This window comes from Streptomyces sp. NPDC006487 (assembly GCF_042870555.1).
GTDB lineage: Bacteria > Actinomycetota > Actinomycetes > Streptomycetales > Streptomycetaceae > Streptomyces.
The window spans coordinates 225,745-281,618 of sequence record NZ_JBIAHN010000014.1 but is presented as its reverse complement, the minus strand read 5'-3'; the positions used below and the strand labels follow the sequence as shown (position 1 = coordinate 281,618).

Annotated in this window: 42 protein-coding genes and 1 other RNA gene (1 of these 43 running past the window's edge); 22 read left to right on the top strand and 21 right to left on the bottom strand. The window is 72.4% G+C overall.

Annotation, left to right across the window (positions count from 1 at the left end; genetic code table 11):
• Positions 1 to 137: 137 nt before the first annotated feature.
• The 6 genes from ACFYM0_RS25900 to ACFYM0_RS25875 all read right to left on the bottom strand — a co-directional run bounded on the left by ACFYM0_RS25900 (position 138) and on the right by ACFYM0_RS25875 (position 6,568).
• Complete coding sequence (locus ACFYM0_RS25900; protein ID WP_388505414.1) at positions 138 to 734, bottom strand: Uma2 family endonuclease; 597 nt, start codon at positions 732 to 734, stop codon at positions 138 to 140.
• A 91-nt stretch (positions 735 to 825) separates the two neighbouring features.
• Entirely contained in the window at positions 826 to 2,136 is a 1,311-nt protein-coding gene (locus tag ACFYM0_RS25895) for a DUF58 domain-containing protein (RefSeq protein WP_388505412.1), read from the bottom strand.
• The gene (locus ACFYM0_RS25890) at positions 2,136 to 3,098 is read right to left on the bottom strand and encodes an AAA family ATPase (protein WP_388505409.1); all 963 of its coding nucleotides are present in this window, start codon (positions 3,096 to 3,098) and stop codon (positions 2,136 to 2,138) included. The genes ACFYM0_RS25895 and ACFYM0_RS25890 overlap by 1 nt, the downstream gene beginning before the upstream one ends.
• A complete protein-coding gene (locus ACFYM0_RS25885; protein ID WP_388505451.1) occupies positions 3,095 to 4,390 on the bottom strand; it encodes a DUF4350 domain-containing protein in 1,296 nt (431 codons plus the stop codon). Before ACFYM0_RS25885 ends, ACFYM0_RS25890 begins: the two co-directional genes overlap by 4 nt.
• Positions 4,391 to 4,653: 263 nt before the next feature.
• Positions 4,654 to 5,322, bottom strand: a complete 669-nt coding sequence (locus ACFYM0_RS25880; RefSeq protein WP_388505406.1) for a DUF4129 domain-containing protein — start codon at positions 5,320 to 5,322, stop codon at positions 4,654 to 4,656.
• A gap of 7 nt (positions 5,323 to 5,329) precedes the next feature.
• Positions 5,330 to 6,568 carry a glycerophosphoryl diester phosphodiesterase membrane domain-containing protein gene (locus tag ACFYM0_RS25875; protein WP_388505404.1) on the bottom strand — a complete coding sequence of 413 codons (1,239 nt, stop codon included), beginning with the start codon at positions 6,566 to 6,568 and terminating at the stop codon, positions 5,330 to 5,332.
• Between the two features lie 254 nt (positions 6,569 to 6,822).
• Between ACFYM0_RS25875 and mtrA the strand changes: the two genes are divergently transcribed.
• From mtrA to ACFYM0_RS25845, 6 genes are all read left to right on the top strand, one after another.
• Positions 6,823 to 7,512 carry a two-component system response regulator MtrA gene (gene mtrA, locus ACFYM0_RS25870; RefSeq protein WP_274552971.1) on the top strand — a complete coding sequence of 230 codons (690 nt, stop codon included), beginning with the start codon at positions 6,823 to 6,825 and terminating at the stop codon, positions 7,510 to 7,512.
• A gap of 1 nt (position 7,513) precedes the next feature.
• Positions 7,514 to 9,598, top strand: a complete 2,085-nt coding sequence (mtrB, locus tag ACFYM0_RS25865; RefSeq protein ID WP_388505401.1) for an MtrAB system histidine kinase MtrB — start codon at positions 7,514 to 7,516, stop codon at positions 9,596 to 9,598.
• Positions 9,534 to 11,438, top strand: a complete 1,905-nt coding sequence (locus ACFYM0_RS25860; RefSeq protein WP_388505398.1) for an LpqB family beta-propeller domain-containing protein — start codon at positions 9,534 to 9,536, stop codon at positions 11,436 to 11,438. The genes mtrB and ACFYM0_RS25860 overlap by 65 nt, the downstream gene beginning before the upstream one ends.
• A 77-nt stretch (positions 11,439 to 11,515) precedes the next feature.
• Positions 11,516 to 12,265, top strand: a complete 750-nt coding sequence (locus ACFYM0_RS25855; RefSeq protein WP_388505395.1) for a ComF family protein — start codon at positions 11,516 to 11,518, stop codon at positions 12,263 to 12,265.
• A 359-nt stretch (positions 12,266 to 12,624) separates the two neighbouring features.
• The gene (gene hpf / locus ACFYM0_RS25850) at positions 12,625 to 13,332 is read left to right on the top strand and encodes a ribosome hibernation-promoting factor, HPF/YfiA family (protein ID WP_388505392.1); all 708 of its coding nucleotides are present in this window, start codon (positions 12,625 to 12,627) and stop codon (positions 13,330 to 13,332) included.
• 259 nt (positions 13,333 to 13,591) lie between these two features.
• Positions 13,592 to 14,320, top strand: a complete 729-nt coding sequence (locus tag ACFYM0_RS25845; RefSeq protein WP_250751046.1) for a response regulator transcription factor — start codon at positions 13,592 to 13,594, stop codon at positions 14,318 to 14,320.
• A gap of 66 nt (positions 14,321 to 14,386) precedes the next feature.
• On the opposite strand, the gene ACFYM0_RS25840 is transcribed toward ACFYM0_RS25845, so the two are convergent.
• A complete protein-coding gene (locus ACFYM0_RS25840; RefSeq protein ID WP_388505389.1) occupies positions 14,387 to 15,568 on the bottom strand; it encodes a winged helix-turn-helix domain-containing protein in 1,182 nt (393 codons plus the stop codon).
• A gap of 9 nt (positions 15,569 to 15,577) precedes the next feature.
• Positions 15,578 to 16,156, bottom strand: coding sequence for a GNAT family N-acetyltransferase (locus ACFYM0_RS25835; protein ID WP_388505386.1), 579 nt, complete (start codon positions 16,154 to 16,156; stop codon positions 15,578 to 15,580).
• 240 nt (positions 16,157 to 16,396) lie between these two features.
• Here ACFYM0_RS25835 and secA point away from each other — a divergent pair, with 240 nt between their 5' ends.
• Positions 16,397 to 19,171, top strand: a complete 2,775-nt coding sequence (gene secA / locus ACFYM0_RS25830; protein WP_388505383.1) for a preprotein translocase subunit SecA — start codon at positions 16,397 to 16,399, stop codon at positions 19,169 to 19,171.
• 100 nt (positions 19,172 to 19,271) lie between these two features.
• Here the strand turns inward: secA and ACFYM0_RS25825 are convergent, their stop codons facing one another.
• Positions 19,272 to 19,754 (bottom strand): Rv3235 family protein, encoded by a 483-nt coding sequence (locus tag ACFYM0_RS25825; RefSeq protein ID WP_388505380.1) that lies wholly within the window; start codon positions 19,752 to 19,754, stop codon positions 19,272 to 19,274.
• Positions 19,755 to 20,263: 509 nt separating this feature from the next.
• Between ACFYM0_RS25825 and ACFYM0_RS25820 the strand changes: the two genes are divergently transcribed.
• The 3 genes from ACFYM0_RS25820 (at position 20,264) to ACFYM0_RS25810 (ending at position 26,878) form a co-directional block, all read left to right on the top strand.
• On the top strand, positions 20,264 to 20,770 hold the full coding sequence (locus tag ACFYM0_RS25820; RefSeq protein ID WP_388505377.1) for a DUF6912 family protein: 507 nt from the start codon (positions 20,264 to 20,266) through the stop codon (positions 20,768 to 20,770).
• 74 nt (positions 20,771 to 20,844) lie between these two features.
• Positions 20,845 to 21,492: an HAD family hydrolase gene (locus ACFYM0_RS25815; protein ID WP_388505449.1), complete on the top strand. Its 648-nt coding sequence runs from the start codon at positions 20,845 to 20,847 to the stop codon at positions 21,490 to 21,492.
• A gap of 403 nt (positions 21,493 to 21,895) precedes the next feature.
• On the top strand, positions 21,896 to 26,878 hold the full coding sequence (locus ACFYM0_RS25810) for an NAD-glutamate dehydrogenase (RefSeq protein WP_388505374.1): 4,983 nt from the start codon (positions 21,896 to 21,898) through the stop codon (positions 26,876 to 26,878).
• A gap of 88 nt (positions 26,879 to 26,966) precedes the next feature.
• On the opposite strand, the gene ACFYM0_RS25805 is transcribed toward ACFYM0_RS25810, so the two are convergent.
• Complete coding sequence (locus ACFYM0_RS25805; protein WP_388505371.1) at positions 26,967 to 27,749, bottom strand: ABC transporter ATP-binding protein; 783 nt, start codon at positions 27,747 to 27,749, stop codon at positions 26,967 to 26,969.
• Entirely contained in the window at positions 27,742 to 28,701 is a 960-nt protein-coding gene (locus ACFYM0_RS25800) for an ABC transporter permease (RefSeq protein WP_388505369.1), read from the bottom strand. Before ACFYM0_RS25800 ends, ACFYM0_RS25805 begins: the two co-directional genes overlap by 8 nt.
• A gap of 128 nt (positions 28,702 to 28,829) precedes the next feature.
• Here ACFYM0_RS25800 and ACFYM0_RS25795 point away from each other — a divergent pair, with 128 nt between their 5' ends.
• A complete protein-coding gene (locus ACFYM0_RS25795) occupies positions 28,830 to 29,462 on the top strand; it encodes a TetR/AcrR family transcriptional regulator (RefSeq protein ID WP_388505367.1) in 633 nt (210 codons plus the stop codon).
• A 264-nt stretch (positions 29,463 to 29,726) separates the two neighbouring features.
• Here the strand turns inward: ACFYM0_RS25795 and ACFYM0_RS25790 are convergent, their stop codons facing one another.
• The 5 genes from ACFYM0_RS25790 to ACFYM0_RS25770 form a co-directional block, all read right to left on the bottom strand.
• The gene (locus ACFYM0_RS25790) at positions 29,727 to 31,976 is read right to left on the bottom strand and encodes a CDP-glycerol glycerophosphotransferase family protein (protein WP_388505365.1); all 2,250 of its coding nucleotides are present in this window, start codon (positions 31,974 to 31,976) and stop codon (positions 29,727 to 29,729) included.
• Between the two features lie 152 nt (positions 31,977 to 32,128).
• The gene (locus tag ACFYM0_RS25785) at positions 32,129 to 33,061 is read right to left on the bottom strand and encodes a carbohydrate ABC transporter permease (protein WP_388505363.1); all 933 of its coding nucleotides are present in this window, start codon (positions 33,059 to 33,061) and stop codon (positions 32,129 to 32,131) included.
• Positions 33,058 to 34,419, bottom strand: coding sequence for a carbohydrate ABC transporter permease (locus ACFYM0_RS25780; protein WP_388505360.1), 1,362 nt, complete (start codon positions 34,417 to 34,419; stop codon positions 33,058 to 33,060). Before ACFYM0_RS25780 ends, ACFYM0_RS25785 begins: the two co-directional genes overlap by 4 nt.
• Before the next feature lie 5 nt (positions 34,420 to 34,424).
• Entirely contained in the window at positions 34,425 to 35,819 is a 1,395-nt protein-coding gene (locus ACFYM0_RS25775; RefSeq protein ID WP_388505358.1) for an ABC transporter substrate-binding protein, read from the bottom strand.
• Between the two features lie 173 nt (positions 35,820 to 35,992).
• Positions 35,993 to 39,694, bottom strand: a complete 3,702-nt coding sequence (locus ACFYM0_RS25770; RefSeq protein ID WP_388505446.1) for an FHA domain-containing protein — start codon at positions 39,692 to 39,694, stop codon at positions 35,993 to 35,995.
• A gap of 505 nt (positions 39,695 to 40,199) precedes the next feature.
• Here ACFYM0_RS25770 and ACFYM0_RS25765 point away from each other — a divergent pair.
• Together ACFYM0_RS25765 and ACFYM0_RS25760 are read left to right on the top strand one after the other, a co-directional pair.
• Positions 40,200 to 41,960, top strand: coding sequence for a serine/threonine-protein kinase (locus tag ACFYM0_RS25765; RefSeq protein WP_388505355.1), 1,761 nt, complete (start codon positions 40,200 to 40,202; stop codon positions 41,958 to 41,960).
• A gap of 196 nt (positions 41,961 to 42,156) precedes the next feature.
• Positions 42,157 to 43,401 (top strand): serine/threonine-protein kinase, encoded by a 1,245-nt coding sequence (locus ACFYM0_RS25760; protein ID WP_388505353.1) that lies wholly within the window; start codon positions 42,157 to 42,159, stop codon positions 43,399 to 43,401.
• A gap of 220 nt (positions 43,402 to 43,621) precedes the next feature.
• Here ACFYM0_RS25760 and ACFYM0_RS25755 read toward each other — a convergent pair whose 3' ends face one another.
• Positions 43,622 to 44,722, bottom strand: coding sequence for an isopenicillin N synthase family dioxygenase (locus ACFYM0_RS25755; RefSeq protein WP_388505351.1), 1,101 nt, complete (start codon positions 44,720 to 44,722; stop codon positions 43,622 to 43,624).
• Between the two features lie 314 nt (positions 44,723 to 45,036).
• On the opposite strand from ACFYM0_RS25755, the gene prfB reads away from it, so the two are divergent.
• Positions 45,037 to 46,146, top strand: coding sequence for a peptide chain release factor 2 (gene prfB / locus ACFYM0_RS25750; protein ID WP_274552954.1), 1,110 nt, complete (start codon positions 45,037 to 45,039; stop codon positions 46,144 to 46,146).
• Positions 46,147 to 46,256: 110 nt separating this feature from the next.
• Here the strand turns inward: prfB and ACFYM0_RS25745 are convergent, their stop codons facing one another.
• The gene (locus tag ACFYM0_RS25745; protein WP_266908347.1) at positions 46,257 to 46,451 is read right to left on the bottom strand and encodes a hypothetical protein; all 195 of its coding nucleotides are present in this window, start codon (positions 46,449 to 46,451) and stop codon (positions 46,257 to 46,259) included.
• A gap of 225 nt (positions 46,452 to 46,676) precedes the next feature.
• On the opposite strand from ACFYM0_RS25745, the gene ftsE reads away from it, so the two are divergent.
• From ftsE to ssrA, 5 genes are all read left to right on the top strand, one after another.
• Positions 46,677 to 47,366 (top strand): cell division ATP-binding protein FtsE, encoded by a 690-nt coding sequence (gene ftsE / locus ACFYM0_RS25740; RefSeq protein WP_243337359.1) that lies wholly within the window; start codon positions 46,677 to 46,679, stop codon positions 47,364 to 47,366.
• Between the two features lie 17 nt (positions 47,367 to 47,383).
• Positions 47,384 to 48,307 carry a permease-like cell division protein FtsX gene (gene ftsX, locus ACFYM0_RS25735; protein ID WP_327252992.1) on the top strand — a complete coding sequence of 308 codons (924 nt, stop codon included), beginning with the start codon at positions 47,384 to 47,386 and terminating at the stop codon, positions 48,305 to 48,307.
• A gap of 67 nt (positions 48,308 to 48,374) precedes the next feature.
• On the top strand, positions 48,375 to 49,607 hold the full coding sequence (locus ACFYM0_RS25730; RefSeq protein WP_388505348.1) for a S41 family peptidase: 1,233 nt from the start codon (positions 48,375 to 48,377) through the stop codon (positions 49,605 to 49,607).
• An 18-nt stretch (positions 49,608 to 49,625) separates the two neighbouring features.
• On the top strand, positions 49,626 to 50,111 hold the full coding sequence (gene smpB / locus ACFYM0_RS25725) for an SsrA-binding protein SmpB (protein WP_266908355.1): 486 nt from the start codon (positions 49,626 to 49,628) through the stop codon (positions 50,109 to 50,111).
• Positions 50,112 to 50,238: 127 nt separating this feature from the next.
• Positions 50,239 to 50,627, top strand: a transfer-messenger RNA (tmRNA) gene (gene ssrA, locus ACFYM0_RS25720).
• A 58-nt stretch (positions 50,628 to 50,685) separates the two neighbouring features.
• Here ssrA and ACFYM0_RS25715 read toward each other — a convergent pair.
• Genes ACFYM0_RS25715 through ACFYM0_RS25705 form a run of 3 tightly spaced genes read right to left on the bottom strand, consistent with a single transcriptional unit; the run spans position 50,686 to position 52,519 of the window.
• Positions 50,686 to 50,943, bottom strand: a complete 258-nt coding sequence (locus ACFYM0_RS25715; protein ID WP_388505344.1) for a Txe/YoeB family addiction module toxin — start codon at positions 50,941 to 50,943, stop codon at positions 50,686 to 50,688.
• Entirely contained in the window at positions 50,940 to 51,215 is a 276-nt protein-coding gene (locus ACFYM0_RS25710; RefSeq protein ID WP_388505341.1) for a type II toxin-antitoxin system Phd/YefM family antitoxin, read from the bottom strand. Before ACFYM0_RS25710 ends, ACFYM0_RS25715 begins: the two co-directional genes overlap by 4 nt.
• The gene (locus ACFYM0_RS25705; RefSeq protein ID WP_388505339.1) at positions 51,206 to 52,519 is read right to left on the bottom strand and encodes an MFS transporter; all 1,314 of its coding nucleotides are present in this window, start codon (positions 52,517 to 52,519) and stop codon (positions 51,206 to 51,208) included. The genes ACFYM0_RS25710 and ACFYM0_RS25705 overlap by 10 nt, the downstream gene beginning before the upstream one ends.
• An 84-nt stretch (positions 52,520 to 52,603) precedes the next feature.
• Here ACFYM0_RS25705 and ACFYM0_RS25700 point away from each other — a divergent pair, with 84 nt between their 5' ends.
• From ACFYM0_RS25700 to ACFYM0_RS25690, 3 genes are all read left to right on the top strand, one after another.
• Positions 52,604 to 53,566, top strand: coding sequence for a LysR family transcriptional regulator (locus ACFYM0_RS25700; protein WP_388505337.1), 963 nt, complete (start codon positions 52,604 to 52,606; stop codon positions 53,564 to 53,566).
• 166 nt (positions 53,567 to 53,732) lie between these two features.
• Positions 53,733 to 55,103: a nitrate/nitrite transporter gene (locus ACFYM0_RS25695; RefSeq protein ID WP_388505334.1), complete on the top strand. Its 1,371-nt coding sequence runs from the start codon at positions 53,733 to 53,735 to the stop codon at positions 55,101 to 55,103.
• Positions 55,104 to 55,255: 152 nt separating this feature from the next.
• On the top strand, positions 55,256 to 55,874 hold the 5' portion of the coding sequence (locus tag ACFYM0_RS25690; RefSeq protein ID WP_388505443.1) for a uroporphyrinogen-III synthase. It continues 536 nt past the right edge of the window; 619 of the gene's 1,155 nt are visible here — the first part of the coding sequence; it begins with the start codon at positions 55,256 to 55,258; its stop codon lies off the right edge, out of view.

Genomic DNA, 55,874 nt, shown 5'->3' with positions numbered 1-55,874 from the left:
GGGGACCCTGTGGGAGAGTAGGACGCCGCCGAACAATTTTTGAGAAAAGCCCCGTACCGGGTAACCGGTACGGGGCTTTTCTGCGTTTACAGGCCTTTCGGCCCCGGCCCCCTGCGGATTCGGCCGGGGCCGGCCTCCTACCAGTCGGCGGGGTAGCTCCTGAGGCTGCTCGTGTCGAGCGTCCAGCGGCCGGCGGCGACGGTGTCCCCGAAGGAGTGGGGAACCGTCTTGCGGTAGCGGATGCCGTCAGGTCCTTCCGAGGGGTCGCTGTGCACCGTGGCGGTCTTCTTGTCCTTGCGGGGATCCACCACGACGTAGAGCGGGACCCCCATCTTCGGGTAGTCGTGAAGCTTGTCGCGGATGTCGGTGAGGGAATTCGTACGGGAGACGACCTCCACCACCATGAGGACATCGCGCGAGTTGACCACCTTCGCCGTGTCGTCGGTGTCTTCCTCGGCGATGACCATGAGGTCGGGGACCTTGGTCAAGCCTGTCACCGGATCGCCCATGTTCGTGTCGTTGAGGACCATGACCTCGGGCGTCTGGGCCTCGATCTGACGGCGTAGCCGCACCACGGTCAGCCCGTGGGGAGCCGTGGGGCTCATCAAGGTGAGGGAGATCTGGCCTTCGGTCGTCTGCACCTTCCACTGGTCTTCCTGGTGCTCGGCCAGCTCCGAGAGCTGCTCCGCGAAGTCGTGCATGCGGCGCATCTGCTCCGGGGTGAGGTCGGCCATGATGTCCTCCTGGTGGGTGCCGCGCCCAGCGTATCCAGACCGGGACGGGCACGTCCCCGTGGAGAGACGGCCGGGGTCAGAGACGGCCGGGTCAGAGGCGGCCTGCGGCTTTGAGGGCCAGGTAGGCGTCGGCCAGGGCCGGGGCCAGGGTGTCCGGGGTGGCGTCGACCACGTGGACGCCGTGGCGAGTGAGCTGTTCGGCCGTGCGGCGGCGGGCGGCCTGGGACTGGGTGCCCGCGGCGGCCTCGTAGACGGCCTCCACCGTGCCGCGGGACTTCGTCATCTCCGCGACGTGGGGGTCCGAGACCGAGGCCAGCAGGACCGTGTGGCGCTGGGTGAGGCGGGGGAGGACCGGGAGCAGGCCCTCTTCGACGGGGGCGGCGTCCAGGCTGGTCAGGAGGACCACCAGGGAGCGGCGCGGGGCGCTGCGCAGGATGGTGGAGACCAGGGTGCGGGAGTCGGTTTCGACCAGTTCCGGTTCGAGGGTGGCCATCGCGTTCACGAAGGCGGGGAGGGTGTCCGCCGCGCTGCGGGCCTGGACCTGGGCGCGGGGGCGGCGGTCGTGGGCCAGGAGGTCCACGCGGTCGCCCGCGCGGGTGGCCAGGGCGGTGAGGAGCAGGGCCGCGTCCATCGCCGAGTCGAGACGCGGGGCGTCGCCGACGCGGCCGGCCGCGGTGCGGCCGGTGTCCAGGCAGATCAGGATGTGGCGGTCGCGTTCCGGGCGCCAGGTGCGGACGGCGACCTTGTTCTGGCGGGCGGTGGCCCGCCAGTCGATGGAACGCGTGTCGTCGCCGGGTACGTAGTCGCGCAGGCTGTCGAACTCCGTGCCCTCACCGCGGGTCAGAACGCTGGTGCGGCCGTCGAGTTCGCGCAGGCGCGCGAGGCGGGAGGGGAGGTGCTTGCGGCTCGCGAAGGGCGGCAGGACGCGGACCGTCCAGGGGACGGTGTGGTGGCCCTGGCGGGCCAGCAGACCGAGCGGGCCGTACGAGCGGATCGTGACGCGGACCGCCTGGCGGTCGCCGCGGCGGGTGGGGCGCAGGCGGGTGGTCAGGCGGCGGCGTTCGCCGGAGGGAACCGTCAACGCGTGCCGTGAGCCGGTGACTTCCGTTCCCGGAAGCCAACTGCTCGGGGGCCAGGCGTCGCGGATCCGGGCGCGGAGCGTGCGCGGGGAGGGGTTCGTGATCGTGAGGTGGACGTCGGCGGCTTCGCCGAGGCGTACCGACGTGTCGCCGGAGCGGGCCAGTTGGAGCGTGCGGACCGGGGCCGCGAGGGCGTAGTCGACGGCGCAGGCCAGGGCGATGGGGGCGTTGACCGCGAGCATCCCCGCCCAGCTCGGTCCGAGGATGCCGACGGGGATGCTGCCGAGGGCCGCGAGCAGGGCGGCGCGTCCGGTGAACGCCATCAGCGCGGGACGGGGACGTGGGTGAGGATCGCGGTGATGACCGCGTCGGCCGTGACGCCCTCCATCTCGGCCTCGGGGCGCAGTTGGACGCGGTGGCGCAGGGTCGGCAGGGCGAGGGCCTTCACGTCGTCGGGGGTGACGTAGTCGCGGCCCACGAGCCAGGCCCAGGCACGGGCCGTGGCCAGCAGCGCGGTCGCGCCGCGCGGGGAGACGCCGAGGGTGAGGGAGGGGGAGTCGCGGGTGGCGCGGCAGATGTCGACGACGTACCCGGTGATCTCCGGGGAGACGGCGGTGGCTTCGACGGCTTTGCGGGCGGCGTCGAGCTCGGCGGGGCCGGCCACCGGGCGGATGCCGGCGGAGTGCAGGTCGCGGGGGTTGAAGCCGGCCGCGTGGCGGGTCAGTACGCCGATCTCGTCCTCGCGGGAGGGCAGGGGCACGGTGAGCTTCAGGAGGAAGCGGTCGAGCTGGGCCTCGGGCAGGGGGTACGTGCCCTCGTACTCGACCGGGTTCATGGTGGCGGCGACGAGGAACGGCTCCGGGAGCTTGCGGGGGGTGCCGTCGACGGTGACCTGGCGCTCCTCCATGGCTTCGAGGAGGGAGGACTGGGTCTTGGGGGGCGTGCGGTTGATCTCGTCGGCGAGCAGCAGGTTGGTGAAGACCGGGCCGTTCTGGAAGGAGAACTCCGCGGTGCGGGCGTCGTAGACGAGGGAGCCGGTGACGTCGCTCGGCATCAGGTCGGGGGTGAACTGGACGCGCTTGGTGTCGAGTTCGAGGGAGGCGGCCAGTGCCCGTACGAGGAGGGTCTTCGCGACGCCGGGGACGCCTTCGAGGAGGACGTGGCCGCGGCAGAGGAGGGCGACGACGAGACCGGTGACGGCGGAGTCCTGGCCGACCACGGCCTTTCCGATCTCGGTGCGGAGCGCCTCCAGGGCGGAGCGGGCGCTGTCCGTGGTGGCCGTCATGAGGTGCGGACCTCCCTTTCGAGGGCGTCGAGGTGGTCGGCGAGCGCGATGAGCGCCGCGTCGGTGGTGGGGGCGGTGCCGAAGAGCAGCGTGTCCGGGTCCTGCGGGGGCCGTCCGGCGGTGAGGCGGGCTGCGACGGCGGGGACCAGGGAGGCGGGGTCGTGGGCCTGGGAGGCCGGTACGCCGACCAGCGCGGCCAGGCGTTCGCGGGCGGCGGCGCGCAGCACGGTGGCGGCGCGGTCGCGGGCGCCGGCCTTGCGGTACAGGCGGGCGCGGCCCTCGGTGGCCTCGGAGGCGCGGACGAGGACGGGCAGGCGTTCGGTGACGAGCGGGCCGAGGCGGCGGGCGCGCCAGAGCGCGGCGACGGCGGCGGCGAGGAAGAGCTGGAGCAGGGCCCAGCTCCAGCCGGCGGGGATCAGGTCGAGGAAGCTCCGCTCCTCGCCGGTGCCTTCGCCGTCGTCGGAGTTGCCGTCGGCCAGGGACGGCAGGTACCAGACGAGGTTCGGGCGGGAGCCGAGGAGCTGGAGTGCGAGGGAGGCGTTGCCCTCCTTGGCGAGGCTCTTGTTGAGGAGGATGCCCTCGGAGCCGAGGAGGACGGTGTCGCCGCCGTGGGTGCCGGTGGGCAGGACGAGGAGGGTCGGGTGGCCTGCGCTGGGGTAGCAGCCGGTGGCTCCGGGGGTGCCGGTCGTGTAGCGCAGGCCGCCGCCGGTCGCGGCGCGGCCCGCGGTGGTGGCGGCGGGGAGGGTGCAGGCGGTGCCCGGGTCGAGGTTCGTGTCCGGGGCGGGGGAGCCGTCGCCGTGGGTGCGGGTGCCGGGGGCGAGGGCGGGGAGGCTGAGGGGGCCGCTCGGCGCGAGCAGGACGGTCCGGCCGCCGGAGAGGTCGATCGCGGAACGGATGTCGCGGAGCTGGGTCTCCCCGAGCCGGTCGGGGTCGGTGACCAGCAGGGTCGTGCCGGGGCCGGCGGCGTCGGCGGCCTGCTCGGCGGTGGTGACGACCCGGACGGTGACCCCGCGGTCCCTGAGCAGCTCGGCCACGGCCCGACTGCCGTAGGGGTCGGCGGAGCGGGGGTCGAGGTAGCCGTGCCGGGCACCGGAGTTCAGGGCGGCGAGGGCCAGCCCGGCGGCGAGGAGCACCGCGAGCGCGACGAGGAACCCGCGGGCGCGGGTCCAGACGTCCCGGGGGCGGGGGCCTCCGGCGGTCGTACGGGGAGGGGTGGCGGGGTCGCCGGACGCCGTGGCGGGGGCTCCGGCGGGGCCGGGCGTGCCGGTCGCTGCGGCGTGGGCGGGTGGCAGGGGGGCTGCGCCCGGGGCGGGATGGCCCGTGGCGTCGGCCGCACCCGGCGGGGTCGCTCCGGCCTGGACGGGGGTCCGGGAGGCGGCGCCCCCGGTGGGGTGGCCCCTGCCGTCGGCTGCGCCCGCAGTGGGTGGCTGCGCCGCGGGGGCTGCGTCCGTGCCCGGCGTTGCGTTTCCGGTGGGGTGGCCGGCGTCCGGGGCTGCGTCGCCCGGGCTGGTGGACGCGTCCGTGCGGGGGGCGTTTGGGTCCGGGTTGGTGTCGGTCATGGTGTGGGGCCTGTCAGGAGGGGCTTCGTGCGGGACAGGGCCTGGTCCAGGGTGGTGAGGGTGGCGTACATCTCGGGGGTGGCCGGGTGGGCGCCGTAGGTGACGTCGTCGAAGGTGCGGGCCGCCGCGCGCAGGGCCGTGGCGTGGGACGGGAGGGTGACGGCGGCCTCGGCCGCGGCCTCGTCGGCGGTGCGGCCGGGGCGGGGGTCGAGGAGGGTGCGCTCCTCCAGGGAGCGGACGACGGCCCGCATGCGCTCCTGGACGGCTTCGCTCCAGCGGCCCTCGCCGGCCAGTGCCCCGGCGGCGGCGCGGTGGTCCGCCGCACTGCGGACGCCGTCGTCGAAGAGGGTGCCCGGGGCGCGGGCGGCGGTGCGGCCCGGGGCGCCCAGGCGCCACCACAGGGCTGCGACGAGCAGGAGCGCGAACAGGGCGATGGCCAGCAGGCCCAGCGTGCCGCCCGGGGTCGCGCCGGAGGCGCGGTCGAAGAGGTCCCCGACCCACTCCCAGAAGCGGTTCAGGGCCCTTTGGAGCAGACCGGGGTCGTTCTGGTGGTACGCGGGCTTGGACAGCTCGCGGCGGGCCGCCTCGCGGGCTGCCTCACGGCCGATGGTGATCTGGGGTGTGGGTGGTGCCGTGTGGGTGAGCAGGCCCCCCGTGCTCCTCATTCCCGCGTCAGCCTCCGGTCGGCGGCGTGGTGGTGCCGTAGTTCTCGATGCCCGCCGCCCGCGCGAGCTCCAGGTCGAGGGCCTCGCGTCGGATGCGCTGGTCGACGTAGAGCAGGACGGTGACGCCGGCCTGGATCGGCACGGTGACCGCCAGCGCGATGATCCCGCCGATGGCCGTCGTGATCAGGTATCCCCAGCTCGTGGTGCCGGAGCCGTCGACCATGCCCTCGAGGCCGCCGCCGAAGAGCAGGCCGCCGACGACGGTGAGGGGGAAGACGATGACGCCCGAAACGAGGAACGTGATGACGGCCGTGAGGACCGTGATGCCGAAGATCCGCCACCAGGAGCCCTTGACCAGCTTCGAGGAGCGGACGAGGGCCTTGCGCACCGTCGCCTTCTCCAGCATCAGGGCGGGAGAGGCCAGGGAGAACCTGATCCAGAGCCAGAGGATCAGGCCCAGGGCGACGAAACCGCCGAGGACGGCGAGGCCGGCCTGGCCGGCGAGGGCGCCGGGCAGGACCAGCACGGCGAAGAGGAGCGACGCGCCGATCCCCAGGAGGAGGGTCAGGCCGAACAGCCGTGCGAGCTGGGGGCGGGCCTCGCGCCAGGCGGCGCCGACGGAGGAGCCGTGGCCGAGGATGGCACGGCTGTAGATCATGGTGAGCATCGCGGTGGCGACGATGGTGCCGATGAGCAGGATGAACTGATCCGCCGCCATCAGTCCCACCATGGAGCCGAGGGCGTCGAGCTGCTCGTCCAGGGGTGCGGTGCTCGACTGGGTCACCGTGAATTCGTCGAGCGTGTACTTCTGCACGAACACGCTGACGAGCTGCACGAGGACGGCCACGACCAGGGTGATCGGCAGCACCGTGCGCCAGTGCTTGCGCATGGTGCTGACGGCACCGTCGAGGATCTCGCCCAGGCCGAGCGGCCGCAGCGGGATCACGCCGGGCTTCGCCGCCTGGGTGTGCGGGCCCCAGCCGCCCTGGCCGCCGCCCTGGCCGCCGTTCTGGGGGCCGGCGCCGTACGAACCCCAGCCCGCGCCCGGCTGCGGAGCCGCGGGCGGCTGCTGCTGCGGGTTCGGCGGGGTCTGGCCCGGGGTCGGGCTCGACCACTGGCCGGGGGGCGGCTGCTCGGCGGACCACTTGGAATCGCCGGCTCCGCCCGCGGGTGGCTGCGTACCGTGGGAGCCCTCACCGTCGGACGGGGAGGATCCGGGCGTAGCCCAGCCCGGAGAGTCGTTCATCGTCGCTCCTTCACGTGCACTGCGGGGGTGCGGGGCGCTTGGTCCGGCTGCCATCGTGCCATGTGACAACCTCAAACGGACCAGCCGTCCCCAACGGGCCAGCCGTCCTCTGGATCCCGGTCCGTTCGCGCCTTCGTATGGCGCGCGGATCCGGGGCACACTGGGCGCCCTGATCTCCACGCAGGTCCGAGGGACTATTTCCAGCCCCTTTGGCTGTGGGACAGCTCACCGCCGGGTAACGATTAGCTAATGGGATGATGTCAACCATGAAGGGACGCGTCCTTGTCGTCGACGACGACACCGCGCTGGCCGAGATGCTCGGCATTGTGCTGCGTGGAGAAGGTTTTGAGCCGTCGTTCGTAGCGGACGGCGACAAGGCACTGGCTGCCTTCCGGGAGGCGAAGCCGGATCTCGTGCTGCTCGACCTCATGCTGCCCGGTAGGGACGGCATAGAGGTGTGCAGACTGATCCGCGCCGAGTCGGGCGTACCGATCGTCATGCTCACCGCCAAGAGCGACACCGTTGACGTGGTCGTGGGCCTGGAGTCCGGGGCCGACGACTACATCGTCAAGCCGTTCAAGCCGAAGGAGCTGGTGGCCCGCATCCGGGCCCGCCTGCGCCGTTCGGAGGAGCCCGCGCCCGAGCAGCTGACCATCGGTGACCTGGTCATCGACGTGGCCGGGCACTCGGTCAAGCGGGAGGGCGCCTCGATCGCCCTGACCCCGCTGGAGTTCGACCTGCTGGTGGCGCTCGCCCGCAAGCCCTGGCAGGTCTTCACCCGCGAGGTGCTGCTGGAGCAGGTCTGGGGCTACCGCCACGCGGCCGACACCCGCCTGGTGAACGTGCACGTCCAGCGGCTGCGCTCCAAGGTCGAGAAGGACCCGGAGCGCCCCGAGATCGTCGTGACGGTGCGCGGGGTCGGCTACAAGGCCGGACCGAGCTGACATGACACCCGGCAAGCCCCGTGGCCGCTCCCGCTGGGGAGCGCTGCGGGGCGGTCGGCAGCTCCGTCTCGACGCGGTCGGAGCACCCGGCGGCCCCGTGCTGCGGCTGTTCGTACGCCTCGTGCGCCGGCCGCTGCTTCCGGCTGTCCGGCTGTGGCGGCGCAACATCCAGCTCCGGGTGGTCGCCGCGACCCTGCTGATCTCCCTCGCCGTGGTCCTCGCCCTCGGGTTCGTGGTCATCGCACAGGTCAGCAAGGGCCTCCTCGACGCCAAGGAGGAGGCCGCGCAGAGCCAGGCCGCGGGCGGCTTCGCGGTCGCACAGGAGAAGGCCAACACGCCCTATACGGCGGACGGGCCCGACGCATCCGACAACAAGGTCGGCCGGGACGCCAGCACCTGGATGAACTCCCTGGTCAAACAGCTCGCCAGTGGCGGGCAGAGCGCCTTCGAGGTGGCGGCGCTGGGCGCCGGCACCGGAACCGGCGAGGAACAGCCGGCCCGCGGAGCCCTCGGCGGCGTCCGCGGAGCCCGTGCCTCCGGCAACGTGGACCCGACGGCCAGCGTCCCGCTGGGGCTGCGCCGCAACGTCAACCACGCGACCGGCGCCTTCAAGACCTTCTCGCAGATCCGCTACACCGACGCCGGGGACAAGCTGCCCGAGCCCGCGCTCGTCATCGGCAAACGGCTCACCGACATCAACGGCGAGCCGTACGACCTGTACTACCTCTTCCCGCTCACCCAGGAGGAGGAGTCCCTCAACCTGGTCAAGGTCACCATCGCCACCGCGGGGCTCTTCGTCGTCGTGCTCCTCGGCGGGATCGCCTGGCTCGTCGTGCGTCAGGTCGTCACCCCCGTCCGGATGGCCGCGGGGATCGCCGAGCGGCTCTCGGCGGGTCGGCTCCAGGAGCGGATGAAGGTCACCGGCGAGGACGACATCGCCCGTCTGGGCGAGGCCTTCAACAAGATGGCCCAGAACCTCCAGAACAAGATCCAGCAGCTGGAGGACCTCTCCCGGCTGCAGCGCCGCTTCGTCTCGGACGTCTCCCACGAGCTGCGCACCCCGCTCACGACGGTACGGATGGCAGCGGACGTCATCCACGACGCCCGCGCCGACTTCGACCCCATCACCGCGCGCTCCGCCGAGCTCCTCGCCGGACAGCTCGACCGTTTCGAGTCCCTCCTCGCCGACCTGCTGGAGATCAGCCGGTTCGACGCGGGCGCCGCCGCTCTGGAAGCGGAGCCGATCGACCTGCGGGACGTCGTGCACCGGGTCATCGACGCGGCCGAGCCGCTCGCCGAGCACAAGAACACCCGGATCCGCGTCCTCGGAGACACCCAGCCGGTGATAGCCGAGGCTGACGTCCGGCGCGTGGAGCGGGTCCTGCGCAACCTTGTCGTCAACGCCGTCGAGCACGGCGAGGGCCGCGACGTGGTGGTCCGGCTCGCCTCGGCGGGCGGGGCCGTCGCCGTGGCCGTACGGGACTACGGAGTGGGGCTCAAGCCCGGCGAGGCCACCCGCGTCTTCAACCGCTTCTGGCGGGCGGACCCGGCGCGGGCGCGCACGACCGGCGGTACGGGCCTCGGCCTGTCCATCGCCGTCGAGGACGCCCGGCTGCACGGAGGCTGGCTCCAGGCGTGGGGCGAGCCCGGCGGCGGCTCGCAGTTCCGCCTGACGCTGCCGCGCACCGCCGACGAGCCGCTGCGCGGATCGCCGATCCCGCTGGAGCCCGAGGATTCCCGGGCCAACCGGGCCAGGGCCGCCGCGGAGGGCACCGCGGCCGCCGGCCAGCGGGCGCAGCAGGCACAGCAGGCGGGGCGCGGCGACCGGTCGCCGATGCCGCCGAGGTCCCCCGTCGCGGGTGCGGTGCCGGTACCGGCCGACCCGACGGCGCTGCCGGGCAACGGGGCGCGGGTCGTGACCCGGCCGGGGCCGGCGGAGCAGGGACACGGTTCCGGGGGCGGAGCGGCGGCCGCGCGGGCCGGCGGGACGGCGGGAGCAACCGACCGAGAGGGTGGAAGCGGTGGAGCGGGCGGAACCGGTGGAGCGGGAGCAGCGGGCGGAGCGGGTGGACCGCATGGGCGCTGAGCCGGAGCCGGGCCGGTCGCGCCGGCGCACGCCGCACGCCCTCGGCACCGTAAGGGCCCTCGCCTTCGGTGCGGCCGGGCTTCTGCTCGCCGGCTGCGCCTCCATGCCCGACCACGGCGAGGTCCGCCCCGTGGAGGCCTCCCAGGGCGTCGACTCCCAGGTCCGCGTCTTCGGCGTGCCGCCGTCCGACAAGGCCAGCCCGCAGGAGATCGTCGACGGCTTCCTGGAGGCCATGACCAGCGACGACCCGCAGCTCCAGACCGCCCGCAAGTACCTCACCGAGGAAGCGGCGAAGAACTGGAAGCCCGGAGCGGCGGTCACCGTGCTGTCCGCCGGCCTCGACCGGTTCTCCCTACCGGGCGAGAAGGATCCGGCGGCCCCCCGGTTCAAGATCGCGGGCAAGATGCTGGCCACGGTGGACGAGCGCAGCGCGTACCAGCCGGAGACCGGCGACCGGCGCTACGAGCAGTTCCTCCAGCTCACGCAGAAGGACAACCAGTGGCGGATCGCGACCCCGCCCAGCAGCCTGGTCCTGAGCGAATCCGACTTCCAGCGCATCTACCGGCCGGTCAACAAGTACTACTTCGCGGGGGCCACGCTCGTCGCCGACCCCGTCTACGTGCGTCAGCGCAGCGACCCGGATTCCCGGATGGACCCCACCACCCAGACCGTCACCTCGCTGCTGGCGGGCCCTTCCAAGTGGCTCGGTCCGGTGGTCACTTCCAGTTTCCCGACCGGTACGGAACTGCGCGAGGGCACCAAGTCCCTTGCGATCGACGGTCAGAACACGCTGCGCGTGCCCCTGAACAAGAACGCGGACGACGTCGACGAGCCGCAGTGCCAGCGGATGGCGACCCAGCTCCTCTACACGGTCAAGGACCTGACGGGTTCCAGGGTCGACCGGGTCGACGTCCTGCGCTCCGACGGCACCCCGCGCTGCCAGGTGTCCGAGGCGGCCGCGGCCGTGCTCGCCAACCGGCCGCCCTCGCCCGGCCACCAGTACTACGTGGACGCCGAGAGCCGGCTCCAGCGGTTGAACCTGGACCCCAACCGCGAGGACCAGCAGGACCCGCCGACACCGGCCCCCGGGCCGCTGGCCGGGAACCCGGCCTTCAAGGTGGGCTCCGCCGCCGTGTCCTACGACGAGAAGCGTGCCGCGGTCGTCTCCGAGGACGGGCACGGGCTGCACGTGGTCAACCTGACCACCGCCGGAGCGATGCCGCCGGCACTGCTGACCGGCAAGGGGGCCAAGCCCGACGGGCTCGCCACCCCCACCTGGGACGCGGCCGGCGACCTGTGGGTCGCGGACACCGACCCGCAGAACCCGACGCTGTGGCGGCTGCCCGGCGGCACCGGGACCCCCGAACGGGTCGAGGTGTCGGGGCTGGCCGGCGGTCGGATCACGGGGCTGAAGGCCTCCCCCGACGGGGTGCGGATCGCGCTGCTGGTGCAGCGGGAGAGCCGCAAGTACCTGTACATCGGGCGGATCGAGCGGCCCGACGCGAAGGGCGACGTCTCCGCGGTCTCGGTGCGCGAACTGCGCCCGGCCGCCCCGCAACTGGCGGACGTGGCGGCGATGAGCTGGGCGCCGCGGGGCCGGCTGCTGGTGGTGGGCCGGGAGAGCGGCATGGTCGTCCAGGCCCGCTACATGCTGGCCGACGGCTCGATGGTCGGGGCCGGGCTGCCCGGGGCGACCGGGCTGGTGGCGGTCGCCGCGAGCGAGGACGAGAAGACGCCGGTGGTCGCCGAGTCGCTGGAGGACGGCATCGTGTGGCTGCCGCCGGGGGCGCAGTGGCGCACGGTGGTGGCCGGCGGACGGGCTCCGGTCTACCCGGGCTGACCTGGTGCGACCTGCCCTTTTCCGTGGTTGTCCACAGGGGTGGCGCAGTGCTGTCGCCGCCCGCCAGAGTGGACGTCATGCGGGAGTGGTGGCGGGGGCTGGCCGGTGAACTCGCCGGGCTGGTGCTGCCGGTCGGGTGCGCCGGCTGCGGGGCCGGCCGCGCGGTGCTGTGCGCGGGCTGCCGGTCGGAGCTCAGCGGGGCCGGGGCGGGCCCCGTACGGCCGTCTCCGTGCCCCGGCGGGCTGCCCGCGGTGTATGCGGCCACCGTGTACCGGGAGGCCGTACGGGCCGTCGTACTGGCCCACAAGGAGCGCGGGGCGCTGCCGCTGGCCGGAGCCCTCGGCGCTGCCCTGGCGGCGGCCGTCCGCGCGGGCGGGGCGGGGCGCGCGGGCGGGGGCGTGGCCCTGGTTCCCGTGCCCTCCGCGCGGCAGCGGGTGCGGGCGCGCGGGCACGACCCGGCGCTCAGGATCGCGCTGGCCGCCTCGGCGCGGCTGCGGCGGGAGGGCGTGCCCGCGCGCGTGACGCCCGTACTGCGGCTGCGGCGGGCGGTGGCCGACCAGGCGGGCCTGGGGGCGGCGCAGCGCCGGGAGAACCTCGCGGGGGCCCTTCGGACACGGCCGGGCGCCGGGCGGGCGATGGCGGGGGCGGCCCGGATCGTGCTCGTGGACGACCTCGTCACCACCGGATCCACCCTGGTGGAGGCGGCGCGGGCGCTGCGCGAGGCCGGGATCGGCGTACTCGCGGCCGCCGTGGTGGCCGCGCCGGCGGACTCCTTCGTGCGTCCCCGCAGCGGCGCAACTCGAACAGAGCAAAAAACTGGGGAATAGATTTGGAACTGGAAGGGAAGGCGCATCGTTGCAGGTAGTAAGAGGGAACGGCCACCTGAACGGAGGTACGTTCCGGTAGCGGGTGCCGACAACCGGCATAGAGGGATATGTTCGGTTGTAGGGAATTGGCGAACCTTGGGCCCCACGCATCGGAGCGCAGGTTTCGAGCGTCGTGACGTTTGTGAAACTTCGTGTCAGAGGTTGTCCCTCGACTCCGAAGTCGGTGGGGTGTAGATCTTGCCGATGGGGGAGGAGGAGGTGGAAGTCGCCAAGTCCGAGGCTCCGGTGTTCACCGGGGTCTGGTGCGAAAGGGAGACGCTTCGCCCCTGGGGCGGAGCTATCCGGGAACGGAGTTCTGCGTGGACATCGTCGTCAAGGGCCGTAAGACCGAGGTGCCCGACCGGTTCCGCAAGCACGTGGCCGAGAAGCTGAATCCGGAGCGGATCCAGAAGCTCGACGCCAAGGTGATCAGCTTGGACGTCGAGGTGTCCAAGGAGCACAACCCGCGCCAGGCCGACCGTTCCGACCGCGTGGAGATCACCCTGCGTTCGCGGGGCCCGGTTATTCGTGCCGAGGCCTCCGCCGCAGACGCGTACGCGGCGCTCGACCTCGCTCAGGACAAGCTGGAGGCCCGGCTGCGCAAGCAGCACGACAAGCGCCACACCCGTCGTGGTTCCGGACGGCTCTCGGCGGCCGAGGTCGCCGACGTGGTTCCGAACGCCGCGACTCTGAACGGCAACGGCGAGCCGGTCAACGGGGAGAAGGCGGATGCGGACGCGATTCCGACCACCCGGATCGGATCGCTTGAAGTGCAGGGCGACGGCCCGCTCATCGTTCGCGAGAAGACCCACTCGGCCGCACCCATGTCGCTCGACCAGGCCCTGTACGAGATGGAACTGGTCGGTCACGACTTCTATCTGTTCGTCGATTCCGACACCAAGATGCCGAGCGTCGTCTACCGGCGCCACGGTTACGACTACGGCGTGATCCACCTCAACGCCTCCGACGCCGCCTCCAGCTCGGGTGAGCTCGACGGTGCGGGCGCGGGTGGAGCGCTCGGAGGCTGATCTGCTGATTCCGGACTGATTCCGGGCTGGATCCGGATGTCCGTGCGGTGCCGGTGTGGTGCCCCCGCGTTCGCCCAGGCGGGCGCGGGGGCACTCGCATGAGGTGATGGCTGCGAAACGGTGGCCTGTATGGGTCGGCCTGTAATCGCCGGACTCCGTTCGGCCACGTCGGCATGGAATCATGTCGGGCAGTCAGCCGGCGGCCGCTCTCGTCGGATTGACCCAGCAGCTCAGCACACGTGGTGCAGGGGGAGGAACGATGGCGGACAGCTTCGGGCCGGTGCGTGATGACAACGGTGCGGGCTGCCGTGAGGAGGACCGGGTGGCAGAGCCGATCCGGGTGCTCGTGGTCGACGACCATGCGCTGTTCCGGCGCGGGCTGGAGATCGTCCTCGCGCAGGAGGAGGACATCCAGGTCGTCGGCGAGGCGGGTGACGGGGCGGAGGCCGTGGACAAGGCGGCGGATCTGCTGCCCGACATCGTGCTGATGGATGTGCGGATGCCGCGGCGCGGCGGGATCGAGGCCTGCACCTCGATCAAGGAGGTGGCGCCCTCCGCGAAGATCATCATGCTGACGATCAGCGACGAGGAGGCGGACCTCTACGACGCGATCAAGGCGGGGGCGACCGGGTACCTGCTGAAGGAGATCTCGACGGACGAGGTCGCGACGGCGATCCGGGCGGTGGCGGACGGGCAGTCGCAGATCAGTCCTTCGATGGCGTCGAAGCTGCTGACGGAGTTCAAGTCGATGATCCAGCGGACGGACGAGCGGCGGTTGGTGCCGGCGCCGCGGCTGACGGATCGGGAGCTCGAGGTCCTGAAGCTGGTGGCCACCGGGATGAACAACCGCGATATCGCGAAGGAGTTGTTCATCTCCGAGAACACCGTGAAGAACCACGTGCGGAACATTCTGGAGAAGCTGCAGTTGCACTCCAGGATGGAGGCGGTGGTGTACGCGATGCGGGAGAAGATCCTCGAGATCCGGTAGCGCCGGGCCCGGGCCCCGGGGCTCCGCCCCGGACCCCGGTCCGCGCACGCCGGACGGGTGGATCGTTCAGAGGGCGGCGAGTTCCGCCGTGACGGCTTCCGCTTCCGTCGCGGAGGACGCGCGGTCGATGCGGATCGTGTCGCAGCCGACCCAGGTGGCGGCCTCGCGGAGGGCTTCGGCCATGGGGCGGGCTGCCTTCGGGGTGGTCAGGGAGAGTTGGCGGGCCACGAGGGTGGTGCCCTCGCGGGCCGGGTCCACGCGGCCCTGGAGGTGGCCTCCGGCCAGCAGGGGCATCGCGAAGTAGCCGTGGATCCGGCGGGGCTTGGGGACGTACGCCTCCAGACGGTGGGTGAAACCGAAGATCCGCTCCGTGCGCGGGCGTTCCCAGACCAGGGAGTCGAACGGGGAGAGGAGGGTCGTGCGGTGGCGGCCCCTGGGGAGGGTGGCCAGGGCCGACGGGTCCGCCCAGGCCGGTCTGGACCAGCCTTCCACTTCCACCGGGACCAGGCCCGCGTCCTCGACCACCGCGTCGAAGTCGGGGCCCTTGAGCCGGTGGTAGTCCGCGATGTCGGAGCGGGTGCCCACGCCCAGGGACTGCCCCGCGAGGGCCACCAGCCGGCGCTTGCACTCGCGGTCGTCCAGGGCGTCGTGGAGCAGCGCCTCGGGGACGGCCCGCCCGGGGAGGTCGTAGACCCTCTTCCAGCCGCGCCGCTCGGTGCAGACGACCTCGCCGATGTCGAGGAGCCACTCCACCGCGATCTTCGTCTCGGACCACTCGAACCATTCGCCGCCGTTCTTGGCGCCGCCCAGTTCGGTCGAGGTCAGGGGGCCTTCGGCGGCGAGGCGGTCCAGGACCGTCTTCGTCGAGCGGTGCTTGTCCTCCAGGACGTGCCAGCGGTGGCCGCGGGCCTTGTTGGCACGGCGGCGGAAGGCGAAGTGCGGCCACTCCTCCATCGGCAGGATGCAGGCCGCGTGCGACCAGTACTCGAAGGCGTGGTTCTGCGACCAGTACGAGGCTTCGACGGCGGAGCGCCCGACCGCGCCGAGGCGCGCGTACGGGACCAGCTCGTGCGAGCGGGCCAGTACGGAGATCGTGTCGAGCTGGACGGCGCCCAGGTGGCGCAGGACGCCGCGGACACCGCCGCGCCGGTCCGGAGCACCCAGGAATCCCTGCGCGCGCAGCGCGATGCGGCGGGCCTCGTCTGCGGAGAGGGACAGGGCGGGCGGGGGCGGGGGCGCGGTCGTCATGGCGGAACCCTAGGGCGTGGCACTGACAGGCGAGGGAAGGTACGGGAGGCGGGAGGGCAGGCCCAGGTCCGAGGGGAGCATGGCGCCGGTCCAGCAGTCCCGCAGGGTTCCGCGGTGTTCCATGCCCGCGCGCGCCACGCCCTCGATGGTGAAGCCGGCCTTCTCGGCGACCCGGCGTGAGGCGTCGTTCCCGACGCCCGCGCGCCAGATCATCCGTACGCAGCCGAGCTCGGTGAAGGCCCAGCGCAGCACGGCGGGCAGGGCCTCGGGCAGGTAGCCGCGGCCCCGGTGGCCGGCGACGGTCCAGTAGCCGACCTCGTGGGCGTTGTCGCCCTGCGGGCCGAGCCCGACGCAGGCGACCAGCGGGCCGCCGGCGCCGAGCCGGACCCCGAAGTTGTACTCGGAGCCGTTCTGGCCGCCCGGGACCCGGGTCGCGAAGGACTCGGCGTGCGTGCGCTCGTACGGGACGGAGACCGGGATCCAGCGCTGGATCGCGGGATCCTGCAGCGCCGCGTACACCTCGTCCGTGTCCGAAGCGCCGAGAGGGCGCAGGACGAGGCGCTCGGTGGTCAGGGTGATCGGTTCCATGGGCCGATTCTGCTGTGGGAGGACGGCGGAGGCGAAGCGGATTTACCGAAGAGGGTCCGCCCATACCGGCACCTTCGGTGCCCCTCACACGTTCTCATTTCCGGGCAGTCCAGCCCCGCGGCAGTGCGGACCTCCCGACGCGACCGCGTCCTCGCTTACGATGGCCGTTGCGGTGGGGCCCACCCTCCGTGCCCGTGCACGAACCAGTGCCAGGCCCGACCGGCAAGGAGACAAACCTCGGTGTCCGTCTTCAACAAGCTCATGCGTGCAGGCGAAGGCAAGATCCTCAAAAAACTGCACCGCATCGCGGACCAGGTCAACTCCATCGAAGAGGACTTCGTCAACCTCTCCGACGCCGACTTGCGTGCGCTCACGGACGAGTACAAGCAGCGCTTCCAGGACGGCGAGAGCCTGGACGACCTGCTGCCCGAGGCCTTCGCGACGGTCCGCGAGGCCGCCAAGCGCGTCCTCGGCCAGCGTCACTACGACGTACAGATGATGGGTGGCGCGGCGCTGCACCTCGGCTACGTGGCCGAGATGAAGACCGGTGAGGGCAAGACCCTCGTCGGCACGCTGCCCGCGTACCTGAACGCGCTGTCCGGCAAGGGCGTCCACCTGATCACGGTGAACGACTACCTCGCCGAGCGCGACTCCGAGATGATGGGCCGGGTGCACAAGTTCCTCGGCCTGGAGGTCGGGTGCATCCTGGCGAACATGTCTCCGGCGCAGCGCCGTGAGCAGTACGCCGCCGACATCACGTACGGCACGAACAACGAGTTCGGTTTCGACTACCTCCGCGACAACATGGCGTGGTCGCAGGACGAGCTCGTCCAGCGCGGCCACAATTTCGCCGTGGTCGACGAGGTCGACTCGATCCTCGTCGACGAGGCCCGTACCCCGCTGATCATCTCGGGCCCGGCCGACCAGGCCACCAAGTGGTACGCGGACTTCGCGAAGCTGGTCACCCGCCTGACCAAGGGCGAGCCCGGCCAGCCCCTCAAGGGCATCGAGGAGACCGGCGACTACGAGGTCGACGAGAAGAAGCGCACCGTCGCCATCCACGAGACCGGTGTCGCGAAGGTCGAGGACTGGCTCGGCATCGAGAACCTGTACGAGTCGGTGAACACCCCGCTCGTCGGTTACCTGAACAACGCCATCAAGGCCAAGGAGCTCTTCAAGAACGACAAGGACTACGTCGTCATCGACGGCGAAGTCATGATCGTCGACGAGCACACCGGCCGTATCCTCGCCGGCCGCCGCTACAACGAGGGCATGCACCAGGCGATCGAGGCGAAGGAAGGGGTGGACATCAAGGACGAGAACCAGACCCTCGCCACGATCACGCTCCAGAACTTCTTCCGCCTGTACTCGAAGCTGTCGGGCATGACCGGTACGGCCATGACCGAGGCCGCCGAGTTCCACCAGATCTACAAGCTCGGTGTCGTCCCGATCCCGACCAACCGCGACATGGTCCGCAAGGACCAGGCGGACCTGATCTACCGCACAGAGGTCGCGAAGTTCGCCGCCGTCGTCGACGACATCGCGGAGAAGCACGAGAAGGGCCAGCCGATCCTCGTCGGTACGACGTCGGTCGAGAAGTCCGAGTACCTCTCGCAGCAGCTCTCCAAGCGGGGCATCCCGCACGAGGTGCTGAACGCGAAGCAGCACGACCGCGAGGCGACGATCGTCGCCCAGGCCGGCCGTCGCGGCGCCGTCACGGTCGCCACGAACATGGCCGGCCGTGGTACCGACATCAAGCTCGGCGGCAACCCGGACGACCTCGCCGAGGCCGAGCTGCGCCAGCGCGGTCTGGACCCGGAGGAGCACATCGAGGAGTGGGCGCACGCCCTTCCCGAGGCGCTCACGCGGGCCGAGGCGGCCGTGAAGGCGGAGTTCGAGGAGGTCAAGGACCTCGGCGGGCTGTACGTGCTGGGCACCGAGCGCCACGAGTCGCGCCGCATCGACAACCAGCTGCGCGGCCGCTCCGGCCGACAGGGCGACCCGGGCGAGTCCCGTTTCTACCTGTCGCTCGGCGACGACCTGATGCGCCTGTTCAAGGCGCAGATGGTCGAGCGCGTCATGTCGATGGCGAACGTGCCGGACGACGTGCCGATCGAGAACAAGATGGTCACGCGGGCCATCGCGTCGGCCCAGTCGCAGGTCGAGACCCAGAACTTCGAGACGCGCAAGAACGTCCTGAAGTACGACGAGGTCCTCAACAACCAGCGCACGGTCATCTACAAGGAGCGCCGTCGCGTCCTGGAGGGCGAGGACCTCCAGGAGCAGATCCGTCACATGATGGACGACACGATCGACGCGTACATCACGGCCGAGACGGTCGAGGGGTTCGCGGAGGAGTGGGACCTGGACCGGCTGTGGAGCGCCTTCGGGCAGCTCTACCCGATCAAGGTCACGGTGGAGGAGCTGGAGGACGCCGCGGGCGACCGCGCCGGCATCACCGCCGAGTTCATCGCGGAGTCCGTCAAGGACGACATCCACGAGCAGTACGAGGCCCGCGAGGCGACGCTCGGTTCCGACATCATGCGCGAGCTGGAGCGGCGCGTGGTGCTGTCGGTGCTGGACCGCAAGTGGCGCGAGCACCTGTACGAGATGGACTACCTGCAGGAGGGCATCGGCCTGCGGGCGATGGCCCAGAAGGACCCGCTGGTCGAGTACCAGCGCGAGGGCTTCGACATGTTCAACGCCATGCAGGAGGGCATCAAGGAGGAGTCCGTCGGCTACCTGTTCAACCTGGAGGTCCAGGTCGAGCAGCAGGTCGAGGAGGTCCCGGTCTCGGACTCCGGTCCGTCGCTGACCAAGCCGGAGATCCGGGCGAAGGGTCTGGACGCCCCGCAGCGGCCGGACCGGCTGCACTTCTCCGCGCCCACCGTGGACGGTGAGGGCGGCGTCGTCGAGGGCGACTTCGAATCGGATTCCGGTGACGACGCCGGGATGACGCGCGCGGAGCGCCGTAAGGCCGCGAAGGCCACGGGCGGCCGTCGCCGCAAGAAGTAACCCGCGCCGTTCGCGGGATCACCGCCGGGGCCGGACACCACGCTGTGCGTGGGGTCCGGCCCCGGCGGCGTTCGCGGGCGGGGGCGCGGGGACGCCGGGGTCACGGGCGGGGGCCCTGGAGTTCCACGGCGGCGCAGCGCCAGCGCAGGTCGGGGCCCTGTTCCAGGCGGAAGGCCAGCGCGGTGAGGCGGTCGCCCGTGGCGATGCGGGCGAAGGCTTCGATGACCCCGGGCCCCGGGGTGAACCGGCCGCATCCGCGGATGACGGGACTGATCCGGCGGGCCTCGTACGCGCGCTCCTGCGGGGAGTCGGCGGGGGCCAGGGTGATCAGCTGGTCGTAGGCCGGGCCGATGGTGTGGCCGATCAGGGAGTGCACGGGGCGGCGTCCGCTGAGGACGGCGAGCAGCCGTTCGGCGAACCAGTCGTGGGGGCCGCGGCGGATCCCGGCGGGCGGCCGGCGCCGGTCATGGCGGCGGCCGGGCCTCGCGGCGCCGGGGCCCGTGCCCGCGGGCCTCGCGGTGCCGCGGCCGGGGCCGGTGGCGGCCGCGGCGCTGCCGGCCGGTCGGGGGGTGCTCGTGGTCATGGTGGTCGTCCCCGGGGGTCGGGCCCGGCGTGGGTACCGGGCGGTAACTTGGTAGGGGACTTCTACGGGGCCGCGGACACGCTCCGCAACGGCGCCGCGGGGCCGCCCCGGCCCCGGCCCGCCTTCACCTATCCGGGTCCCTCACCGGCGGCCCCGAGCCCCCGGCGCCGTCCCGGCGGGAGCGAAGTGGACGCCGCCGGGGCCTGCGGCGGCACCCCGAAGGGGGACGCGGGCCGTCACGGACGGAGTCCGGGCCCGGGGCGCACCCCGTGTCACGGCTCCGGGCCGGGCCGGAGGTGACGGATCGGGCCGTCACCTGACGGAGTCCGGTGCAGTTCGCCGAAGCCGTGGAGGCCCCGGGAGGCCCTGGCGGCCCCTGGAGGCCGGTGGAGCCCCCTGGAGGCCCGCGGATGCCGACGCGGGCGAGAGGGGCGGCACGAAGGCGAGCGGTGGGGCCGGGCGCCGGTCGTATCCTGGGGGCGTTTCCGACCTACCGAAAGCAGCCGGCCATGCGCGTGTACGTCCCCCTGACCCTCCCCGGGCTCGCCGAGGCGCACCAGGCGGGTGAGCTGGGCCCGGCTCCGCTGCGGGCGTACGCCGTCACGCCCGGGCTGCGCGAGTGGTGCGTGTCGGACGACCTCGAGGAGCTGGAGTACGCCGCGCTGACCAGGGCCGCGGCCGCCTCGCTGCGGATGATCGCCGAGGACGGGGCCGCGCCCCGCAAGCGGGTCGTGGTGGCCGTCGACGTGGACGACAAGGCCGCCACCGCCACCCCCGACGCCGCCGCCGACGAGGCCACACTGGGCCAGGTGGCCCTCGCCGGGGCCGTACGGCTCTCGGTGGCGGCCGCGGTGCACGTGGACGCGGAAGAGGCCCTGGAGGACGTGAGCGCGGCCGTGGCGGCCGTACCGGCGGCCGACGGGGGCGACGAGGCCGCCCGGTTCACCGTCGACGGCGCCGAGGACCACGAGCTGCTGTGGTTCGGGGTCCAGGAGATTCCGGGGCTGCTGAAATGAGTTCCGTGAACGAGACCCCCGCGCCCGAGAACGGGACCCCCGTACCCCGGCCCCCCGCGCCCGCGGCCCCGCACATCGTCTGGGACTGGAACGGCACGCTGCTCCACGACATCGACGCGGTGATAGCCGCCACCAACGCTTCCTTCGCGGAGCTCGGCCTGGCGCCGATCACCCTGGAGCGGTACCGCGAGCTGTACGTCGTACCGGTGCCGAAGTTCTACGAGCGCCTCATGGGCCGGCTCCCCTCGGACGCCGAGTGGCTGGTCATGGACGAGGCCTTCCACCGCCACTACTGGGCGGCCGCCGAGGACGCCGGGCTCGCCGAGGGGGCCCGCGAGCTCCTGCGGGACTGGCAGGCGGAAGGGCTGACGCAGTCGCTGCTGTCCCTCGCGCCCCACGAACAGCTCGTGCCGCTCGTCAGGGCGCACGGGATCGACGGGCACTTCCTGCGCGTCGACGGGCGTACCGGGCCCTCCCACACGACCAAGGCGGGACACCTCGTACGTCACATGGCGGCCCTGGACGGGACGGGAGTGACCGCCGGCCGTACGGTCCTCATCGGAGACGCCGTGGACGACGCGCTGGCCGCCGCGCACGTGGGCGCGCGGGCCGTCCTCTATACGGGCGGTTCGCACAGCCGCGGCAGTCTGGAATCGGCCGGTGTCCCCGTCGTGGACAGCCTGGCGGAGGCCGTACGCACTGCTCGCGTGCTGGCCGGATAGTGACCGGTCGCATGAGCGGAGAGCGACCGCGCGCCCGCCTGGCACGCCCGGCCGGGCCGGGCCCTGTCCAGAGTGTCAAAGTTACCCCCCCTCTTTTGTACACATACAGCTCATGACGAGCCGGGGGTGGCACGAGATAGCCTGGTACCCGTGATCAGCGCGATAGTTCTCGGAGGCACTGAAGCCTCCGTCCGGCGCCCGGCGCACCACCGTGCCCGGGCCGTCGCTGATCCCCGCCCCCGGTCCCTGGACATCCTGCCGATCATGGCCGATTTCCTCCCGGTGGGCTTTCTCGACGGCATAGCGTCGATCCCGAACGGACACAGACACCCCGCGTCGCGGTGCTATGCCATTCCTTCCTTCACCTACGTCACGCAATGGCGCGCGACAGGAGCCAGAGGACATGCAGACCAAGCTGGACGAAGCAAAGGCCGAGCTGCTCGCGCGGGCGGCACGGGTAGCTGAGAACAGCCCGGCCGGGGGGCTACTTCCGACTGGGTCCGAGCAGGGGGAGCGTCCCGACCGGGACACGACTCTCGCCTACCTCCAGCGCTACTACCTGCACACCGCCCCGGAGGACCTGCTCGACCGGGATCCGGTCGACGTGTTCGGGGGCGCGCTTTCGCACTACCGGCTCGCGGCGAACCGTCCGCAGGGCACGGCGAACGTGCGGGTGCACACGCCCACGGTGGAGGAGAACGGCTGGACCTCCAGCCACTCCGTCGTCGAGGTGGTCACCGACGACATGCCGTTCCTCGTGGACTCGGTGACGAACGAGCTGTCCCGCCACGGGCGCGGCATCCACGTCGTGATCCACCCGCAGGTCGTCGTCCGCCGCGACGTCGCCGGCAAGCTGATCGAGATCCTCGGCCCCGACTGCGACGCACACGGTCCCCGCACCGCGCGCCCCCACGACTCCCTCGTCGAGTCCTGGATCCACGTCGAGATCGACCGCGAGACCGACAAGGCCGACCTCAAGCAGATCACCGCCGATCTGCAGCGCGTCCTGTCCGACGTACGCGAGTCCGTCGAGGACTGGGAGAAGATGCGCGACGCGGCGCTGCGCATCGCGCAGGAGCTGCCCGAGGAGCCGACCGCCCCGGACCTGCGCGAGTACGAGCTCGAAGAGGCCCGCGAACTGCTGCGCTGGCTCGCCGACGACCACTTCACCTTCCTCGGCTACCGCGAGTACAACCTCGTCGACGGCGACGCCCTGGCCGCCGTGCCCGGCACCGGCCTCGGCATCCTGCGCTCCGACCCGCTGCACCACGGCCAGGACGAGGCGCACCCCGTCTCGCCGTCCTTCAACCGGCTGCCGGCCGACGCCCGGGCCAAGGCCCGCGAGCACCGCCTGCTGGTGCTGACCAAGGCCAACAGCCGTTCCACCGTGCACCGCCCCTCGTACCTCGACTACGTGGGCGTGAAGAAGTTCGACGCCGAGGGCAACGTCGTCGGTGAGCGCCGCTTCCTCGGCCTGTTCTCCTCCGCCGCCTACACCGAGTCGGTGCGCCGGGTCCCGGTCATCCGCCGCAAGGTCGCCGAGGTCCTCGAAGGCGCCGGGTTCGCCCCGTCCAGCCACGACGGCCGCGACCTGCTCCAGATCCTGGAGACCTACCCGCGCGACGAGCTGTTCCAGACCCCGGTCGACCAGCTCCAGGCCATCGCCACCTCCGTCCTGTACCTGCAGGAACGCCGCCGGCTGCGGCTGTACCTGCGCCAGGACGAGTACGGGCGCTACTACTCCGCGCTGGTCTACCTGCCGCGCGACCGCTACACCACCGGCGTGCGGCTGCGGCTCATCGCGATCCTGCAGGAGGAGCTCGACGGCATCAGCGTCGACTTCACCGCCTGGAACACCGAGTCGATCCTCTCCCGCATCCACTTCGTCGTCCGCGTCCCGCAGGGCACCGAGCTGCCCGTGCTCACCGACGCCGACGTCGAGCGGATCGAGGGCCGGCTGGTCGAGGCCGCCCGTTCCTGGGCCGACGGCTTCGGCGAGGCGCTCGTCGCGGAGCTGGGCGAGGAGCGCGCCGCCGAGCTGCTGCGCAAGTACGCGAACTCCTTCCCCGAGGGCTACAAGGCCGACCACTCGCCGCGCTCGGCCGTGGCCGACCTGTGCCACCTGGAGCGGCTGTCCGCGAGCGACCGCGAGTTCGCGCTGTCGCTGTACGAGCCCGTCGGCGCGGGCCCCGGCGAACGCCGGTTCAAGATCTACCGCACGGGTGAGCAGGTCTCGCTCTCCGCGGTCCTGCCGGTCCTGCAGCGCCTGGGCGTCGAGGTCACCGACGAGCGGCCGTACGAGCTGCGCTGCACCGACCGCACCAACGCGTGGATCTACGACTTCGGTCTGCGGATGCCGCTCCCGAGCAGCAACGGGGACCCCGCCGGGAGCTCCAACTACCTCGGCGACGACGCCCGCGAGCGGTTCCAGGACGCTTTCTCGGCGGTCTGGCAGGGCGACGCCGAGAACGACAACTTCAACACCCTGGTGCTGGGCGCCGGACTGACCTGGCGCCAGGCCGTGGTCCTGCGCGCCTACGCCAAGTACCTGCGCCAGGCCGGTGCCACCTTCAGCCAGGACTACATGGAGGACACCCTCCGCAACAACGTCCACACCACCCGGCTGCTGGTCTCCCTCTTCGAGGCCCGGATGTCGCCGGGCCGCCAGTCCGCGGGCACCGAGCTCGTCGACGCGATGCTGGAGGAGCTGGACGGGGCCCTGGACCAGGTCGCCTCGCTGGACGAGGACCGGATCCTGCGGTCCTTCCTCACCCTCATCAAGGCGACGCTGCGCACGAACTTCTTCCAGCTCAACTCCGCGGGCGAGCAGCACTCCTACGTGTCGATGAAGTTCGACCCGCAGGCCATCCCCGACCTGCCGGCGCCCCGCCCGGCCTTCGAGATCTGGGTGTACTCCCCGCGCGTCGAGGGCGTCCACCTGCGCTTCGGCAAGGTCGCCCGAGGCGGCCTGCGCTGGTCCGACCGCCGCGAGGACTTCCGTACGGAGATCCTCGGCCTGGTCAAGGCGCAGATGGTCAAGAACACCGTCATCGTGCCCGTGGGCGCCAAGGGCGGCTTCGTCGCCAAGAACCTCCCCGACCCGTCGGTGGACCGCGACGCCTGGCTCGCCGAGGGCATCGCCTCGTACAAGATCTTCATCTCGGCGCTGCTCGACATCACCGACAACATGGTCGGCGGCGAGGTCGTGCACCCCAAGGGCGTGGTCCGCCACGACGAGGACGACACCTACCTCGTCGTCGCCGCCGACAAGGGCACCGCGACCTTCTCCGACATCGCCAACGGGGTCGCGGAGTCCTACGGGTTCTGGCTGGGCGACGCCTTCGCCTCCGGCGGCTCGGCCGGCTACGACCACAAGGGCATGGGCATCACCGCCCGCGGCGCCTGGGAGTCCGTCAAGCGGCACTTCCGCGAGCTCGGGCACGACACCCAGACGCAGGACTTCACGGTCGTCGGCGTCGGCGACATGTCCGGCGACGTCTTCGGCAACGGCATGCTGCTCTCCGAGCACATCCGCCTGGTGGCGGCCTTCGACCACCGGCACATCTTCATCGACCCGACCCCGGACGCCGCGACCTCGTACGCCGAGCGCCGGCGCCTGTTCGACCTGCCGCGCTCCTCGTGGGCCGACTACGACACCTCGCTGCTCTCCGCGGGCGGCGGGATCCACCCGCGCAGCGCGAAGGCCATCCCGGTCAACGCGCACGTCCGTGAGGCCCTCGGCATCGAGGCCGGCGTCACCAAGATGACCCCGGCCGACCTGATGAAGGCCATCCTCCAGTCCCCGGTGGACCTGCTGTGGAACGGCGGCATCGGCACGTACGTCAAGGCGACGGCCGAGACGCACGCCGACGTCGGCGACAAGGCCAACGACGCCATCCGCGTCAACGGCTCCGACGTGCGGGCCAAGGTCATCGGCGAGGGCGGCAACCTGGGCCTGACCCAGCTCGGCCGCATCGAGTTCGCGCGCAGCGGCGCCGGCGGCGAGGGCGGCAAGATCAACACCGACGCCATCGACAACAGCGCGGGCGTGGACACCTCCGACCACGAGGTGAACATCAAGATCCTGCTGAACTCGGTGGTCACCGACGGAGACCTGACCGTCAAGCAGCGCAACAAGTTCCTCGCCGAGATGACCGACGAGGTCGGCCGCCTGGTGCTGCGCAACAACTACGCGCAGAACGTGGCGCTGGCGAACGGCGCCGCCCAGGCCCCCAGCCTGCTCCACGCCCAGCAGCGCTTCATGCGCCGCCTGGGCCGTGACGGCCTGCTGGACCGCGCGCTGGAGTTCCTGCCCAACGACCGGCAGCTGCGCGAGCTGCTGAACAACTCCAAGGGCCTGACCCAGCCGGAGCTGGCCGTCCTGTTCGCCTACACCAAGATCACGGTGGCGGACGAGCTCATCCACACCGAGCTCCCGGACGACCCGTACCTCGCCCGCCTGCTGCACGCCTACTTCCCGGGCGCCCTGCTCGCGAAGTTCCCCGAGCAGGTCGACGGACACGCGCTGCGCCGCGAGATCATCACCACGGTGCTGGTCAACGACACCGTCAACAGCGGTGGCTCGACCTTCCTGCACCGCCTGCGCGAGGAGACCGGGGCCTCCCTGGAGGAGATCGTCCGGGCGCAGCTCGCGGCCCGCGAGATCTTCGGCCTGGCCGGTGTCTGGGACGCGGTGGAGGCCCTCGACAACGAGGTCGCCGCCGACGTCCAGACCCGGATCCGGCTGCACTCGCGGCGCCTGGTCGAGCGCGGTACGCGCTGGCTGCTGAACAACCGGCCGCAGCCGCTCCAGATCACCGAGACCATCGAGTTCTTCGCCGAGCGGGTGGAGCGGGTCTGGTCGGACGTGCCGAAGCTGGTGCGCGGCGCGGACCTGGAGTGGTACGAGGCGGTCATGGCCGAACTGATCGGCGAGGGCGTGCCGGAGGAACTGGCGGCCAAGGTGGCCGGGTTCTCCTCCGCCTTCCCGACGCTCGACATCGTCGCGATCTCGGACCGTACGGGCGTCGATCCGCTGGCCGTCGCCGAGGTGTACTACGACCTCGCAGACCGGCTCGACATCACCCAGCTGATGGACCGGATCATCGAGCTGCCGCGGGCCGACCGCTGGCAGTCGATGGCCCGCGCGTCCATCCGCGAGGACCTGTTCTCGGCGCACGCGGCGCTGACCGCGGACGTGCTGGCGGTCGGGAACGGGACCTCGACTCCCGAGGAGCGCTTCAAGGCGTGGGAGGAGAAGAACGCGGCGATCATCGGTCGGGCGCGGACGACCCTGGACGAGATCCAGGGGTCGGACGACTTCGATCTGGCGAACCTGTCGGTGGCCATGCGGACGATGCGCTCGCTTCTTCGGGCGCACGCGTAGCCCTGCGGGCGGCGGCAAGAGTACGGGCCGGGCCCGGGACCCTCTGGGGGTTCCGGGCCCGGCCCGTTGCGCAGGGGCTGGATTCGGGTCAGCGCTTCTTGGTGAACTCCTCGTACGCGTCGCAGACCTCTTCCGAGGGGCCGTCCATGCGGAGGACGCCTGATTCGAGCCAGATCGCGCGGTCGCAGGTTTCGCGGACCGTGCCGATGCCGTGGCTGACGAGGAAGACGGTGCCGGCGCGCTCGCGGAGTTCCTCGATGCGGGCCTTGCTGCGGCGCTGGAAGGCGGCGTCGCCGGTGGCCAGGGCCTCGTCGATCATCAGGACGTCGTGGTCCTTGGCGGCGGCGATGGAGAAGCGCAGCCGGGCGCCCATGCCGGAGGAGTAGGTGCGCATGGGCAGGGAGATGAAGTCGCCCTTCTCGTTGATGCCGGAGAAGTCGACGATCTCCCGGTAGCGCTCGCGGATCTGCCGCTTGGACATCCCCATGGCGAGGCCGCCGAGGACCACGTTGCGTTCGCCGGTCAGGTCGTTCATCAGGGCGGCGTTCACGCCGAGCAGGGACGGCTGGCCGTGCGAGAAGATCCGGCCGCGCGCGACCGGCTGGAGACCGGCGATGGCGGACAGCAGCGTGGACTTGCCGGAACCGTTGGTGCCGATCAGGCCGATGGCCTCGCCCTTGTACGCGGTGAAGCTGACGCCCTTGACGGCGTGCACCTCGCGGATGCCGGTGGCGGGCTTGCGGGAGAAGATCCGGCTCAGGGCCGCGGTCGCGCCGCCCTTGCGGCCGCCCGCGCCCTGCACCCTGTAGATCACGTGGACGTCGTCGGCGATGACGGTCGGGGTCCGGGTCTCGCTTGCGGTGTCAGCCACGGCCGTACTCCTCCTCTGCCTTCCAGAAGAAGACGAACCCGCCGACGCCGGCGAGCAGGGCCCAGCCCAGGGCGACCAGCCAGACGTGGGGCGGGAGCTGGTGCGCCGAGTACGAGTCGATGAGCGCGAAGCGCATCAGGTCGATGTAGACGGCGGCGGGGTTGAGCTTGAGGGCCATCGTGACCCAGTGCGGCAGGTGGTCCGTCTTCAGCATCTGGTCGATCGACCACATGACGCCCGAGGCGTACATCCAGGTCCGCAGGATGAACGGCATCAGCTGGCTGACGTCCGGGCTCTTCGCGCCGATCCGCGCCATGAACATGGCGCAGCCGGCGCAGAAGACGGCCATGAGAGCGAGGGTGGGGAGGGCCAGCAGCCAGCTCGGGGCGGGCGTCTGGCCGTAGATGAGCAGCAGGATGACCAGCGCGCCCATGGTGATCAACAGCTGCTGGAAGAGCTGGACCACGGTGGACAGCGGCAGGGAGGCGCGAGGGAAGTGCAGGGCGCGGACCAGGCCGAGGTTGGACTGCACGGCGCGCGTGGAGGCGTTGATGCAGCTTCCGATGAAGTCCCAGACGAAGACACCCGTGATCAGGAACGCGATGTAGTCCGGTACGGCGCGCTGGGCGTGCATCACGATGCCGAAGATGAAGTAGTAGACGGCCGCGTTGAGCAGCGGGGTCATCAGGTGCCAGACCTGCCCGAGGCTGGCCTGGCTGTACTGGGCGTGCATCCGGGCAGTGGCGTACGAGGTCACGAAGTGGCGCCGGCCCCAGAGCTGCGCGATGTAGCGGGGGAGGGTGGGGCGGGCTCCGCTGAGGGTCAGGTCGTGGGCCGCCGCCAGCTCGGCGATGGGGTCCGGGGACTTGGCCTTGTCCTTGCCCCTGCCCTTGGCCCGGCCCTTGCGGTGCGAGGGGGCGGGGGCGGGGGGTGGCGCGGTGGTCACTGTCACGAGGGTCGCTTTCGACGGGGTCGGGGCGTCGGCTGGCGATGGGACGGGTCCGTATCGTCGCTACGGTGAGGTTAGGTCGTTCGACGTCGGAACGCAACCGTATCGTCGTCGAGGGATATGCTCTCCCCATGACCCCTGAGCCTGCTGCCGCCGCCACTGCCCCCACCCCCCGAAGAGCCCCCGCGGGGGCCGCCGTCCTGCGCGAGGACGTGACCGAGGCGATCCGGGCGGCCGTCGTCGAGGAACTGGCGACGGTGGGGTTCGCGCGGATGTCGATCGAGGGCATCGCGCGGCGGGCGGGCGTGGGGAAGACGGCCGTGTACCGCCGGTGGAAGTCCAAGCTGCACCTGGTGCTGGACCTGGTCGGCGCCTTCGCGACGGACGGCCTGCCGGTGCCGTCGACGGGGTCGCTCTACGGGGACGTACGGGCGCTGCTGGAGGTGATGACGCACGTGCTGCGGCATCCGGTGGCCTCGGCGGTGATCCCCGACCTGCTGGTGGAGGCGGCGCGGAATCCGGAGATCGCGGACGCGGTGCGGGGGGCTCTGCTGGAGGGGCAGCGGCGGATGGCGGAGGGGATCATCTCCGAGGCGGTGGCGCGCGGCGAGCTGCCCGTGGGGGTGGATGCGGGGAGGGCGCTCGATCTGGCGATCGGGCCCTTGTACTGGCGGCAGGTGGTGGTGCGGGACGCGGTGTCGCGGGGCTACCTGGACGAGCTCGCGCGGTCGGTCGTCGCCGGGCTGACGGCCGGCCCGGCCTAGGGGCTCCCGCTGCGCGGGGCGGAGTCCCCGCTGCGACCCTTGCCGCTGCGCGGGGCGAAGTCCCCGCTGCGACCCTTTGCCGCTGCGCGGGGCGAAGTCCCCTACCCGCCCTTCCACCGTTCCCAGGGCCGGCCCTGACCCGGTCCTCAAGCGCCGGACGGGCTGGGGAGGGGTGCCGGGCTGCGCCCGGACCCCTCGGGGCTCCGCCCCGGGCCCCGGTCCTCAAACGTCGGACGGCTGAAAGGGGCGGGCGGTTGGGAGGGGTTACGGCCAGCGGGATGTGGTCAGGTGGGCCAGGGTGGGTTCCGGGGTGGCGGAGGGGGCCGCGGGGGTGGGGCGGCGGTCTTCCAGAGGGGTGATGGGGGCGGTCGGCTGGCTCAGGAAGACGCGGCGGACCACGCGCTCCGCCGCCTGGCCGTCGTCGTGCGTGCAGAACCGGGTCCGGAAGGACGCGCGGAGCTGGGCCGAGCGCGAGCCCTGCCAGTGCCCGGTGGAGAAGATGTCCACCAGCTCGTCCTCGGTGCGGGCGATCGCCCCCGGGGGGAAGGCGCGGAGGTCGAAGTACGTGCCGCGGGAGGCCTCGTACGCCTCCCAGTCGTCCGCGTGGATGACGATCGGGCGGTCCAGGGACGCGTAGTCGAACATCAGGGACGAGTAGTCCGTCACCAACGCGTCGGAGGCCAGGCAGAGTTCCTCGACGGAGGGGTGGGAGGAGACGTCGAGGAGGCGGGGGTGCGGCTCGGGGGAGGGTGATCCCGCGTAGGTGAGGTGGGTACGGGTCAGGATCGTGTAACGGGGGCCCAGGTCGCGCAGGATCCGGTCGAAGTCCGGGTGGGCGGGGCGGCTGCGGCGGTAGTCGCGGTGGGTCGGCGCGTACAGGATCGCGGTGGAGCCCGGCGGGATGCCGAGGCGTTCGCGCAGTTCCAGGACGTCCGCCTGGGTGGCCCGGTGGAACACGTCGTTGCGGGGGTAGCCGTACTCGAGCGTGGTGTAGGAGGCGGGGACCGCCTTCTCCCAGACGAGGGTGGAGTGCCGGTTGGAGGACAGCAGGTAGTCCCACTGGTCCGCGCCGCGGAGCAGGCCCGCGAAGTCCGTCGTGGGGGTGGCCGCCGGGCGGTCCTGGAGGTCGAGGCCGACCCGCTTGAGCGGGGTGCCGTGCTGCGTCTGGACGAGGATCTGGCCGGGGCGCTTGACCAGCGCACGGTCGAAGTTGACGTTCGTGACGAGGTAGGTGGCACGGGCCAGGGCCGCCCAGTACGCCGCCGAGCCCGGGCGGAGGAGGGTGGTTTCGCGCGGGAGGGTCGCGGCGTGCGCCGGGTCGCAGATCCATGCCGTCCGCATGCGCGGGGCGAGTTCGCGCAGCTTGGCCTCGATGGCCGCCGGGTTGCATGCGTAACCGCCGTGCCAGTACGCGGAGAAGACCGCCAGCTCCGGGCGGAGCGGGAGCAGGCGCTGCGTGCGGTGGTGCAGGCGCAGGACGGTCTCGCGCAGGCCCCGGCCCAGGGTCACCCCGGCGCGGCCCGCCGTGAGCGAGCCCGAGCGGAGCAGGGACAGGACGCGGTACGCGCGCCGCGTGCCCAGCCGCATCAGGAGGTGGCGGGTGCGGTCCGTCCGGCTCAGGGACAGCGGCCGCGGGCCCGGCACCCGGTAGCGGCGCAGCAGGGCCGAGGCCCGTGCGAAGAACTCGGCCCGGGCGGCGCGCGGGAGCCGGCGCGGATCCGCGTACAGGGCGCAGAAGTGCTCGGCCATCCGCCGGTGCACGGCGGGCCGCCAGCGCTCCAGCTCGGGGCGGGTGGCGAGGTAGCCGAAGACCCGGTCGTACTGGTCGAAGACGTCCAGGTGGCGGCGGGTGGACGTGGTGAGGATCGAGCCGGTGCGGCGCTGGCGGTAGTGCACGCAGACCCGGTCGAGGACGGCGACCGACTCCGCCGCCAGGAGCGCCGGGTAGGTCCAGGGGGTGTCCTCGTAGAAGCCGGGCGGGAAGGAGAGGCCCTCGCGCTCCACGTACTCGCGGCGGTAGGTCTTGTTCCACACCACCATCAGCATGCCGAGGAGGGCGGGGCGGTCGGCGAGGCGGAAACTTGCCGGGCCCTCCTCGCAGAGGCGGTGGGAGAGGCTGTTGCGGACCGTCTCGCCGGTCCAGTAGGTGCGCGCGTAGTCGTAGACGAGGACGTCCGGGGAGCCGGTGGCCTTCAGCCGGTCGGTGATGGCCTGGAGGGCGCCGGGGGCGAGGGTGTCGTCGCCGTCGAGGAAGACCAGGTAGTCGCCGGTGGCCCGGGACAGGCCCGCGTTGCGGGCCGGCCCCAGGCCGAGGTTGTGCGCCAGGTGCACGGCGGTGACCCGGGGGTCGCGGGCCGCGTAGTCGTCGATGATCGAACCGCAGGCGTCCGGGGAGGCGTCGTCGACCACGATCAGTTCGAGATCCGGGTACGACTGGGTCAGGACCGAGTCCAGACTCTCCTGGAGGTACGCCTGGACCTTGTACGCGGGCACGATGACGCTGAACCGGGGCACGGCACATCCAGGGGTCGGCGCGGGCATATGGCCCAGGAACCCCCGGCGTGGTGATCGGGTTACGCAGGGTGCGGCATTCGGGTTACGGAGCGTCAACCCGGCACGTCAACACCATGATCAAGGGCCGATTCCTTGATCGATCGCCCGATCGGCTACTTGATCGCTCCCGCCATCACCCCCGAGACGAACTGCCGCTGGAAGGCGAAGAAGACGACGAGCGGCACCACCATCGACAGGAAGGCGCCGGGCGCCAGCACGTCGATGTTGTTCCCGAACTGCCGCACCTGCTGCTGGAGCGCGACCGTCACGGGCGGGTGCGCGGAGTCCGCGAAGACCAGGGCGACCAGCATGTCGTTCCACACCCACAGGAACTGGAAGATGCCGAGCGAGGCGATCGCCGGACCGCCCAGCGGCAGCACCACCCGTGTGAACAGCCGCAGTTCGCCCGCACCGTCGAGGCGGGCCGCTTCCAGCAGCTCGCGCGGGATCTCCGCGAAGAAGTTGCGCAGCAGGAACACGGCGAACGGCAGCCCGAAGGCGGTGTGGAAGAGGACCACGCCCGCCGTGGTCTCGAACAGGCCGATGGAACCGAAGAGTTCGGAGACCGGGATCAGCGCCACCTGGACGGGTACGACGAGCAGCGCGACCACGATCAGGAACAGCCAGTCGCGGCCCGGGAACTCCAGCCAGGCGAAGGCGTATCCGGCGAACGCCCCCAGCGCCAGGACGAGCAGGGTCGCCGGGACGGCGATGGCCGCCGTGTCGATCAGCGAGCCCGTGACGGTCTCGTTGGCCAGCAGCCGCTCGTAGTTGCCGGCCGTGAGGCGGGAGGGCGCCGTCAGCGCCTGCCACCAGCCGCCGTCGTTCAGTGCGGTGGGGGAGAGGAAGGAGGAGACCAGCAGCCCGAGCGTGGGCAGCAGCCAGAACAGGCCCGCGAGGACCAGGAAGACGCGCAGCGCCCCGCCGGCCGCCCGGGCGGCGAGGGACCGCGCGGTGGCGACCGGGCCGAGGGGTGAGGCGGGGGACTGCGCACGGGACTGCGTAGGGGGCGGCGTACGGGACGGGGCGCGCGGCGCTGTGCTCATCGGCGGGCCTCCCGGCGCATCCGGCGGATGTTGTAGACCATGACGGGAGCCACCAGGACCAGCAGCAGCACCGCGATGGCGCTGCCCAGCCCCGGATCGGCGTCCGTGCCGAAAGAGGTCCGGTACAGCTGGAGCGCCAGGACGTTGGCGTCGTCCTGCACCGCGCCCGGGGCGATCACGAAGACGAGGTCGAAGACCTTCATGACGTTGATGACGAGGGTGACCAGCACGACGGCCAGGACGGGCGCCAGCAGCGGCACCGTGATCCGGCGCAGCACCTGCCACTCGCTCGCCCCGTCCACCCGTGCCGCCTCCAGCAGTTCGCGGGGTACGGCGGCCAGCCCGGCCCCGATCAGCACCATCGCGAACCCGGCCCACATCCACACGTAGGCCCCGATCACCGCCGGGGTCACCAGGGTCGGGCCGAGCCACTCGACGCCCCCGTAAGCCTCCCGGAAGTTCGAGGCGGGCAGCCGCAGCAGTGCGCCGTCGGCCGCGGCGGACAGGGTGAAGGTGCCGTCGGCCCGGGTCCTCGCCGAGTCGACCACCCGGCCGTCCTTGACCGCCTCGACGCGCAGCCCCGACAGGGCGGACTCGGTGGCGTCGACCGTGTTCGTCGTACCGCCCCCGCCCCGGGTGAAGTCCTGCCAGGCGGTGCCGGTGACCTTCCCTGGCTCGGTGGCGGCCGCCCGCGCCGTACGCGTTCCCGGGGGAAGGGCCTCGGGGGCGATGCCGACCAGCGGGAGCGGCGCGGGCACGCCCGCCCGTACCGGATCGCGGGTCACGTACGCGCCCCCGTCGGCCGGGACCAGCGGCGAGTCCCGGCCGGGGCGGGCCTTGGGGAAGGCGGAGGACTCGGCGAAGGTGTCGTGGACGCCGACCCAGACGGCGTTGGCCACGCCCCGGTCGGGGTCGGCGTCGTAGACGAGCCGGAAGATGATGCCCGCGGCGAGCATCGAGATGGCCATCGGCATGAAGACGATCAGTTTGAAGGCCGTTCCCCAGCGCACCCGTTCGGTCAGCACGGCGAAGAGCAGCCCGAGCGCGGTGGCGGTGACCGGGGCCAGTACCACCCAGATCGCCGTGTTGCCCAGCGCGGTGCGGATCGTGTCGTCGCGCAGGATCTCCCCGTAGTTCCCGGCGCCCACGAACTCCTCGCCGGAGCGGTCGAAGAAGCTGCGGTAGAGCGAGTAGCCGATGGGGTGCACCACGAGCGCGCCGAGCAGGACGAGGGAGGGGAGGAGGAACGCCGCTGCGGTCAGCCGGCGGCGCCGGGTCTCCCGGCCCTTCGGGGAGCCGGAGCGGGAGCGCGGGCCGGCGGCGGGGCGCGCCGCCGGGGCGGTCGCGGGGGAGGCCACCGGGATCAGTTCCCGTAGGCCTTGGCCGCGTCCGCCTCCAGCCTCGCCTGCGTCCCCGCGATGTCGGCCGGGTTCGCCAGGAAGTCCTGGAGCGCCTTCCATTCGCCCGCGCCCGGAGTCCCGCCGAAGGCCGACGGGGCCTGGTCCGACATGTCGAAGCGGAAGTTGTCGCCCGCCGCGATCAGGGCCTCGGCGATGCCGCGCTGGATGTCGTTGGGGTAGGCGTCCGGTTCGAGCGCCTTGTTCGGGGAGAGGAAGCCGCCCTCACGGGCATGGATCCGCGCCGAGTCCACCGAAGCCAGGAACGTCAGCAGCGCCTGCGCGCCCTTCGAGTCCTTCAGTGCGACCGCCACGTCCCCGCCCGAGACCACCGGCGACTTGGCACCGACCGCGGGGAAGGGGAAGACCTTCGCGTCCGTGCCCACCTTCGCGTCCGTCTGGGCGATGTTGACCGCCACGAAGTCGCCCTCGAAGACCATCGCGGCGGCCGGCCGGTCACCGCCGGTGAAGGTCTGCGTCACCGACTTCGGGAACTCGGTCGCCAGCGCCCCGCTCTGGCCGCCCGCCAGGAAGTCCTTGCGGCCGAACAGCTCGGCGAGCGAGGTCAGTGCCTGCTTGACGCTGTCGTCCGTCCACTTGATCTCGTGCTTCGCCAACCGGTCGTACTTCTCCGGGCCCGCCTGCGAGAGGTAGACGTTCTCGAACCAGTCGGTCAGGGTCCAGCCGTCGGCCCCGGCCACCGAAACCGCCGGCGTACCGGACGCGGACAGGGTGTCGGCCGCCGCGAGGAGTTCCTTCCAGGTCGCCGGGGGGCGTACGCCCGCCGCCTCGAAGGCCTTCGCGTTGTACCAGATCAGCGACTTGTTGGCGGCCTTGTAGTAGACGCCGTACTGGGTGCCGTCGACCGCTCCCAGCGTCTTCCAGCCGGGCGAGTAGTTCTGGTCGAGCTGCGCCTGCGCGTCGGCGCCCACCGGCTTCGCCCACTTGTTCTTGACCGCCGACACCAGCGCCCCGACCTGCGGGAGCAGTGCCACGTCCGGCGGGGCGCCGCCCGCGATCTTCGAGCCGAGGAAGGTGACGATCGGGTCCTGGGCCGGAACGAAGGTGACCGTGGAGCCCGTCCGCCGCTCGAACTCCTTCAGGACCTTGACGAAGTTCGCCTGCTCCGCGCCCGTCCAGACGGCGGCGACCTCCAGCTTCTCCCCGTCGAGACGGGGTAACGCGACGACCGGCCCGCCCGGGGTGCCGGAGCCGTCCGTGCCCTTCGCGGGCTCCTTGCCGTCACCGCCGCTGCCGCAGGCGCTCAGGGCGAGCGCGCCGGCCAGGGCCAGAGCGGTCCAGGCGTGCCGTCTGCGGTGGGATGTTCCGGGTGTCGTGCGGCTCGTTCCGTGCGTGCGCATGGCGGTGCCCCCGATGCCTCGCTGGCGATGGTGTGTCCCGTGCCACAAGGTCTACGCCGCCCCGCGCACCCCCGCAATACCGCCTCTCGGCGTACGGGGTGTGCGGAGGGCCGCTCGGGGGCCTGCCCGGAGGCCCGCCCGGAGGCCCGCAAGGGGCCCGTCGGGGGGCCGGGTCAGGGGGCCGGCGGGAACAGCACCGGGACCGCCGACACCAGGTGCGAGGCCCGGTCCAGGGCGCTGGCCAGCAGTGCCAGGTCGGTCGGGCCGTTGCCCAGCTCGCGGACCGGGCGACGGGCCGGCGGATCGCCCATCCGCTCCCACTCCACCGGCACCACCGTCGGCCGCAGCGTCGCCGTCCGGGGGATCCGGCCGGTGACCCGGCCGCCCTGGAAGGGGACCGTGCGCCCGTCGGCGTACCGGAGCACGCCCCGGCCGGGGCCCGGCTGGTCGGGGGCGTCGAGCTCCACGCGCAGGGTCGTGAGCCGGGCCAGCTCGGTGTCGGCCGTCCGGTCCGGGCGGGCGCTGGTGGCCACCAGGTGCACCCCGAGGCGGGCTCCCTCGCGGGCCACCGCCTCCAGCGCGCGGACCACCGAACCGGCGGCGGGCCGGCCCGTGCTGCCCAGGCCCGGCGCGACCAGCGCGTCGAAGTCGTCCACGAGCACGACGAGGCGGGGCAGCGGGCTGGGCCCGGCCGCCGGATCGGTGCGGGTGGCCGAGGCGCGCAGCCGCAGGGTGCCGGAGCGCTGGGGTTCGAGATCGCCGCGCAGCTCCCCGGGGGTGGGCTGGCGGGGCGAGACCATCCGGTCGGAGACCTCGCGCGCGGCGTGCCACTCGGAGAACGGCACCCCGTCCAGGAGCTCGGCCCGCCGCTTGAGCTCCGCACCCAGCGCCTGCGCGAACTCCCGCATCCGCAGCGGGTCGGAGGCGATCAGGTGCGCCGAGACGTGGGGCAGCTCCGTACAGGGCAGCAGGCCGTCGCCGCGCTCGCCGCCGGCCCCGTCGAGCAGGACCAGGCCGAGCCGGTCGGGCCGGGCGGCGGCCGACAGGGAGGCGGCCACGGAACGCAGCAGTTCCGTACGGCCGCTGCCGGCGGGCCCCTCGATCAGCACGTGCGGCCCTTCGGTGACCAGTTCGGCGCCCACCGGCCCGCGCCGGCCGGTGCCGAGGACTATCTCCGCGAGCCCGCCGACGCGCTGCCCCTGGTCGGTGGAGGCGGCCCAACGGGCCATCAGGGAGGCCGGGGTGGCCCGGGCCAGCCCCAACTCGTCCAGCAGGCGGGAAGTCTGGGGCAGGTTGGCGGCGGCCGGCCGGTAACCGCCCTCCACGACCGGGGAGTCGGCCTTCAGCGGGGCCAGGGCGCGGGCGAACCGCTCCGCCCAGGCCGCCGATACGGCGTCCGCCGTGGCCGAACCGCCGGAGGCGGCCGGTCTGCCGCCCGAGACCGCGAAGGTCCGTACGGTCGTGGCCACATCACCGCTGAGCAGGGCCGCGGTCCGGCAGTCCCGGAAGGCGGGGACGGCCGCGCAGGCCGCCTCGTAGGTCTCGGCGACCGGTGACGCGGGCGTCGCGGCCGGCGCCTCGGCCAGGGCCAGCACGTGGATCCCGGCGGCCGGCCCGTGCGAGGCCAGCCGGCTGGTGATGTCCCGGAGCGCCCCGGGACCGGGGTCCCCGTCGAGGACCAGGAGGGTGTACGGACCCCGGTAGGCGTACGAGGCCTCGCGCACCGCGTCCGGTCCGGCGGCGGCCCAGTGCGTGCCGAGGGGGCCGTCGTCGAGCCGCCGGGTCAGCTCCCCGGTGCGGGCGGCCGCCTGATCGCGGTCGTACGCGAGCAGCAGCCGGCAGTCCTGCCCGTGCGCGGGGCGTACGTGGGGCAGCCAGCCGAGCCAGCCCCAGTCGCGGCGGCGTTCGGCGAGCGGACGGGCCCGGTCGGTGGCGATCAGCACGATCTCCAGGCGCTGGCCGGGGGCGTGCAGGGTCGCGAGCCGCGCGATGACGGAGCGGGCCACACCGGTCAGCCGGGCCCGGGGCCCGGCGATGCCGAGCGCGCCGGTCTCGAGGAGCGCGACCTCGCTGCCCGCGCCGAGCGTGACGTCGAGCCCGGGAGGCCCGGCCCACAGCCGCGGGGCCGGTCCGAGGGCGGTGAGCAGCAGGGTCGCGGGATCGTCGGAGCCGGGCCGTACCGTGACGGCGGCCCCGGCCTCGGCGACCACCTCCACCTCGGCGGCCTCCGCCCCGCGCACCCACTTCCGCGCCCAGGCCCCGATCCCGCGGCGCGCCCCACGGCGGGGCTCGGCCCCGCCCTCGGCCGCGCGGCCCGGCTCGGACTCCTCCCAGCCGCCCGCGCCGTGGTGCTCGACCCCGGTCCGCGGCGACGCCCCTGCCCCGGCGTGGCCGTACGGCCCGGGGGCACCGCCCGCGTGGGCGGCTCCGGCGTACGGGTCGGGCGCCCCGGCGTGCCCGCCGGGAAAACCGCCGGGGTGCGCCGCTCCGGCGTGCTGCCCGGAGGCACCCGCGCCGTGTGCGGCTGCGCCGTACTGTCCGGCGGCTCCGCCGTCTCGTGCCGCTCCGGCGTGCCCGCCGGGGTGGCTGCCGGGGTGTTCTGCCGCGGCATGCCGGCCGGGGGCCGCCCCGGGGTGTGCGGCTTCCGTGTACCGGTCCGGGGCCGCGCCCGGGTGTGCCGGTCCGGCGTACTGTCCGGCGGCGGGCCTGGCGATCCGGCCTGCGCGTAGGGAGGCCTCACCGTCCCGGTCGGTGTCCCCGTAGGGCCACGTGTCCGGGGAAGCGGAGCCGGACGCGCCGCCGTGGCCGCCTCCGGTGTGGTGCTCGGTGCCCCGGGCCGCGGGGACCGTTCCGGCGCTGCCGTCCCGGTGCGCCCCGGGCGCGCCCGGGGCGCCGTACCCGGGCCTGACGGGGTCGGGGGCGGAGCCCCCGTTTCGGGAAGGGGCGGGGTGGGGGATCTGTGCCCCCCGGCTCCCCGCGTCGGGCTGGGCCCCACCGGCCCGGGCGCCGCTCCCGGGGTGCGACCCGGCCGCGGTGTCCGGCGTGGCACCGGTCCGGCCTCCGCCGGAGGCGCCGCCGCCGGGGTGCGATCCCGGAGCCGAGCCCGGCGCGGCGCCCGCGCGGACGGAATCGGGGTGGCCGGGGGCCGCCTCGGGGTGGGGTGCCGGGAGGGGGACGGAGAGGTGGCCCTCCAGGTCGGGAGTGAGGGAGAGGGGAGCGGGGGCCGGGCCCACGGCCAGGCGGAGCGTCGATTCTCCGACCCGCAGCAGCGCCCCCGGCGCGAGCGCCACCCGCTCCGTGCCGACCACCGCGCCGTCGAGCGTCGTACCGTTCGTCGACCCGAGGTCGGCCACCGCCACCCGCCCGTCGGGCAGCACCGTCACGGTGCAGTGCAGGCGCGATACGTCGGGATCGTCCAGCGGGACGTCCGCGTCGGCGGAGCGCCCGATCCGGATGGCCCCCGGGTGCAGCAGGTGCACCCCGCCGGCGTCCGGCCCGGCCACGACGTGCAGCTGCGGCCCGTCGCCGAGGGCGGTCGCGGCCGCGGTCCCGTCCGTCCGGACGTCGGGGCCGGGCACGTTCAGCGACAGCACCGCCCCGTCCACGAGCGGCGGCTCGCCGAGCGCGCACCGCGCCGGGTCCAGGCGCTCCGTACCGGCGTACAGCACGACCGTGCCACCGGTGTCGGGTCCGCCGACGGTCGCCGCGAGCCCGGAGGCCACCGCGGACAGCGCGGTGCCGGCGGGCGCGGTGACGAGTACGTCACAGCTCGCCGGCGCACCTCCTCCGCCGGTACCCCCGCCGGAGGCGGTCGCGGTGGCGGTCTGGTGGCCGCTGCGCGACCCCGACCCAAGGACGGTCAGCCGGATCTGCATCGCCGTCAGCGGTCCCTTCTGCGCGGTGCGCGGTGTGTGCGCCCGGCAGGGACCCGCGGGAGGGATCACCCATGCCGTCGGCATGTGGTGCCCGTCCGTCCGCCCCCACCCGGCACGGACGCGTCGTCCGGTCAGGTCTGCCCGGAAGGCGGGGCTCCCGTCCCGGCCGTTCCGTACGGGTGCATCCTCGCACCTGTCGTCATCGACACGCCCGCCACCCACCGGCAAGTGATCTTGATCGGTCCCGGACCGGCACCGGACCTGCAAGCGGGCCGATCGGATATCGACAGGATGGCCGGGAAAATCGCCCCCGGCATACGCCGCAAACATCACCCTTCGCGCATATGTGCGGCAACCAACCTCCCTCACCCCGCGTCTTCCCTCGGGACAAGCCCTAGAGTGGGCCGGAAAACCATTTCGCAGATCAGGCGTGGACCAAGCGTGGACCAAGCGCGACCGTGCGCGGATCACTCGCCGGAATCGACGACAGCAGGGAGCGCGCGACGTGCGGCCAGTCGGCAGCAAGTACCTGCTCGAGGAGCCGCTCGGGCGCGGCGCCACGGGCACCGTCTGGCGCGCCCGCCAGCGTGAGGCGGCGGGTGCGGAGGCGGCCGTGGCCGGCCACCCCGGCGAGACCGTGGCCATCAAGGTCCTCAAGGAGGAGCTGGCCCAGGACCCCGACATCGTCATGCGCTTCCTGCGCGAGCGCTCGGTCCTGCTGCGCCTGACCCACCCCAACATCGTCCGAACCCGCGACCTCGTCGTCGAGGGCGATCTCCTCGCGCTGGTCATGGACCTCATCGACGGCCCGGACCTGCACCGGTACCTGCGCGAGAACGGCCCCTTCACCCCGGTCGCCGCGAGCCTGCTCACCGCGCAGATCGCGGACGCGCTCGCCGCCAGCCACGCCGACGGCGTGGTCCACCGCGACCTGAAGCCCGCCAACGTCCTGGTCGACGAGCGCGACGGCCAGATGAAGCCGATGCTCACCGACTTCGGCATCGCGCGCCTGGCCGACTCCCCGGGCCTGACGCGCACGCACGAGTTCGTCGGCACTCCGGCCTACGTCGCCCCCGAGTCCGCCGAGGGCCGCCCGCAGACCTCCGCCGTCGACATCTACGGCGCCGGCATCCTGCTCTACGAGCTCCTCACCGGCCGGCCGCCCTTCGCCGGCGGCACCGCGCTGGAGGTCCTGCACCGCCACCTCAGCGAGGATCCGCAGCGCCCGCCGAACGTGCCCGAGCCGCTGTGGACGGTCATCGAGCGCTGCATGCGCAAGGAACCCAATGAGCGCCCGAGCGCGGAGACCCTGGCGCGCGGCCTGCGCGTCGTCGCCTCCGGCATCGGCGTGCACTCCACGGTCGTCGAGGTCGAGGCCGCCCTCGGCGTCGGCGCGCTCCTCGCGCCCGACCCCTCGCCCGCGCCGGTGCCCGCGGCCCCGGGTGCCGCGGACGCCACGCAGATGCTGCCCGGAGGGTCCGCCGGGGCCTCCCCGATGGGGGCCTACGACCCCAACGCCATGACCAGCGTGATGCCGCCGGTCGGCGCGGCCGACGCCACCTCGGTGCTCCCGAGCACGGGGGCGCCCGGGGCCGACCCGACCTCCGTGATGCCGCCCGTGCAGCGGCCGGACTCGCCGCACCCGTGGCAGTCGCAGATGCAGGCTGCCCGCGACCGCAACGAGCAGACGCAGATGCAGTACCTGGACCCGAGCGAGGACCCGCTGCGCCGCCGGCCGCAGCGCCAGGGCCCGCAGCAGCCGTACCAGCAGCCGCAGCAGTCACAGCAGCAGCCCCAGCGCCCGCAGCAGCCTCCGCAGCAGCAGCCGTACCGCCAGGGCCCGCCGCCGCAGCAGTATCAGCAGCCCCAGCAGTACCAGCAGCAGCAGTACGCGCCGCAGCACTACCAGCCGCAGCAGCCCCAGCAGTACCAGCCGCCTCAGCAGCCCCAGTACCGCCAGCCTCAGCCGCCGCCCCAGCAGCAGCCCCCTCAGGGGCCGCCGCCGGCCCGCCGGGAGCCCCGCGAGCCGCGCCGCAGCGCGAACCCGGTGAGGATCCCGGGGCTGGGCTGCCTCAAGGGCTGCCTGGTGATGATCCTGGTGTTCTTCGTCGCGGGCTGGCTGGTCTGGGAGTTGACCCCGCTGCAGGAATGGGTCGGCACGGGCCGGGGCTGGTGGGACCAGGTGTGGACCTGGGGCACGGGCGTCGTGGACTGGGTCACCGAGATCGGCGACGCCACCAGCGGCACGGGCGGTACGGGCTCCTGATCCCTCCCGCCCCGACCGGGCGCGCTGTACCGGCACAATCCGCCCGAACCGGGCCTTGTACCGGTGACTTCGTGGATTTGTCGACTTCCAGGACGTGATTTCGCCCGCAGAAGTGAAGGTCGCCGCGATCCGTGGACTCCAACACCCACCTGGCCGCGTAGCTTTGGTGCGTACGCCAGCCGCTGAGGGAGCAGTTGTGGCACGGAAGATCGGCAGCCGGTACACCGCGCACCAGATCCTTGGACGCGGCAGCGCGGGCACGGTGTGGCTGGGCGAGGGGCCTGACGGCCCCGTCGCCGTCAAACTGCTGCGCGAGGACCTCGCGTCCGACCAGGAGCTCGTCGGACGGTTCGTCCAGGAACGCAGCGCGCTCCTGGGCCTGGAGCACCCGCACGTCGTCTGCGTCCGCGACCTCGTCGTGGACGGCAACGACCTCGCCCTCGTCATGGACCTCGTCCGCGGTACGGACCTGCGCACGCGCCTCGACCGCGAGCGGCGGCTCGCCCCCGAGGCGGCCGTCGCCATCGTCGCGGACGTCGCCGACGCGCTGGCCGCGGCGCACGCGGCCGGGGTGGTGCACCGGGACGTCAAGCCGGAGAACGTCCTGCTCGACATGCAGGGACCGCTCGGCCCCGGCGGCGCGCATCCGGCGCTGCTCACCGACTTCGGCGTGGCCAAGCTCATCGACTCGCCGCGGCGGGCCACCGGCGGCCGGGCCTCGGCCCCCACCACCCGGATCATCGGCACGCCCGACTACCTGGCGCCGGAGATCGTCGAGGGGCTGCCGCCGCGCGCGGCGGTGGACATCTACGCCCTGGCCACCGTGCTGTACGAACTCCTCGCCGGTTTCACGCCGTTCGGCGGCGGGCATCCCGGGGCGGTGCTGCGGCGCCACGTGACGGAAACCGTCGTCCCGCTGCCCGGCATCCCCGACGAGCTGTGGCAGCTGATGGTCCAGTGCCTCGCGAAGGCCCCCGCCTCGCGGCTCCGGGCCTCGGAGCTCTCCCTGCGCCTGCGCGACCTGCTGCCGCTCCTGGCGGGGATGCCGCCGCTGGACGTGGACGAGCCGGACGAGCCGGAGCAGGCGGAGTTCCCGGAACCGGAGGCGGTCGCCGATCCGGTGCGCCGCCGGGGCGTGGTCCCGCTGGTCCCCGGCTCCTCCACCGACTCCAACCGGGACACCCACACCTCGATGAGGGTGCCCGGGCCTGACGAGCTGGCGGGCGGCGCCCTGGGCACGGCCCGGGTCCCGCGTCCCGCCGGGGGGCACCGGCCCGGCTCCGCGCGGCACCGGGCGGAGACCGTCCGCAAGCGCAGGCTCGCGCTGTCCGCTGCCGCGGTAGCGCTGGCCGCAGTGGTGGGTGTCGGCAGCTGGCTGGCGGTTTCCTCCGACTCGGCGCCGCCGCAGGACGACAAGCAGTCGGGCTCGACGGCCCCGTAGCCGGGGGAGCGGGTGGCCCGGCCCTGCGGGGGCGAAGTCCCCTGCCCGCCCTTCGCCCGTTCCCCCGGGGCCGCGCTCCGGACCCCGCGCCTCAAACGCCGGCGAGGCTGGATCTTCCAGCCAGGCCGGCGTTTGAGGACCGGGTGCGGGCGGAGCCCGGGGAACTGTGGAAGGGCGGGTGGCGGACTCCGCGCAGCGGCCCGGCCCTGCCCCCGCGGGGCTACGCCCCGGTGAGTTCCGGATGCCAGCGCCGCGCCACCGCCGGGTGGGCCCGGACCCAGCCCTTCAGCTCGTTGCGGCCGTACTCCGCGTGCAGCGGGTTCGACGCGTCGTGCGCTATCCCCGGCGCCGCGTCCAGGTAGTCGCCCGGGACCGTCTCGATGACGGCGTCCAGGCGCGGGTTGTAGAAGAACGGCACGGAGAACCGCTCCACGGCCCCCGCCGGGCTCACCACGCGGTGGTCCGTCGCGGTCAGGTACCCCTCCGTCGCGATCTCCAGCAGCTCGCCCAGGTTGACCACGAAGGCCCCCGGCAGCGGGGGGACGTCCAGGAAGGCCCCGTCCCGGACCACCTGGAGCCCGCCCACCGAGTCCTGGAGGAGGAGGGTGAGGAAGCCGTAGTCCTTGTGCACCCCGACCCCCTGGTCGGTGCCCGTGGGGGCGGATCCCGGGTAGCGGATCAGCTTCGTGTGCAGGTGGGGCCGGTCCGCGAAGGCCGCGTCGAAGAAGTCCGCCGGGGCGCCGATCGAGGCGAGCAGTTCCTGGAGCAGGCGGTGGGCCACCGCCGCCAGCCGCGACTGCCACCCCAGCACCGCGTCCCGCAGTTCCGGAAGCGCGGCGGGCCACTGGTTGGGGCCCTCCAGCCACAGGTACGCCGGGTCGTCCGGTCCGACCTCCCGGGCCTCCCGCTCCGCGCCCACGTCGAGCTGGTCGCGCCAGTCGGAGGCGCCGCCGGTCAGCTCGTGCCCGATACGGGTGTAGCCCCGGAAGTGCGGGGAGTTGAGATTGCTCACGGCCAGCCGGTCTGCCTCGGGGAGGGCGAAGAACGCCCTGGTCAGCTCCAGGATGCGGGCGGTCTCGGCGGCGGTGATCCCGTGCCCGGTGAGGTGCAGGAAGCCGCTGTCCCGGGCGGCCGCGTGCAGTTCCTTGCGGAAGGAATCCCGCAGCGCCGGATCGTCCGCCTGCGACAGGTCCAGGACCGGAAGGGAGGGCGAAGGCGGAGAGGAAGGAGAAGCAGAAGCAGAAGCGGAAGAGGAGACAGAAGCGGAAGGGGAGGCAGAAGGAGATGGAGAGGGCGCAGGAGAAGGGTGCGCGGACGGCATGACGGCTCCGTTTCGGGATGTCACGGGGTCCTGTTCCCGGGGGTGGCGGGGACCGCGGCCGGGGAGGGCCGCCGGCAGGGTTGGCGCCGGGACCGCGAGGCCGCGTAACAGGACCAAGTCGGATCGGGGTGGATCAGGCTTGGGGATGGTCCGGCGGCAAACAGCTCGTCGTCGTGACACGCATGTGGTCCACATGGCGGCGCTTGACGAGGAAGACGGTCATATCGTGAGCGTACGCCCGTGCGACCCGTCATTAGTACGGGGGATTCGGCCTGGCCGGAGAGCGTCCCCCGGGGACCGGCTACGCTGGACCCGTGGCAGTCGTCGATGTTTCCGAAGAGCTGAAGTCCCTCTCCTCGACCATGGGGTCGATCGAGGCCGTCCTGGACCTCGACAAGCTGAGGGCAGATATCGCCGTGCTCGAGGAGCAGGCCGCCGCGCCGTCCCTGTGGGACGACCCGGAGGCCGCTCAGAAGATCACGAGCAAGCTTTCGCACCTCCAGGCGGAGGTCCGTAAGACCGAGAGCCTGCGCGGGCGCATCGACGATCTCGCGGTGCTGTTCGACCTCGCCCAGGAAATGGACGACGCGGACACCCTCGCCGAGGCGGAGACCGAGCTGGTCTCCGTGCGCAAGGCGCTGGACGAGATGGAGGTCCGCACCCTGCTCTCCGGCGAGTACGCCGAGCGCGAGGCGCTGGTCAACATCCGGGCCGAGGCCGGCGGCGTGGACGCCTCCGACTTCGCCGAGCGCCTCCAGCGCATGTACCTGCGCTGGGCCGAGCGTCACGGCTACCCGACCGAGATCTACGAGACCTCGTACGCGGAAGAGGCCGGCATCAAGTCGACCACCTTCGTGGTCAAGGCCCCGTACGCCTACGGCACCCTCTCCGTCGAGCAGGGCACGCACCGCCTCGTCCGGATCTCGCCCTTCGACAACCAGGGCCGCCGCCAGACCTCCTTCGCGGGCGTCGAGGTGCTGCCGGTCGTCGAGTCCAGCGACCACGTCGAGATCGACGAGGGCGAGCTGCGCGTGGACGTGTACCGCGCCTCGGGCCCCGGCGGTCAGGGCGTCAACACGACCGACTCCGCGGTGCGCATCACGCACCTGCCGACCGGCATCGTGGTCTCCTGCCAGAACGAGCGCTCGCAGATCCAGAACAAGGCCAGCGCGATGAACGTCCTCCAGGCCAAGCTGCTCGAGCGGCGCCGCCAGGAGGAGAAGGACAAGATGGACGCCCTCAAGGACGGCGGAAGCTCCTGGGGCAACCAGATGCGCTCCTACGTCCTGCACCCGTACCAGATGGTCAAGGACCTCCGGACGGAGTTCGAGGTCGGCAACCCGCAGGCGGTGCTCGACGGCGAGATCGACGGCTTCCTGGAGGCCGGGATCCGCTGGCGCAAGCAGCAGGAGCAGACCGCGTAGGTCCGTACCGCGGTCGCAGACGGTCGCGAACAGCCGGAAGGGCCCGGACGCCGTAGAGGTGTCCGGGCCCTTCCGTATGTGCGTCTGATCGGGACGTGGCGGCTGAGGAACTACGCCGTCTGCTGAGCCACCAGTGCCAGCGCGGCCACCAGGATCACCAGCAGCGCGATGAGCGCCACGGGGTTGAGACCGCCGGAGAAGGGGTCCTCCTGCTGGAGGCGCCCCCGGTTCGCCCGGCACACCGGGCAGCGGCCCTGGCTGACGGGTGCGGCGCAGTTCGCGCACACGAGCCGGTCATATGTCATGCGCTCCTCCTTTCGTCCCCTCGGTTACAACGGTCGCGGGAACCGGTCCGTTCCCCCTCCCACTGTGCCAGCTTCGGTGACATTCGGCGCGGCCCCTCCGGGCAATCACGGTCGAGCACCTCTCGGACCAGGGGATATATCGGGCAACCCCGGACACCGGGTCCACACCTCGCGCCTGTTCGCGTATGGTCACGCACACCTACTCCCGGCGACCGTGGTGCACCCGTGATCCGATTCGACAACGTCTCCAAGTCCTACCCGAAGCAGAGCCGCCCCGCACTCAGAGATGTCTCCCTGGACATCGCGAAGGGCGAGTTCGTCTTCCTGGTCGGCTCCTCCGGCTCCGGCAAGTCCACCTTCATGCGGCTCATCCTGCGCGAGGAGCGGGCGAGCCACGGCCAGGTGCACGTCCTGGGCAAGGACCTCGCCAAGCTCTCCAACTGGAAGGTCCCGCAGATGCGGCGCCAGCTGGGGACCGTCTTCCAGGACTTCCGCCTGCTGCCCAACAAGTCGGTGGCCGACAACGTGGCCTTCGCCCAGGAGGTCATCGGCAGACCGCGCGGCGAGATCAAGAAGGCCGTTCCCCAGGTGCTGGAACTCGTCGGCCTCGGCGGCAAAGAGGACCGGATGCCCGGCGAGCTCTCGGGCGGTGAGCAGCAGCGCGTGGCCATCGCCCGTGCCTTCGTCAACCGGCCGGCGCTGCTGATCGCGGACGAGCCCACCGGCAACCTGGACCCCCAGACCTCCGTCGGCATCATGAAGCTGCTCGACCGGATCAACCGGACCGGCACCACCGTGATCATGGCGACCCACGACCAGCAGATCGTCGACCAGATGCGCAAGCGCGTCATCGAACTCGAGCAGGGCCGTCTCGTCCGCGACCAGTCGCGCGGCGTCTACGGCTACCAGCACTGAAAGGCTCCTGAGACGCGATGCGCGCCCAGTTCGTCATGTCGGAGATCGGGGTCGGTCTCCGCCGCAATCTGACCATGACCTTCGCGGTCATCATCTCCGTGTCCCTGTCGCTGGCCCTGTTCGGCGGGTCCCTGCTCATGCGCGACCAGGTGAGCAAGATGAAGGGGTACTGGTACGACAAGGTCAACGTCTCCATCTACCTCTGCAACAAGAGCGACGCCGAGGCGACCAACGGGGCCTCCTGCTCCAAGGGCGCGGTGACCCCGGAGCAGAAGCAGGCCCTGGAGACCGAGCTCAAGGGCATGGACCTCGTCGAGGCCGTCACCTACGAGTCCTCCGACGAGGCCTTCAAGCACTACAAGGAGCAGTTCGGGCACACCGCCCTGGCCGCGTCCATCACCCCGGACCAGATGCCCGAGTCCTTCCGGGTGAAGCTCAAGCAGCCGGAGAAGTACAAGGTCATCACGACCTCCTTCTCCGGGCGCGACGGGGTCCAGTCGGTGGAGGACCAGCGCACCGTGCTGGACAACCTCTTCAGACTCCTCGGCTACCTCAACATCGCCGCGCTCGGCATCATGCTGATCATGCTGGTGGTGGCCCTGCTGCTGATCGTCAACACGGTGCGCGTCTCGGCCTTCAGCCGTCGGCGCGAAACCGGGATCATGCGGCTGGTGGGCGCCTCCAGCTTCTACATCCAGGTGCCCTTCATCATGGAGGCCGCCTTCGCCGGCCTGATCGGCGCGCTGCTCGCCTGCGGGATGCTCGGCGCGGGCCAGTACTTCGTGATCGACCACGGTGCCGCCCTGCGCGACAAGATGGAGCTCATCAACTTCATCGGCTGGGACTCGGTCCTGACCAAGCTGCCCCTGGTACTCGTGATCGGCGTGCTGATGCCCTCGCTGGCCGCCTTCATCGCGTTGCGCAAGTACCTGAAGGTGTGACGAGCGCCCCGTGAGCGGTACGGCCAACCACCCGTACCGCCGCGGGCCTTGTCCTAGACTCGGCGCCATGCCGGGACTGCCCGCCTTCTGTCTCCGGCCCCGCGACGTGCGTCGCGGGGCCGTTTTGACGTTGGCCTTCCTCGCCGCCGTGGGCGCCGGCGCCTGCACCGGGAGCTGGGACCACCCGGGCCCCGGCCGATCCGAGGGCCCCGCCGCCCTGGTGGCGGGTACGGAGCCTCCCGCGGCCGGGGCCGCACCAGGGGCCCCGCCCGGGCCGCGGGAACCGGCGCACCGCGAGGCGGGCACGGCCGACCGGGACGCGGTGGCCCGCGCGGCCGCCGAGGCCGTCGCCGAGGGCAAGTCCGCGAAGTCGGCGGCCCAGGAGGTCGTCAGCCGCAGCGGGGACCGCTGGGGCGCGGTCTACGACCAGGGGGAGTACGAGGCGTTCGCCGACGACCTGGACGGCCGCTGGACGGGCGTCGGCCTGTGGGCCGGGCGGCTGCGCGACGGCCGCATCGAGATCGACCGGGTCCAGCCGGACAGCCCCGCGGCGCGGGCCGGGATGCGCGCCGGGGACCGGCTGCTCAGCATCGACGGGCAGGTCGTGACCGGGCTCAGGGTGGCCGAGGTGGTGGCACTGCTGCGCGGCGAGGCCGGCACCCCCGTGGTCCTCAAGGTGACGCGCGGCGGGGCCGACCTCACGCAGACCGTGCGGCGCGAGCAGCTGCGCAGCGAGCCGGTGACGGTACGGGAACTGCCCGGCGGGATCACGGTCATCAAGGTCGCCTCCTTCACCCGGGGTTCCGGCGACCGGGTCCGCTCCGCGGTCCGCGCCGCCCCGCCCGGCGGCGGGGTGATGCTCGACCTGCGCGGCAACACCGGCGGCCTGGTCACCGAGGCCGTGACGGCCGCCTCCGCCTTCCTGGACGGCGGGCTGGTGGCGACGTACGACGTGCGCGGCGCACAGCGCGCCCTCTACGCGGCTCCGGGCGGAGATACGGCCCGGCCCCTGGTGGCGCTGATCGACGGCGGCACGATGAGCGCGGCCGAGCTGGTCACCGGCGCCCTCCAGGACCGCGGCCGCGCGGTCGCGGTCGGTACCCGCACCTTCGGCAAGGGCTCGGTGCAGATGCCCACGGAGCTGCCGGACGGATCGGTGGCGGAGCTGACGGTGGGCACGTACCGCACTCCGGCGGGCCGCAGCCTCGACGGTGCGGGCATCACCCCGGACCTGGCGGCGGCGGACCGGGTCGAGGAACGGGCCCGCACGGTATTGGGTGGCATCGGGGTGGGTCCGTAGTGCGAAAATGACCGCACTATGGCTAAGGAAACAGGGCGCAAGCTGATCGCCCAGAACAAGAAGGCGCGGCACGACTACACGATCATCGACACCTACGAGTGCGGCCTCGTGCTCACGGGTACCGAGGTCAAGTCCCTGCGTCAGGGCCGTGCCTCGCTGGTGGACGGCTTCGTGTCGGTGGAGAGCGGCGAGGCATGGCTCTACAACGTGCACGTGCCGGAGTACAGCCAGGGCACCTGGACCAACCACAGCGCGCGGCGCAAGCGCAAGCTCCTCCTGCACCGCGAGGAGATCGACAAGCTGGACTCGAAGACGGGGGAGACGGGCAACACGATCGTGCCGCTCGCCCTGTACTTCAAGGACGGCCGGGCGAAGATCGAGATCGCGCTGGCGAAGGGCAAGAAGGAGTACGACAAGCGGCAGTCGCTGCGCGAGAAGCAGGACACGCGCGAGACGAACCGGGTGATCTCGGCCGTCAAGCGCAAGGAGCGCGGCCAGCTTTAATGTCCTGGCAGAGTGTGGTCCACGTCGCGTACCATGGCGTCAGCACCACGCGCTTGCGAGTGGCGCCGGTCGAGCGGGACGCATGGAGAGCGCCTGCTGGATCTCATAACTGAACAGCGTGAAACATGGGGATGATCGGTTTCGACAGCGGATGTCGATGTAGGGGAAGCGAGCCGAGAAAGCGGCAATGATCTCGTTAACCATATGTCGCAAACAATAATCGCCAACTCCAAGAGCGATAACTCCCGCTTCACCCTCGCTGCCTAATAACAGTGAGCTGAAGCCTCTGTGAGGAGCGTCAGCCCGGAAGTGGTCCCGGTCCGGATCCTGGCGTCAATTAGGGATCTAAACCTCTAACTCCGGTCACGGGGGATAGAGGGAAATCAAACAGTGACTGAGCCCGTCGGAGACTTGTCCGTGTGATCTCCGGGGCCGAGAAAAGCGCAGCGGAATGCGCTCGGAGAAGCCCTACTTCTGCACCGTTGGACGCGGGTTCGATTCCCGCCATCTCCACAACCCCCATGTTGGGCAAGGCCCCGCGGCCGTCAGGCTGCGGGGCCTTTGTCGTGCCCTGTCAGTAGTGGTAGCGGGCCTTGAGGATCTTCACTTCCTTCTCGTCCGCCCGGTAGACGAGCCGGTGTTCGTCGTCGATCCGGCGGGACCAGTAGCCCGAGAGCTCGCCCTTCAGGGGTTCGGGTTTGCCGATCCCGCCGAACGGGTCCCGCTGGATCTCGCCGATCAAGCGGGTGATCCTGCGGGCCGTCTTCCGGTCCGATGCAAGCCGGAAGAGGAAATCGTCCCAGGCCGCCGGGTCGAAGCGGACGCTCCTCACTCCTCGCCCCCGGCCATCTCCTTCAGCTCGTCCAGTGTCCTGGTGACGGTGGCCGCACCCTCGCGGTCGCGGGCCACGGCTTCCATCAGGCGCTTCGCGTTCTCCGGCGAGCGGAGGAGGTAGACGGTCTCCTGCCAGGAGTCGTAGTCGTCTGCGGCCATGAGGACGGCGTCGCCGCCCTTGGACGTGATGCGCACCGGAGTGTGGTCGGTGTTGACGCGCTCGATGAGCGGGAACAGGGTCGCTCGGGCCTCGCTGGCGCTTATGGACATGGCGTCACTCCATTCTCGACGGTGCCCGACTGCCGTACCAGTCTCGTACGGAAATCTGGTACGAGTCGCCCGCTGCCCAGGGGGAGGGCCAGCAGGGCTGCCACCGCCGGGAGGGCGTACGGGGCGGTCGTGCCCAGGTGGTCGATCGTGAAGCCGGCGGTCGCCGAGCCCAGCGAGATGCCCGCGAAGATCGCGGTGACGGCCAGGGTCATTCCTTCGTTGAGCCGGTCCGACGGGATCACGGCGTGGATCCGGGACATGGCGGTGACCATGACCGGAGCCGTGGCCATGCCGGCCGCGAGCAGGGCCGCCGCGAGGGCCGCGACCGAGCCGGTGGCCGCCGCCGCCCAGGGCAGTGCCATCGCCCCGGCCAGGACGGCCAGGCAGGCCGGCAGCCCGCGCGGGCGCAGGGTGCCGTAGAGCAGGCCGGCCAGGCAGGAGCCCGCCGCCTGGAGGGCGATGACCGGGCCCGAGAGCGCGCCGAGGCCGTGGCCGCCGAGGTGGGCGACGGAGGTGATCTCCAGCGAGCCGAACATCGTGCCGAGGACGAAGAAGAGCGGCAGCAGCCGCCCCAGGCTCCGGAGCGGGGACTTGCCGCGGACCGGCGCCGCCGCCGGGGGCTCCGTGGCGCGGTGGGCCGTGAAGACCAGCATCCCGGTCAGGAGCAGCGCGGCACCGGCGAGCGTGCCCGCTTCCGGGAAGACGGCGGTGCAGAGGAACGCGGCGACCACCGGTCCGAGCATGAATGCCAGCTCGTCCGCGGCCTGTTCGAAGGACATCGCGGTGTGGTGCGCCGCGGGGTCCCCCGCCAGCAGGTGCGTCCAGCGGGCGCGGGACATGCCGCCGATGTTGGGGGTGGTCGCGGTGGCGGCGTAGGAGGCGAAGAGGGTCCAGGCGGGCGCCTCGGTGCGCACGCACGCGACGAGCGAGAGCGAGCCGAGTACGGCGATCAGGGTGGCAGGGACGGCGACGCGGGCCTGTCCGTGCCGGTCGACCAGCCGGGCCGTCCAGGGGGCCACGACCGCGGTGGCCGCCAGACCGGCCGCGACGACCGCACCGGCGAGGGCGTACGAGCCGCGCTGGCCCGCGATCATCATGACGGCGCTGATCCCGAACATGCCCATGGGGAGCCGGGCGATGAGGTTCCCGGTGGTGAAGCCGCGGGTGCCGGGGAGGGCGAACAGCCGCCGGTACGGGCCGGGGGCCCGGGCCGGGCGGCGGCCCGGACGCCCGGGGCCGGGGCCGGGGCCGGGGGCGAGGACCAGGGTGGTGCCGGTGACGGTCATCAGCGGGGTGGTGGGCATGGATCAAGGCTCCGTCCCCGGGGCCGTACGGGTCCAACACCTGTTCGGGGATGATTCACCCCTCCGTGTTGTTAGTCTCCGCGGGTGACGCCCCGAGACGTGGAACCCCGCCTGCTGCGCTCCTTCCTCGCCGTCGCCGAGGAGCTGCACTTCACCCGCGCCGCCGCCCGGCTCTACGTGGCCCAGCAGGCCCTCAGCCGGGACGTGCGCCGGCTCGAACAGACCCTGGGCGCGGCCCTCTTCGTCCGCACCACCCGCGCCGTCGAGCTGACCCCGGACGGGGAGCGGCTGCTGCCCCTGGCCCGGCGCGCGCTGCGGGCGCACGAGGAGCTGTCCGGGGCGTTCGCGGGGCCCCGGCCGCTGCTCGTCGACCTCAACACCGACGGCCCCGGCACCGCGCGCACCGTGCTGGACCGGGCGCGCGAACTCGCCCCCGACTGCGAGCTGATGGCCCGCTTCGAGTCCGGGCTCACCCACGCCGCCGCCGAGGTCGCCGCGGGCCGCCTCGACGTCTCCTTCGGGTACGCCGACGGCCTCGCCCCGGCGCTGCGGGCCCGCCTCGCGCGGATGCCCGTACGGTACGAGCCGCTCGCCGTGCTGCTGCCCGAGGGGCACCCGCTGGCCGGGCTGGACGCCGTACCGCTGGACGCACTGCGCGGGGAGACGGTGTACACCGGGGCCGGGAACCCGCGGACCCTGGAGTGGACCGGGCTGGCGCGCGAGCTGTTCGCCGGGCGGGGCATCAAGTCCGCGCCGCCCGCGCCGGTGGCGGTGGGCAAGGAGGAGTTCCGCCGGGTCATGGCCAAAACGGGCTGTCCCGTCCTCGCCACGGTGGGCTTCGTCGACATGCCCGGCTGCGTCAAGCGGCCGCTGACCGCCCCGGTGCCGCTGTCGCCGCTGTCCATCGTGTGGCGGAAGGGGGCGAGCCATCCCGGGCTGGACGCGCTGCGCCGCGCCGCCGCGGAGCTCGGGGCGGGGCACGGCTGGCTGGAGGTGCCCCCGGACAGCTGGCTGCCCGCGCTCACACCGGCCCCGGGCGGCGGGTGAGTGCAAGGTTTCCCGCCGGTCATCCGGCGGGGACCGGGGCTGAAACGAGCCCTTCCTACGGTCATCACCACGGAGGACGCGACGGGCGCGAAGACGCGACGGGTGCGGCCAGACGCGACGGGACGCGACGAGCGCGACGTGACCGCAGCAGCTGTGGAGGCGTGTGATGACCAGTACGACCGCACCGCGCAAGGGTGGCCGCTGGATCGAGCGGTGGGACCCCGAGGACGAGACGTTCTGGCGGGAGACGGGTGAGAGGACCGCCCGCCGCAACCTGATCTACTCCGTGCTCTCCGAGCACATCGGGTTCTCGATCTGGTCCCTGTGGTCCGTGATGGTGCTCTTCATGGGCCCGAAGTACGGGATCGACCCGGCGGGGAAGTTCTTCCTCATCGCCACCGCCACCTGCGTGGGCGCCCTGGTCCGCGTCCCGTACACCTTCGCCGTGGCCCGCTTCGGCGGCCGGAACTGGACGGTCGTCAGCGCCCTGCTGCTGCTCGCGCCGACGGTCGCCGCCTGGCTGGTGATGGAGCCCGGGACCTCGTACAACACGTTCCTGCTGGTGGCCGCGCTGACCGGGGTCGGCGGCGGCAACTTCGCCTCGTCGATGACGAACATCAACGCCTTCTTCCCGCTGCGGAAAAAGGGCTGGGCCCTCGGCCTCAACGCGGGCGGCGGCAACATCGGCGTCCCCGTCGTCCAGCTCGTCGCCCTGCTGGTCATCGGCACGGCCGGGGCCGGCCACCCGCGGCTGCTGCTCGGCGCCTACATCCCGCTGATCGTGATCGCGGCGGCGCTCGCGGCGCTGCGCATGGACAACCTGGCGCCGGTGCGCAACGACACCGGAGCCGTACGGGAGGCGGTCCGCGACGGGCACACCTGGATCATGGCGTTCCTGTACATCGGCACCTTCGGCTCCTTCATCGGCTACAGCTTCGCCTTCGGGCTGGTGCTCCAGACGCAGTTCGGCCGCACCCCGCTCCAGGCGGCCTCGCTCACCTTCATCGGACCGCTCCTCGGCTCGCTGATCCGGCCCGTCGGCGGGGCCCTCGCGGACCGCTTCGGCGGCGCGTGGATCACCCTGGGCACCTTCGTGTCGATGGCGGCGGCGACCGGAGTGGTGATCCTGGCCTCCGTACGGGAATCCCTGCCGGTGTTCCTGGTCGGCTTCGTGGGGCTCTTCGTCCTCAGCGGGCTCGGCAACGGCTCCACCTACAAGATGATCCCCGGCATCTTCCAGGCGAAGGCGCTGGCCCGCGGAATGAGCGGCGAGGACGCGGCCGCGTACGGGCGACGGCTGTCCGGCGCCTCGATGGGACTCATCGGCGCGGTCGGCGCGCTCGGCGGGCTCGGCATCAACCTGGTCTTCCGGGAGGCGTTCCTGAGCTCCGGCTCCGGCACGGCGGCCTTCGTGACCTTCCTCGGCTTCTACGCGGTGTGCTGCGCCGTCACCTGGGCGGTATACCTTCGCCGGCCCGCCCAGGTGATGATCCCCACGGCCGGTGCGGAAGCGAAGCCGCAGCTCACCTCGGTGTAACGGGCAGCACACCCCGGTTAACGGCACCGAAATACGCGTGAACCGAGCCTGATACGCCCCCAGGGCAGGCTCGGTTCACGCGAACCTCACGAGTGCGTGTGAACGCGACACCGGACCCCGACACCGGACCCCACTGCGCGAGGCAGGTCACCATGCACCACACCCACACCGGTCCGCCGGCCGGCCCGCTCGCCGGATTCACCGTCGGGGTCACCGCAGCCCGCCGGGCGGACGAGCTCATCGCCCTGCTGCGCCGCCGCGGGGCCACCGTGCTGCACGCGCCCGCCCTGCGGATCGTGCCCCTCGCCGACGATGCCGAACTGCTGTCCGCCACCAAGGAACTGATCGGCTGCGCACCCGACGTGGTGGTGGCGACCACCGCCATCGGCTTCCGCGGCTGGATCGAGGCCGCCGACGGGTGGGGGCTCGGCGAAGAACTGCTCGGGCGGCTGCGGGAGACCGAACTGCTGGCGCGCGGACCGAAGGTCAAGGGCGCGATCCGGGCCGCCGGGCTCGTGGAGACCTGGTCCCCGCAGTCGGAATCGCTCGCCGAGGTACTGGACCGGCTGCTCACGGCCGGGGTGGCCGGCCGGCGCATCGCCCTCCAGCTGCACGGGGAGCCGCTGCCCGGGTTCATCGAGGCCCTGCGGGCGGGCGGGGCCGAGGTGGTCGGCGTACCCGTCTACCGGTGGATGGCGCCGGAGGACCTCGGGCCGCTGGACCGGCTGCTCGACGCGGTGGCCTCGGGCGGCGTCGACGCGGTGAGCTTCA

Coding starts and splice junctions, on each gene's coding strand:
- ACFYM0_RS25770 (WP_388505446.1), bottom strand. CDS start 39,694: ATGCAGATCCGGCTGACCGTCCTTGGGTCGGGGTCGCGCAGCGGCCAC.
- mtrA (WP_274552971.1), top strand. CDS start 6,823: ATGATGTCAACCATGAAGGGACGCGTCCTTGTCGTCGACGACGACACC.
- ACFYM0_RS25820 (WP_388505377.1), top strand. CDS start 20,264: ATGCGCGTGTACGTCCCCCTGACCCTCCCCGGGCTCGCCGAGGCGCAC.
- ACFYM0_RS25810 (WP_388505374.1), top strand. CDS start 21,896: ATGCAGACCAAGCTGGACGAAGCAAAGGCCGAGCTGCTCGCGCGGGCG.
- ACFYM0_RS25840 (WP_388505389.1), bottom strand. CDS start 15,568: ATGACGACCGCGCCCCCGCCCCCGCCCGCCCTGTCCCTCTCCGCAGAC.
- ACFYM0_RS25795 (WP_388505367.1), top strand. CDS start 28,830: ATGACCCCTGAGCCTGCTGCCGCCGCCACTGCCCCCACCCCCCGAAGA.
- ACFYM0_RS25855 (WP_388505395.1), top strand. CDS start 11,516: ATGCGGGAGTGGTGGCGGGGGCTGGCCGGTGAACTCGCCGGGCTGGTG.
- ACFYM0_RS25845 (WP_250751046.1), top strand. CDS start 13,592: ATGGCGGACAGCTTCGGGCCGGTGCGTGATGACAACGGTGCGGGCTGC.
- ACFYM0_RS25895 (WP_388505412.1), bottom strand. CDS start 2,136: ATGGCGTTCACCGGACGCGCCGCCCTGCTCGCGGCCCTCGGCAGCATC.
- ftsX (WP_327252992.1), top strand. CDS start 47,384: ATGCGCGCCCAGTTCGTCATGTCGGAGATCGGGGTCGGTCTCCGCCGC.
- ACFYM0_RS25755 (WP_388505351.1), bottom strand. CDS start 44,722: ATGCCGTCCGCGCACCCTTCTCCTGCGCCCTCTCCATCTCCTTCTGCC.
- ACFYM0_RS25890 (WP_388505409.1), bottom strand. CDS start 3,098: ATGACGGCCACCACGGACAGCGCCCGCTCCGCCCTGGAGGCGCTCCGC.
- ACFYM0_RS25900 (WP_388505414.1), bottom strand. CDS start 734: ATGGCCGACCTCACCCCGGAGCAGATGCGCCGCATGCACGACTTCGCG.
- ACFYM0_RS25835 (WP_388505386.1), bottom strand. CDS start 16,156: ATGGAACCGATCACCCTGACCACCGAGCGCCTCGTCCTGCGCCCTCTC.
- mtrB (WP_388505401.1), top strand. CDS start 7,514: ATGACACCCGGCAAGCCCCGTGGCCGCTCCCGCTGGGGAGCGCTGCGG.
- ACFYM0_RS25705 (WP_388505339.1), bottom strand. CDS start 52,519: ATGCCCACCACCCCGCTGATGACCGTCACCGGCACCACCCTGGTCCTC.
- ACFYM0_RS25875 (WP_388505404.1), bottom strand. CDS start 6,568: ATGAACGACTCTCCGGGCTGGGCTACGCCCGGATCCTCCCCGTCCGAC.
- smpB (WP_266908355.1), top strand. CDS start 49,626: ATGGCTAAGGAAACAGGGCGCAAGCTGATCGCCCAGAACAAGAAGGCG.
- ACFYM0_RS25825 (WP_388505380.1), bottom strand. CDS start 19,754: ATGACCACGAGCACCCCCCGACCGGCCGGCAGCGCCGCGGCCGCCACC.
- ACFYM0_RS25880 (WP_388505406.1), bottom strand. CDS start 5,322: ATGAGGAGCACGGGGGGCCTGCTCACCCACACGGCACCACCCACACCC.
- ACFYM0_RS25745 (WP_266908347.1), bottom strand. CDS start 46,451: ATGACATATGACCGGCTCGTGTGCGCGAACTGCGCCGCACCCGTCAGC.
- ACFYM0_RS25775 (WP_388505358.1), bottom strand. CDS start 35,819: ATGCGCACGCACGGAACGAGCCGCACGACACCCGGAACATCCCACCGC.
- ACFYM0_RS25785 (WP_388505363.1), bottom strand. CDS start 33,061: ATGAGCACAGCGCCGCGCGCCCCGTCCCGTACGCCGCCCCCTACGCAG.
- ACFYM0_RS25730 (WP_388505348.1), top strand. CDS start 48,375: ATGCCGGGACTGCCCGCCTTCTGTCTCCGGCCCCGCGACGTGCGTCGC.
- ACFYM0_RS25710 (WP_388505341.1), bottom strand. CDS start 51,215: ATGTCCATAAGCGCCAGCGAGGCCCGAGCGACCCTGTTCCCGCTCATC.
- ACFYM0_RS25695 (WP_388505334.1), top strand. CDS start 53,733: ATGACCAGTACGACCGCACCGCGCAAGGGTGGCCGCTGGATCGAGCGG.